The 57,671-nt window shown below is 58.4% G+C and carries 45 protein-coding genes (2 of these 45 only partly in view); 34 read left to right on the forward strand and 11 right to left on the reverse strand.

Annotation, left to right across the window (positions count from 1 at the left end; translation table 11 throughout):
* The 3 genes in view from polA to NQF86_RS01290 are tightly spaced (at most 31 nt apart) and all read left to right on the forward strand, a layout consistent with a single transcriptional unit that may run on beyond the window.
* Positions 1-2,261: the 3' portion of a DNA polymerase I gene (gene polA / locus NQF86_RS01280; protein ID WP_266115813.1), read on the forward strand. Its footprint begins 520 nt before the window's first position; the window shows 2,261 of its 2,781 coding nt (coding positions 521-2,781); its start codon lies off the left edge, out of view; the stop codon is at positions 2,259-2,261.
* A 31-nt stretch (positions 2,262-2,292) separates the two neighbouring features.
* Positions 2,293-2,955, forward strand: a complete 663-nt coding sequence (locus tag NQF86_RS01285) for an SCO family protein (protein WP_266115814.1) — start codon at positions 2,293-2,295, stop codon at positions 2,953-2,955.
* Positions 2,956-2,967: 12 nt separating this feature from the next.
* Positions 2,968-3,645, forward strand: coding sequence for an HAD family hydrolase (locus NQF86_RS01290; RefSeq protein WP_266115815.1), 678 nt, complete (start codon positions 2,968-2,970; stop codon positions 3,643-3,645).
* 89 nt (positions 3,646-3,734) lie between these two features.
* Here the strand turns inward: NQF86_RS01290 and purD are convergent, their stop codons facing one another.
* Positions 3,735-4,973 carry a phosphoribosylamine--glycine ligase gene (purD, locus tag NQF86_RS01295; RefSeq protein ID WP_266115816.1) on the reverse strand — a complete coding sequence of 413 codons (1,239 nt, stop codon included), beginning with the start codon at positions 4,971-4,973 and terminating at the stop codon, positions 3,735-3,737.
* A gap of 74 nt (positions 4,974-5,047) precedes the next feature.
* On the opposite strand from purD, the gene xseA reads away from it, so the two are divergent.
* Together xseA and NQF86_RS01305 are read left to right on the forward strand one after the other, a co-directional pair.
* Positions 5,048-6,628, forward strand: a complete 1,581-nt coding sequence (gene xseA, locus NQF86_RS01300; RefSeq protein WP_266115817.1) for an exodeoxyribonuclease VII large subunit — start codon at positions 5,048-5,050, stop codon at positions 6,626-6,628.
* A 56-nt stretch (positions 6,629-6,684) separates the two neighbouring features.
* On the forward strand, positions 6,685-7,068 hold the full coding sequence (locus NQF86_RS01305) for a hypothetical protein (protein ID WP_266115818.1): 384 nt from the start codon (positions 6,685-6,687) through the stop codon (positions 7,066-7,068).
* Between the two features lie 84 nt (positions 7,069-7,152).
* On the opposite strand, the gene NQF86_RS01310 is transcribed toward NQF86_RS01305, so the two are convergent.
* Positions 7,153-10,002 (reverse strand): Rne/Rng family ribonuclease, encoded by a 2,850-nt coding sequence (locus NQF86_RS01310; RefSeq protein ID WP_266115819.1) that lies wholly within the window; start codon positions 10,000-10,002, stop codon positions 7,153-7,155.
* A gap of 603 nt (positions 10,003-10,605) precedes the next feature.
* Here NQF86_RS01310 and NQF86_RS01315 point away from each other — a divergent pair.
* The 8 genes from NQF86_RS01315 (at position 10,606) to NQF86_RS01350 (ending at position 20,295) form a co-directional block, all read left to right on the forward strand.
* On the forward strand, positions 10,606-11,517 hold the full coding sequence (locus tag NQF86_RS01315; protein WP_266116421.1) for an N-acetylmuramoyl-L-alanine amidase family protein: 912 nt from the start codon (positions 10,606-10,608) through the stop codon (positions 11,515-11,517).
* 192 nt (positions 11,518-11,709) lie between these two features.
* Positions 11,710-13,281 (forward strand): 2-isopropylmalate synthase, encoded by a 1,572-nt coding sequence (locus NQF86_RS01320; RefSeq protein WP_266115820.1) that lies wholly within the window; start codon positions 11,710-11,712, stop codon positions 13,279-13,281.
* A gap of 250 nt (positions 13,282-13,531) precedes the next feature.
* A complete protein-coding gene (locus tag NQF86_RS01325; RefSeq protein WP_266115821.1) occupies positions 13,532-14,578 on the forward strand; it encodes a rod shape-determining protein in 1,047 nt (348 codons plus the stop codon).
* Between the two features lie 72 nt (positions 14,579-14,650).
* A complete protein-coding gene (gene mreC / locus NQF86_RS01330; protein WP_266115822.1) occupies positions 14,651-15,583 on the forward strand; it encodes a rod shape-determining protein MreC in 933 nt (310 codons plus the stop codon).
* Positions 15,584-15,809: 226 nt separating this feature from the next.
* Positions 15,810-16,376: a hypothetical protein gene (locus NQF86_RS01335; RefSeq protein WP_266115823.1), complete on the forward strand. Its 567-nt coding sequence runs from the start codon at positions 15,810-15,812 to the stop codon at positions 16,374-16,376.
* Between the two features lie 63 nt (positions 16,377-16,439).
* Positions 16,440-18,374: a penicillin-binding protein 2 gene (mrdA, locus tag NQF86_RS01340; protein ID WP_407652832.1), complete on the forward strand. Its 1,935-nt coding sequence runs from the start codon at positions 16,440-16,442 to the stop codon at positions 18,372-18,374.
* A gap of 15 nt (positions 18,375-18,389) precedes the next feature.
* A complete protein-coding gene (gene rodA / locus NQF86_RS01345) occupies positions 18,390-19,544 on the forward strand; it encodes a rod shape-determining protein RodA (RefSeq protein ID WP_266115824.1) in 1,155 nt (384 codons plus the stop codon).
* Positions 19,545-19,638: 94 nt separating this feature from the next.
* The gene (locus tag NQF86_RS01350; protein WP_266115825.1) at positions 19,639-20,295 is read left to right on the forward strand and encodes a LysE family translocator; all 657 of its coding nucleotides are present in this window, start codon (positions 19,639-19,641) and stop codon (positions 20,293-20,295) included.
* Positions 20,296-20,360: 65 nt separating this feature from the next.
* On the opposite strand, the gene glyS is transcribed toward NQF86_RS01350, so the two are convergent.
* Together glyS and NQF86_RS01360 are read right to left on the reverse strand one after the other, a co-directional pair.
* A complete protein-coding gene (gene glyS, locus NQF86_RS01355) occupies positions 20,361-22,466 on the reverse strand; it encodes a glycine--tRNA ligase subunit beta (RefSeq protein ID WP_266115826.1) in 2,106 nt (701 codons plus the stop codon).
* Complete coding sequence (locus tag NQF86_RS01360; protein WP_266115827.1) at positions 22,459-23,355, reverse strand: glycine--tRNA ligase subunit alpha; 897 nt, start codon at positions 23,353-23,355, stop codon at positions 22,459-22,461. Before NQF86_RS01360 ends, glyS begins: the two co-directional genes overlap by 8 nt.
* A gap of 262 nt (positions 23,356-23,617) precedes the next feature.
* Between NQF86_RS01360 and NQF86_RS01365 the strand changes: the two genes are divergently transcribed.
* From NQF86_RS01365 to aspS, 4 genes are all read left to right on the forward strand, one after another.
* Positions 23,618-24,418 carry a DUF2076 domain-containing protein gene (locus tag NQF86_RS01365; protein WP_266115828.1) on the forward strand — a complete coding sequence of 267 codons (801 nt, stop codon included), beginning with the start codon at positions 23,618-23,620 and terminating at the stop codon, positions 24,416-24,418.
* Positions 24,419-24,420: 2 nt separating this feature from the next.
* Positions 24,421-26,070 carry an FAD-dependent oxidoreductase gene (locus NQF86_RS01370; RefSeq protein ID WP_266115829.1) on the forward strand — a complete coding sequence of 550 codons (1,650 nt, stop codon included), beginning with the start codon at positions 24,421-24,423 and terminating at the stop codon, positions 26,068-26,070.
* Positions 26,071-26,441: 371 nt separating this feature from the next.
* Positions 26,442-27,221 carry a GNAT family N-acetyltransferase gene (locus NQF86_RS01375; protein ID WP_266115830.1) on the forward strand — a complete coding sequence of 260 codons (780 nt, stop codon included), beginning with the start codon at positions 26,442-26,444 and terminating at the stop codon, positions 27,219-27,221.
* 119 nt (positions 27,222-27,340) lie between these two features.
* Complete coding sequence (gene aspS / locus NQF86_RS01380) at positions 27,341-29,161, forward strand: aspartate--tRNA ligase (protein ID WP_266115831.1); 1,821 nt, start codon at positions 27,341-27,343, stop codon at positions 29,159-29,161.
* A 70-nt stretch (positions 29,162-29,231) separates the two neighbouring features.
* Here the strand turns inward: aspS and NQF86_RS01385 are convergent, their stop codons facing one another.
* Complete coding sequence (locus tag NQF86_RS01385) at positions 29,232-31,451, reverse strand: TonB-dependent receptor (protein WP_266115832.1); 2,220 nt, start codon at positions 31,449-31,451, stop codon at positions 29,232-29,234.
* 129 nt (positions 31,452-31,580) lie between these two features.
* Here NQF86_RS01385 and NQF86_RS01390 point away from each other — a divergent pair, with 129 nt between their 5' ends.
* Positions 31,581-32,405 carry a nucleotidyltransferase domain-containing protein gene (locus NQF86_RS01390; protein WP_266115833.1) on the forward strand — a complete coding sequence of 275 codons (825 nt, stop codon included), beginning with the start codon at positions 31,581-31,583 and terminating at the stop codon, positions 32,403-32,405.
* Here NQF86_RS01390 and xth read toward each other — a convergent pair.
* Together xth and erpA are read right to left on the reverse strand one after the other, a co-directional pair.
* Positions 32,392-33,162: an exodeoxyribonuclease III gene (xth, locus tag NQF86_RS01395; protein ID WP_266116423.1), complete on the reverse strand. Its 771-nt coding sequence runs from the start codon at positions 33,160-33,162 to the stop codon at positions 32,392-32,394. The two genes, NQF86_RS01390 and xth, sit on opposite strands and share 14 nt — an antisense overlap.
* 31 nt (positions 33,163-33,193) lie before the next feature.
* Complete coding sequence (gene erpA / locus NQF86_RS01400) at positions 33,194-33,529, reverse strand: iron-sulfur cluster insertion protein ErpA (RefSeq protein ID WP_266115834.1); 336 nt, start codon at positions 33,527-33,529, stop codon at positions 33,194-33,196.
* A 149-nt stretch (positions 33,530-33,678) separates the two neighbouring features.
* Between erpA and NQF86_RS01405 the strand changes: the two genes are divergently transcribed.
* The 9 genes from NQF86_RS01405 (at position 33,679) to NQF86_RS01445 (ending at position 43,690) form a co-directional block, all read left to right on the forward strand.
* A complete protein-coding gene (locus NQF86_RS01405; RefSeq protein WP_266116424.1) occupies positions 33,679-34,854 on the forward strand; it encodes a deoxyguanosinetriphosphate triphosphohydrolase in 1,176 nt (391 codons plus the stop codon).
* A gap of 156 nt (positions 34,855-35,010) precedes the next feature.
* Entirely contained in the window at positions 35,011-36,822 is a 1,812-nt protein-coding gene (argS, locus tag NQF86_RS01410) for an arginine--tRNA ligase (protein ID WP_407652833.1), read from the forward strand.
* Between the two features lie 3 nt (positions 36,823-36,825).
* The gene (locus tag NQF86_RS01415; RefSeq protein WP_266115835.1) at positions 36,826-38,097 is read left to right on the forward strand and encodes an SPOR domain-containing protein; all 1,272 of its coding nucleotides are present in this window, start codon (positions 36,826-36,828) and stop codon (positions 38,095-38,097) included.
* A gap of 19 nt (positions 38,098-38,116) precedes the next feature.
* Positions 38,117-38,878, forward strand: a complete 762-nt coding sequence (locus NQF86_RS01420) for a segregation and condensation protein A (protein WP_266115836.1) — start codon at positions 38,117-38,119, stop codon at positions 38,876-38,878.
* Positions 38,871-39,503 carry an SMC-Scp complex subunit ScpB gene (scpB, locus tag NQF86_RS01425; protein ID WP_266115837.1) on the forward strand — a complete coding sequence of 211 codons (633 nt, stop codon included), beginning with the start codon at positions 38,871-38,873 and terminating at the stop codon, positions 39,501-39,503. The genes NQF86_RS01420 and scpB overlap by 8 nt, the downstream gene beginning before the upstream one ends.
* A gap of 16 nt (positions 39,504-39,519) precedes the next feature.
* On the forward strand, positions 39,520-40,128 hold the full coding sequence (gene tatB / locus NQF86_RS01430) for a Sec-independent protein translocase protein TatB (RefSeq protein WP_266115838.1): 609 nt from the start codon (positions 39,520-39,522) through the stop codon (positions 40,126-40,128).
* Positions 40,129-40,258: 130 nt separating this feature from the next.
* The gene (gene tatC / locus NQF86_RS01435) at positions 40,259-41,041 is read left to right on the forward strand and encodes a twin-arginine translocase subunit TatC (RefSeq protein WP_266116426.1); all 783 of its coding nucleotides are present in this window, start codon (positions 40,259-40,261) and stop codon (positions 41,039-41,041) included.
* 78 nt (positions 41,042-41,119) lie between these two features.
* The gene (gene serS / locus NQF86_RS01440; protein ID WP_266115839.1) at positions 41,120-42,388 is read left to right on the forward strand and encodes a serine--tRNA ligase; all 1,269 of its coding nucleotides are present in this window, start codon (positions 41,120-41,122) and stop codon (positions 42,386-42,388) included.
* A 195-nt stretch (positions 42,389-42,583) separates the two neighbouring features.
* Positions 42,584-43,690, forward strand: a complete 1,107-nt coding sequence (locus NQF86_RS01445) for a hypothetical protein (RefSeq protein ID WP_266115840.1) — start codon at positions 42,584-42,586, stop codon at positions 43,688-43,690.
* A 70-nt stretch (positions 43,691-43,760) separates the two neighbouring features.
* Here the strand turns inward: NQF86_RS01445 and NQF86_RS01450 are convergent, their stop codons facing one another.
* Positions 43,761-46,250, reverse strand: coding sequence for a helicase-related protein (locus NQF86_RS01450; RefSeq protein WP_266115841.1), 2,490 nt, complete (start codon positions 46,248-46,250; stop codon positions 43,761-43,763).
* Positions 46,251-46,435: 185 nt separating this feature from the next.
* Between NQF86_RS01450 and NQF86_RS01455 the strand changes: the two genes are divergently transcribed.
* The 3 genes from NQF86_RS01455 to NQF86_RS01465 all read left to right on the forward strand — a co-directional run bounded on the left by NQF86_RS01455 (position 46,436) and on the right by NQF86_RS01465 (position 51,032).
* Positions 46,436-47,329 carry a ferredoxin--NADP reductase gene (locus NQF86_RS01455; RefSeq protein WP_043560751.1) on the forward strand — a complete coding sequence of 298 codons (894 nt, stop codon included), beginning with the start codon at positions 46,436-46,438 and terminating at the stop codon, positions 47,327-47,329.
* Between the two features lie 188 nt (positions 47,330-47,517).
* The gene (gene gorA / locus NQF86_RS01460; RefSeq protein ID WP_266115842.1) at positions 47,518-48,909 is read left to right on the forward strand and encodes a glutathione-disulfide reductase; all 1,392 of its coding nucleotides are present in this window, start codon (positions 47,518-47,520) and stop codon (positions 48,907-48,909) included.
* Between the two features lie 26 nt (positions 48,910-48,935).
* Positions 48,936-51,032 (forward strand): FUSC family protein, encoded by a 2,097-nt coding sequence (locus NQF86_RS01465; protein ID WP_266115843.1) that lies wholly within the window; start codon positions 48,936-48,938, stop codon positions 51,030-51,032.
* A gap of 86 nt (positions 51,033-51,118) precedes the next feature.
* Here NQF86_RS01465 and NQF86_RS01470 read toward each other — a convergent pair whose 3' ends face one another.
* Positions 51,119-51,571: a hypothetical protein gene (locus NQF86_RS01470; RefSeq protein WP_266115844.1), complete on the reverse strand. Its 453-nt coding sequence runs from the start codon at positions 51,569-51,571 to the stop codon at positions 51,119-51,121.
* A gap of 283 nt (positions 51,572-51,854) precedes the next feature.
* Between NQF86_RS01470 and NQF86_RS01475 the strand changes: the two genes are divergently transcribed.
* The 4 genes from NQF86_RS01475 (at position 51,855) to gltX (ending at position 56,379) form a co-directional block, all read left to right on the forward strand.
* A complete protein-coding gene (locus NQF86_RS01475) occupies positions 51,855-53,231 on the forward strand; it encodes a class II 3-deoxy-7-phosphoheptulonate synthase (RefSeq protein WP_266115845.1) in 1,377 nt (458 codons plus the stop codon).
* A gap of 35 nt (positions 53,232-53,266) precedes the next feature.
* Positions 53,267-54,445, forward strand: coding sequence for a beta/alpha barrel domain-containing protein (locus NQF86_RS01480; protein WP_407652834.1), 1,179 nt, complete (start codon positions 53,267-53,269; stop codon positions 54,443-54,445).
* A gap of 83 nt (positions 54,446-54,528) precedes the next feature.
* Complete coding sequence (locus tag NQF86_RS01485; protein WP_407652860.1) at positions 54,529-55,002, forward strand: hypothetical protein; 474 nt, start codon at positions 54,529-54,531, stop codon at positions 55,000-55,002.
* 39 nt (positions 55,003-55,041) lie between these two features.
* Entirely contained in the window at positions 55,042-56,379 is a 1,338-nt protein-coding gene (gene gltX / locus NQF86_RS01490; RefSeq protein WP_266115846.1) for a glutamate--tRNA ligase, read from the forward strand.
* Positions 56,380-56,433: 54 nt separating this feature from the next.
* Here the strand turns inward: gltX and NQF86_RS01495 are convergent, their stop codons facing one another.
* Positions 56,434-57,417 (reverse strand): ion channel, encoded by a 984-nt coding sequence (locus NQF86_RS01495; RefSeq protein ID WP_266115847.1) that lies wholly within the window; start codon positions 57,415-57,417, stop codon positions 56,434-56,436.
* 72 nt (positions 57,418-57,489) lie between these two features.
* Positions 57,490-57,671 carry the end of an RNA methyltransferase gene (locus NQF86_RS01500; protein ID WP_266116429.1) on the reverse strand. It continues 604 nt past the right edge of the window, so the window shows 182 of its 786 coding nt (coding positions 605-786); its start codon lies off the right edge, out of view; its stop codon occupies positions 57,490-57,492.

Here is a 57,671-nt window from a genome sequence, read left to right on the forward strand (position 1 = left end):
AAGTGGTGGACGTACAGGCCCTTATGGGGGATTCCACCGATAACGTGCCGGGTGTGCCGGGCATTGGCCCCAAGGGTGCGGCCCAGCTCATTAATGAATATGGGTCTCTGGAGGCCGTTCTGGCGGCAGCCCCCAGCATGAAGCCTTCCAAGCGGCGTCAGAACCTGATCGACCATGCCGAGGGTGCCCGTATTTCCCGCCAGCTGGTGCTTCTGGCGGATGATGTGGCCGTACCAACCCCTGTTGATGAACTCCGCCCTCGTGAGCCGGATGCGGAGACGCTGCGGAGTTGGCTGGAGAGCATGGGTTTCTCGTCCATCCTTCAGCGCATGGGTTTCGGGGGCAAGGCCCGTCATCCGGCGCAGCGCAAGCCTGCTTCCAGTCCGGCTTCTGCTGCGGCGGAAGGGCAGGAGATGGGAGACATTCCCCGTAGTGACGCTTCCTTCGGTCCCTATGAGACCGTCACGGACAAGGAAACGCTGGCGCAGTGGATTGAAGCCGCCCGTGCTGCTGGACGTGTTGCCGTGGATACGGAAACAACCGGCCTGAATGCCCGCACGGTGGAGATTGTCGGTCTGTCTCTGGCCGTTGCGCCGGGTAAGGCCTGTTATGTGCCGTTCCGCCACGAAGGCACGCTGGAAGCCCCCGTGGGTGAACAGCTGGACGTGAAGGACACGCTGGAACAACTTGCCTCGCTGATGGCCGATGATGCGGTTCTGAAGATTTTCCAGAATGCGAAATATGATCTCACCATTCTGCGGAAGGCCGGTCTGGACGTTATTGCGCCGCTGGATGATACAATGCTGCTCTCTTATGCCCAGTCTGCCGGGGCACATGGGCAGGGCATGGATGAGCTGTCACGTCTGCATCTGGGCCATACGCCCATTCCCTATGATGACGTGACAGGCAAGGGGCGTCATCGCATCCTGTTCACACAAGTGCCGCTGGATAAAGCAACGGCTTATGCAGCAGAAGATGCTGATGTGACGTTGCGTCTCTGGGAGGTGCTGCGTGCCACTCTGCCCCGTCAGAAGGCCACGGCCCTGTATGAGGAGATGGAGCGTCCGCTCATCACCGTTCTGGAACAGATGGAGGAGGCGGGCATTCGTGTGGATGCTGATGAACTGCGCCGTCTCTCGGAAGATTTCGCCACCCGCATGGCAGAGATGGAGCAGGGGATTTACGACCGGGCCGGGCGGTCTTTCAATATCGGGTCGCCCAAGCAGTTGGGAGAAATCCTGTTCGATGAGATGGGCCTTCCCGGTGGCAAGCGCACCAAAACGGGTGCATGGGGCACGGACTCCCGTGTTCTGGAAGAACTGGCCGAGCAGGGCCATGAGCTTCCCACGGAAATCCTGAACTGGCGGCGTCTGGCCAAGCTGAAATCCACCTATGCGGATGCGCTGCTCAAGCTGATGGACCCGAAAACCCAGCGTGTGCACACGACCTTCCAGATGACGACCACGACCACAGGGCGTCTTTCTTCCAACGAGCCGAACCTTCAGAATATCCCCATCCGCACGGAGGAAGGGGCACGTATCCGTCAGGCTTTTGTAGCGGCACCGGGACACAAGTTGCTCTCTGCCGACTATAGTCAGATTGAGCTGCGCCTTCTGGCCCATGTGGCACAGATTGAGCCTCTGCTGGATGCGTTCCGTCAGGGGCAGGACATTCACGCTCGCACGGCATCCGAGGTCTTCAATATTCCTCTGGAACAGATGGACCCGCTGACGAGACGGCGGGCAAAGGCCATCAATTTCGGGATCATCTACGGCATTTCGGCCTTTGGGCTGGCCCGGCAGCTTCAGGTGCCGCAGGGTGAGGCTAAGCGGTACATTGATGCCTATTTTGAGCGTTATCCCGGTATCCGGGACTACATGGAGAAGATGAAGGAAGAAGCCCGGGCAAAAGGCTATGTGCTGACCCCCTTCGGGCGCCGCTGCTATGTGCCGGGGATTACGGCCAAACAGGCCGCACAGCGCTCCTATGCGGAGCGTCAGGCCATCAATGCGCCTCTACAGGGTGGGGCAGCGGACATTATCAAGAAGGCGATGGTTCGTCTCTCGGAACGTCTGGTTGAGGCGGGGCTGAAGGCTCGCATGCTGCTTCAGGTGCATGATGAGTTGCTCTTTGAAGTTCCTGATGCTGAAGCAGAGCAGACGGCAGCCCTTGTGAAAGAGGTCATGGAATCCGTAGCACAACTGGATGTTGCTCTGTCCGTGGAAACGGGGCTTGGCCAGAATTGGGCAGAGGCACATTGATGCTGCTGGAAAGAATGAGGGAGAGACAGGCATGACCCTTCAGCATGATGAGGAAAAGACCGGGCTGGACCCTAAAAAGAAGGTTCGCCGTGCGTGGTTGATGGTGCTGGGCCTGTTTCTGTTGGCGGTGCTGCTGGGCTATGGGGGATATTGGCTGTCTACCGGCACGGATGAAGGCGCACGGGTTCACACGCAGGGCAATGCGGTAGGGGGCTCTTTCCGTGTCTTTTCCCTCGGTGGTGGCATGGTGACAGAAGGCGACTTTCAGGGTTCATGGACAGTCGTCTGGTTCGTGGACCCACGCTGCCCGCCTGAGCGCTGCCAACCGCCGCTCAGGGCGCTGGATCAGACCCTCGTGACGATGAAGCAGAAGGGACGGAAGGCTCTGCCGCTGGTTGTCTCGCTGGACGCCAAGGCTGAGGATCCCGATACGCTGAAAGATTATGTGATGGGCGTGGCCCCACATATTTTCCCCGTCTTTGCGACCCCGAACATGACACAGGCCATGACACGGCTTTTCCATGCGCCATATGAGCTGGAAGCAGGCCAGACATATTATCGGCCTGCGCCTTCATTTATCGTGATGACACCAGCAGGCCATTATGCTGGAACACTTCCCATCACGGATGATGCCACCGCCCTGACGGCCGGGCTGGAGCAGCTTATGGCCACACCAGACCAGAATAGAGACTGATAAGGACCCTTCATGAGACGCTATCCCATTCTGCTGCTGGATTATGATGGAACTCTGGCCGAGACCCGTCCGGCCATTCTGAGGAGCTTACAGGAGGCTTTTGAGGATATTGGGCACACGCCGCCATCACGTGCCTATCTACAGGAGCGTCTGGGCAAGGGGGATGCCTTGCAGGGCTTCTATCAGAGCATTATGGAAGAAGGTGCTTCCGTGGAGGAGGCGCAGCGCTATGTAGCGGCCTATCGCAGCCGTTACACGCAGGCTGATGAGGAAGAAACCTATCTCTATGACGGTGCTCATGAGGTTCTGCATATTTTGCAGGAGAGGGGCTATCGGCTGGTTGCTTTGAGCAACAAGCATGGCCCGACACTGCGGCACAGCCTTGCCCGTTTCCATCTGGAACCGTTTTTTGAGGCCGTTCTGGGTGCGGAGGATGATCTGCCACGCAAGCCTCAGCAGGAAGTCTTTACGCAGCGCGTTCAGCGTCTGTTTCCGGGCACATCAGCCCATGATTTCCTCATGATTGGTGATACGACAGCAGATATTAATTTTGCTCAGGCGCTTGGTATGGATGTGTGCTGGGCCAGCTATGGCCATGGTGTTGCAGAAGTCTGCAAGGCGCTGAAACCGACATATCATTTTGAAAGCCTGTGGGAACTGCCTAACCTTCTAGTGAAGACGGAAAGCTAAACCATCCGGGTAAATGGATAGCGTAACCATGGCAAAAGGCCCTGCCCATAAAGATGAGCAGGGCCTTTTTCATGTGGAGTGTATCTGTCTTACAGCCCGATGTCGCTGCGGAGCATCTTGTCATCCCACTGGATGGTCGCTGCAGCCTCATAGGCACGGGAGCGTGCCTTGGCCGCCGTGGGGCCAGTGGCGCAAATGGTCAGGACACGCCCGCCATTGGCCAGCAGCTTATCGCCGTCCTGCTTCGTTCCTGCATGGAAGACGGACACGCCAGGAAGCTGCTCTGTCCGGTCCAGCCCGGAAATGACACCGCCTTTGACCGGCGCATCCGGGTAGCCTTTGGCGGCGAGTACCAGAGAAATGGAGGGCTTGTCTGAGAAGCGGATGGCGTCTTCAGACAGTGTGCCTTCCGCCAAAGCCTTGAGAGCCGGGAGAAGGTCGCTTTCCAGACGGATGAGCAGGGCCTGCGCTTCCGGGTCACCGAAACGCACATTGTACTCGATGAGCTTCGGCCCTTCTTCTGTCAGCATCAGGCCAGCGAAGATCACGCCACGGAACGGCGTGCCACGGCGGACCATTTCTGCCAGCATCGGGCGGACAGTCAGGTCCAGTGCGGCTTCCTGAGCAGCCCGGTCAAAATCCGGTGGTGGGCAGATGGCCCCCATGCCGCCCGTGTTTGGCCCGGTATCGCCATCGCCGACCCGCTTATGGTCTCTGGCGGCACCAATCAGGCTGGCCTTGTCATCCGCACAGAAGGCAAAGAGGGAAACTTCCCGCCCTACGAGACATTCTTCAATCACGAGTGGCAGGCCAAGGCGGTCAATGGCCTCCAGCGCTTCATCCACGCTCTGGGCCACGACCACGCCTTTACCGGCAGCCAGACCATCCGCCTTGATGACGATGGGGGCCCCCTGTTCACGCACGTAAGCCTTGGCGGCTTCTTTTGTGCTGTTAGTATCGAAACGCTGCCAGTGGGCTGTAGGGATGCCAGCGGCATCGGCGACTTCCTTGGTGAAGGCCTTGCTGCCTTCCAGCGCAGCGGCAGCCTTGGAAGGACCAGCGCAGGCAATGCCGGCCTGCTGGCAGGCATCAGTCAGCCCTGCCACGAGGGAGACTTCCGGCCCCGGAACAACGAGGTCGATCTTTTCTTTTTTCGCAAACTCCACAAGGCCGGCAATGTCGTCAGCGGCGATTGAGACGCAGCGGGCACAGTCTGCCATGCCGGGATTGCCGGGAGCGGCAAAGAGAGTGTCCAGCAGAGGGGACCGGGCAATGGCTGTAGCAAGGGCATGTTCCCGCCCGCCTGAACCTACCAGAAGTACGCGCATCCTGTTTCCTTTTATGATCATGTGATGCAGATAGCCGCTTTCACGTTATCCTTCATTTAGCATAGAATAGCTTCATGATGGAACGAGAGAGCCTTCTTTCTCCCGCCGGGGCGCAGAGCGGTCCGGGGCCGGGGAGCAGCAATATTCCGGAATATTCCGTAGGAGCCATTTCCTCGGCCATTAAACGTGTGCTGGAAGGGACGTTCGGGCGAGTGCGCATCCGTGGTGAGATCACGGAAATGAAGCGTTATGCGTCCGGCCATATTTATCTATCCCTCAAGGATGAAGGCGGGAAGATAGCTGGTGTGATCTGGCGGGGGAGTGTTTCCCGGCTGGGCATGGTGCCGGAGAATGGCACGGAGGTCATCGCTACTGGGAAGATTTCGTCTTATGGCGAGCGCTCCAATTATCAGCTCATTATCGACAGTATGGAGTTTGCAGGGGAGGGTGCCCTGCTGGCCCGTATTGAGGCCCTGCGTGTCCGCCTGCGGGATGAAGGGCTGTTCAATCAGGATCGTAAAAAGCCTATTCCATTCCTGCCCCGTTGTGTGGGCGTGGTGACGTCCCGATCCGGGGCGGTGCTGCATGATATCTGCACGACCATTTCCCGCCGCTTTCCACGGGATGTCCTGCTTTGGCCTGTTGCTGTGCAGGGTGAAGGCGCTGCCCGTCAGATTGTCCATGCTGTGCAGGCCATGGGTAATCTTCCCGTTCCGCCGGATGTGTTAATCGTGGCCCGTGGTGGTGGCTCTTTGGAGGACCTCATGGCCTTCAATGATGAAGCCGTGGTGCGGGCCGTGGCGGCCTGCCCTTTGCCGGTGATTTCTGCCGTGGGGCATGAGACGGATACGACCCTTGTGGATTATGCCGCAGACCGTCGGGCTCCCACGCCGACAGCGGCGGCGGAAATGGCCGTTCCGTTACGTTCCGAATTGCTGGCAGACCTTGCACATCGTACGGCCCGTCTTTCCAGCGGGCTGGCGGGCATCTTGCAGCGTCAGGGGCTGAGGCTTCAGGCGGTTGCGGCTCGGATGCCGGACCTGCCGGGGCTGCTGGATACGGCCCGGATGCGGCTTGATGATCGGGCTCAGAGGCTGGAACTGGCCTTGCCGGGCTTTGTGATGCGGGCTCGTGCTCGTCTGGGGCAGACCGTCTATCATCTGCCAGCGGTGGAAACCGTATTGGGGCAGAGGCGTAGCCTTGTGGACACACAGGCAGGGCGGTTGCAATCCGGGTGGGAGCGGTATCTGAATGGTTGTCAGATGCGCCTGTTGCGGTCCCCATTACGGATGGAGGCTGTTCAGTCCCGGCTGGAACTCCAGCGGGCGAAGCTGGAGGGCGTGGCGCGTCATTTGGAGGCTGTATCTCCTCGTGCCATTCTGGAACGTGGCTATGTTCTGGTGCAGGATGACGCTGGGCGTGCGGTTACGTCTTCTGGGGCTCTGCCAGAGAGAAGTCGGGTGAGGCTTTCCTTTGCGGATGGCGTTAGACAGGCCCAGCTGGACCCAGAGGAAGGTGGACCAGAGGGCGCGCCATCATCTGCTGGTGAGGTGCCCAAGAAAGGGCTTAAACGGCGGGCAAAAGACAGGCCCGTGCCCGATAGGGCGGCCTGTCTTTCGGAGAAGCACGTCCCACAGGGTGAGCTTGGGCTGTAAGAACAAGTATGGTTCTATGGGCTGTAATTGAGACAGAAGGGTGATGGAGGAGGGATATGGTGCGGAGCATCATGAAATACCGTGGGACATGGGGATATAGCCTGATGCTTGTGATGGGCGGTGTGCTGGCAGGGTGTGCCAGTCAGCCGACACAGCAGCAGGTGGAGGCAGCGCAGCATCCGGCGATTCAGAGCTTCGCAGGAGCTCCTTCGGGCGGAGGGAGTGACACATCATCCTCTCAGCAGAAAAAGACCAATCTTCCTTCTGCACCGTTGAATACGCCGCTTTGTGGTTCGGCACTGCATGAGCAGGCGAATACGGGTGCCGCCTTATATGGGCGCAGTCTGGCCACGGGGAACAGTTGTACCCGTAATGCCTGTTTCCAGCCACTCACAGGCACATTCATTGCACAGGATGGTAACAATAGCGTCTGCCGCTGATGGAACCGCAGAGACCATGAAAAAGGGCGACCAGATAATCTGGCCGCCCTTTTTTCATGTCCAGCTTTATGGAGAGGTGGAAGCTTAACGCTTCCACCACCCGGCACGGCGCTTTTTGGGTTTAGCCTCATCAATATTGATGGGCTGAGGTGCCGTTACATTCTCAGCAGGTGCAGTGTCCTCCACTTTGCTGGGAGTGGGGGCCGCTTCCTCGGCTGTATCCGCTTTCTTGCGCCGTGCAGGACGCCGTCTGCGGGCCGGTTTTTCTTCAGCCGGAGCTTCCTCCTGTACAGTGACGGGTGCCGCTTCCGATACAGGAGCGTCTTCCGTCACGGCTGGGGCCGCTTCAGCGGCCTCAGGGGCGCTGTTGCGAGCGGGATGCCGGCGAGGAGGCCGGGCACGGCGTGTCGGACGGCGGGAGGCTTCTTCATCTCCTTCAGCAGACGGGTCTGCCGGGCGGGATGAGATTTTGACAACTTTATTTTCGTCATCTTCCTCCGGGTTCTGATCCACTACGATCCGGCTGCGTGTTGCCGGACGGCGGCGGGGCCGTGTGCGGCGGGCGGGTTTTTCTTCCCCGTTTTCCGCAACATCCTCTGTCTCAGCCCTTCTGGCGGGACGCCGGTGACGCTCAGCCGGGGCATCCTCTGCCGGGGTGGTGTCTTCGGCATGGCTGGAACGGGAGGCAGTCTGCTGGCGAGCTTCTTGCTGTTCCATGATGTCGAAGATGTCCACGCCAGCCCCTTGGAAAGGATTGGCCGGTGTCGGTCCCTGATAGGTGGAGAGTTCCTGCACAGGAACCTGTTCCTCCTGCCTACGGGCCGGGCGGCGGCGAGTCGGACGCTCATGACGGCGGCTGGACGGACCTTCATCATCCTGCCGTGTCGTGGCAGCCGGGCGGGCAGACTGCGAGGCAGAGGCAACACGCCGTGTTCTGGTGCGGCGGCGGCCCGGCATCAGAGCTTGATCCTCATCTGTCTGCGGTGCTGCTTCATCAGTGGTGGCGGTGACGGCCGTTGCATCCTGTTCGACTGTATCGCCCTGCTTTGCATTAGTTTCAGGACTGTCCTGCTCGGCACGGCGGCGACCACCACGGCGGCGGCGGCGGCGGCGTGAGCCACCTTCGTCATCATTTTCCGGCTCTACCCGGGTCTCCTCAGTGTCTGTGCGGGTGATGGCCTCCTGTGTGACGGCAGGGGCAGGGCTTTCCGTGATGTCGATCGTGCGGACCGTGCTGACGGGGTTGTCCTCACGGGCCGGTTTCTGACGTGGGGCAAGCCGTTCGATCCGCAGCTCACCTTCTGGCAGGCTGTCGTCATTTTCGAAACGGATGGTCATGTCATGCTGCTGCTCCAGCCGGCTGATGGCTGCCCGTTTGCTGTTGAGCATGTACAGCACGATGCTGGGGCTGACATGCACGACAATATCGGAGGCACGGCGGCGGCTGGCTTCGTCTTCCACGCTGCGGAGAACCTGAAGGGCCATGCTTTCCACGCCACGGATGAAGCCTGTTCCCTGACAGTGCGGGCAGGGGCTGAGCATGCTCTCGGCAATGGAGGGGCGCAGGCGCTGGCGGGACATTTCCAGCAGGCCGAAATGGGAGATGCGGCCAAGCTGGATGCGGGCACGGTCCACACGGAGCGCATCTTTGAGGCGCTTTTCCACCTGACTGTTATGGCGGCGGCTTTCCATGTCGATGAAGTCGATCACGATCAGCCCGGCAAGGTCACGCAGGCGCAGCTGACGGGCAACTTCTTCGGCAGCCTCAAGGTTGGTGCGGAGAGCCGTTTCCTCAATGTTACGCTGCGAGGTGGATTTGCCGGAGTTGACGTCAATAGCGACCAGAGCTTCCGTCTGGTTGATGACGATATACCCGCCGGATTCCAGCCGCACGGTTGGGGAGAACATGGCCTCCAGATGGCTTTCCACATGATAGTGGGAAAAGAGGTTCTGCCCCCGGTTCTGCCATAGGCGGATACGGTTGGTGTTATGCGGCATCAGAAGACGGGTGAATTCCCGTGTGTTCTTCCATGCTTCTTCACCATCGACCAGCACTGTCTCAATGTCACGGGTAAAGAGGTCACGGATGGCCCGCTTGATGAGGCTGGCTTCTTCGTAGATCAATGCCGGGGCGATGGAGGACAGCGCATGCGTGCGAATATTGTCCCAGAGCGTGAGGAGGTAGTCGCAGTCCCGGGTGATTTCCGCTTCCGGGCGGCTGGCACCGGCGGTGCGGATAATCATGGCCATCGTCCGGGGCAGGTCCAGCTTGCTGACGATGTCGCGCAGGCGGCGGCGGTCTGTCTCGGAGGTGATCTTGCGGGAGACACCACCGCCACGCAGGGCGTTGGGCATCAGCACGCCATAGCGGCCAGCAAGGGAGAGATAGGTTGTCAGGGCAGCGCCCTTATTGCCACGTTCTTCCTTGACGACCTGAACGAGGATTACCTGACGGCGGCGGATGACTTCCTGAATGCGGTAATTGCGGAGGAAGCGTGCCATGCGGCGGCTGGCGCTCTGTTCATCCCCTGTATCATGTTCGCCACTGACGATTTCCGGGCTGGGTTCGTCAGTATCGGGGGCTTCGTCCCCTTCGGCGTCTTCTTCTTCTGTTTCGCTGTCTCGGCTATTTTGCTCGGCAGCATATTCTTCTTCCTGCAGGGCGAGAAGCTTCTCACGGTCTGCAACAGGAATCTGGAAATAATCGGGATGAATCTCGCTGAAGGCCAGGAAGCCATGGCGGTTCCCGCCGTAATCCACGAAAGCAGCCTGAAGGCTGGGCTCTACACGGATGACTTTTGCAAGGTAAATATTGCCTTTGAGCTGACGGCGCGCTGATGTTTCAACATCATAATCTTCAATGCGCTTGCCGTTCATGACCACAACACGGGTTTCTTCTGCGTGTGTGGCGTCTATGAGCATCTGCTTTGTCATGAAGGACTGGACTCCGTGGCGCGCGGGTCATGGCCCTGCCTGCGCCGATTGTCTTGGTCAACAGAGGGCGAGCGGTCTGGTCTCTTGCGGGCGGATCCTCTTAACGGGTCGCCGGGTTGGGTAACACAGAACAGCATTGCGCCTCTGGTAAACACGCTGATGGCAGGTCCTGCCATCGGGGATGATTGCAGCCTGCCTTGAGGGACGAGCACGTCATCCGGGGCTGGCTGCCTGTGGGTTCTGATGCAGCCCCCCTGCCAGGGTGTGAGCACACCGGGCACATCGTCCCGGGCTATCTGCACCAAACGGCGCGGAGAAGTACTGCATGCGCTGGCCCTGCCGGATGCTGTTTTCCCGGCCGTTTCGAGGGGCGGGGATACATGCAGGCTATGGGCTTATGCGAGGCCAGAATGGCCCAAATCAGGCGCCATGGCAAGTAGGGAGTTTTGGGAGGGCAGAGAGGGCAGAATAAAGCCATTTTTTCCTGTTTTATCAGGGGGCTGGCCGGAGAAAATGGCCTGTCCGTTTCCATCATATTAAGGAGCGTTGGATGATGGTGGGGCAGGCCGGGCATGGCCGACCTGGAAAATCATGCTATCCATGATGGTCAAGCGCAGCGGACGTGAAAGAGAGGAGCCGAAAGGAAGCATGGCCATGGTGAAGCTGACACGCCGCTTTCTGTTGGGAGGAGCTGCCAGCGGGCTTCTGCTGCCTGTTGTGGGGGCTGATGGTGCCGTGCGGCATGAGGCTGCTCATGCCGCGTCCCCGCATCATGTAAGGAGGGCGGTACGGGCTCCGGCTGTCATTCGTCATGCGCCGCCACCTAAACCTGTCATCATGCTGGACCCCGGCCATGGGGGAAAAGATCCCGGTGCCATTGGTGTGTCTGGTACTTATGAGAAACATATCGCCGTGGCGGCTGCGACCGAGCTGCACGATTTGCTCATGGCTTCAGGTAAGTATGATGTGGTGCTGAGCCGCACGGATGACCGTTTCATTCCGTTGGCTGGACGTGTGGAGCTGGCCCATAAACACAGGGCAGACCTGTTTATCTCCATGCATGCTGATGCACTACATCAGGCCGATGTTCGTGGGGCGAGTGTCTATACGTTATCTGGCAATGCTTCTGATAAACAGACAGCCATGCTGGCGGAAACGGAGAATAGTGCGGATCGCTTTGCCGGACCAGAGCTGGAAGGCATACCGCCCGATGTGGGGGAAATCCTGAATAGTCTGGTGCATGAGGAAACACGGCGGGGGTCAGCCCATATGGCGGCTAATGTGATCCGCTCTTTTCAGAACCGCATCCAGCTTCTGCGGCACCCGTCCCGTCATGCGGCGTTTAAGGTTCTGAAATCGGGAGATATTCCTTCTATTCTGGTGGAGATGGGCTTCATGTCCAATCATCTGGATGAACAGGCCCTTCGGCGTGCAGCCCATAGAACGCAGATCACGCAGGCCATGAAACAGGCCATAGATGGCTACTTTCAGCGGCAGAGACGGGGAATGCTGTAACGACAGGTGTTTTTTGCTTGCGTTCGATCGGGGGGACCGTTACCCTGCACGCCGTAATGACATTTTTTCATGCCCTCCTTCTACGACTTATGAACCCCTGAACGCCATACTGGCGAGCAGGTGCTTTGCTGCGTTCAGGGGTTTTATCCTCCTTTCCCGTGTTTTTCGTAGAAGTTAGAGTAGAGCGTTATCATGTCTTTTCAGCATCCGTCCTTTGGTCATATTGCCGATAATCGCATCATCATTTTTGATACGACCCTGCGGGATGGTGAGCAGTCCCCCGGCTTCTCCATGAATCTGGGTGAGAAGCTGCGTATGGCTCATGCGCTGGCGGCTCTGGGCGTTGACGTCATCGAGGCAGGGTTCCCGGCTGCCTCGGAAGGTGACTTTGAGAGTGTGAAGCAGATTGCCGATCAGGTGGATGGTCCTGTCATCTGCGGTCTGGCTCGTAGCGCTGCAAAGGACATCGAGGCCGCCGGTAAGGCCATCAAGGGCGCACGGCGTGGGCGTATCCATAACTTTATCTCAACATCTCCGCTGCATATGAAATACAAGCTGCGGATGGAGCCGGAGAAGGTGCTGGAGCTGATCGCTTTCGGCAACAAGGAGTCCCGCCGTTATACGGATGACGTGGAATGGTCTGCTGAAGATGGTTCCCGCACGGAACCTGACTTCCTGTGCCGGTGTGTGGAAACGGCCATTGCCAATGGGGCAACGACCATCAACATTCCTGATACGGTCGGTTTTGCGACACCGGATGAGATGGAGCGCATCTTCACAATGCTGAGGGAGCGGGTGCCGGGAGCAGATCAGGTCATTTTCTCTACCCATAATCATAATGATCTGGGGCTGGCTGTTGGTAATACGCTGGCGGCTGTCGAAGGTGGTGCCCGTCAGATCGAATGCACGATCAACGGTATTGGTGAGCGTGCCGGTAATGCAGCGTTGGAAGAAGTGGTGATGGCTCTGCGGACCCGTCATGACCGCTACGGCATGGAGACGGGAATCGAAACACCCCGTTTGCTGGGCATGTCCCGCCTGCTGGCTACGATCACGGGCTTTGATGTCCAGCCAAACAAGGCTATCGTGGGGCGGAATGCCTTTGCGCATGAGAGTGGTATCCATCAGGATGGCATTCTGAAACATGCTGGCACCTATGAGATCATGACACCGGAAAGTGTGGGCTGGACGAGCACATCGCTGGTATTGGGCAAGCATTCCGGTCGTGCGGCCTTCCGCGACAAGCTGAAGGCTCTAGGGTATGATGATCTGACAGAAGAAACGATCAATGCGGCCTTCCAGCGCTTCAAAGCGCTGGCAGATCATAAGAAGATCGTTTTTGACGATGACGTGCGGGCTCTAGTTGATGATGAAAGCCGTGACCATGAGCGTGTTCGCCTGACCTCTCTGGAGCTGAAGGGCGGTACGAAACATGCCGCTCATGTCGAGCTGGATATTGAGGTGGATGGAGAGGCCCGTCACGTATCAGCCACAGGTAACGGGCCAGTGGATGCCGCCTTCCGGGCTATTGGGGAAGCTTTCCCGCATGAGGCCACGCTGGCGCTGTTCTCTGTTGCCAACGTGACAGAAGGAACAGATGCACAGGCCCGCACAACGGTGCGTTTGCAGGAAGGGGGCCGTCTGGTTGACGGGCAGGGCAGTGATGCCGATACGGTCGTGTCTGCCGCACGGGCCTATATCCATGCGCTGAACAAGTTGTTGGTCAAACGTCTGCGTGGCGAGCCTGAAGAACTGTCTGCCTGAGGATAACGATGAAGGCCGGGGTTGATATGCCGTGTATTAAGCCCCGGTTTCACGCTAATGCAGCGTGCTGTTCAGGACATTACAATCCGTTAATTGAGGCTTGGTTTTCTGCGAGAAATATCACTTTATACGGGAATATGGCCTTGCTGAACTGCCATGGAGCTTTATAATTTGGCACGAATGCTGTGGATGGTGTTCTGATTATTTCCATTGCCCCGTGAGCGCGGGGATATCCGGCCAGGAGTTTTGAATGTTCTCTCGTCTGTTGGGGCTCATTTCCGCTGATATGGCGATCGATCTTGGCACTGCTAACACCCTTGTTTATGTCAAAGGGCGTGGTGTGGTGCTGAGTGAGCCTTCCGTCGTCGCTGTAACAGAGGTGCGCGGGCGCAGACAGGTTCTGGCAGTCGGGAATGAGGCCAAGCTGATGGTTGGCCGTACACCGGGGAATATTCAGGCCATCCGCCCGCTCCGTGACGGTGTTATTGCCGATTTCGAGAGTGCGGAGGAGATGATCAAGCATTTCATCCGCAAGGTGCATAACCGCCGCTCCTTTTTCAGCTCCCAGATCGTTATCTGCGTGCCGTCCGGTTCCACGGCTGTGGAACGGCGTGCCATTCAGGAAAGTGCGGAAAGTGCCGGTGCCCGCAAGGTCTATCTGATTGAGGAGCCCATGGCAGCCGCCATCGGTGCCGGTCTTGCCGTGACGGAACCTTCCGGCAGCATGATCGTGGATATTGGTGGTGGCACGACTGAGGTTGCTGTGATCTCACTGGGCGGCATCGTCTATGCCCGTTCCGTCCGTGTGGGTGGTGACCAGATGGATGAGGCCATCATGGCCTATATTCGCCGCAACTATAATCTCATGATTGGTGAGAGCTCCGCCGAGCGGATCAAGATTGACCTTGGCGCAGCCTCTTTCGATCCGAACGTCCAGACGGAAGAACGGACCATGCCGCTCAAGGGGCGTGATCTGCTCAATGGTGTGCCCCGTGAAATCACTGTCAGCGAGGCACAGATTGCCGAGGCCCTTCAGGAGCCGGTTGGTCATATCATTGATGCCGTGGCGACTGTTCTGGAGCATACGCCGCCTGAACTGGCTGCCGACATCGTGGAAAAGGGCATTGTCCTTTCCGGTGGTGGTGCTCTGCTCCGCCGTCTGGATGATGTGCTGCGCTATGCAACGGGCCTGCCGGTTTTCGTGGCTGAAAATGCGCTGTCCTGCGTGGCTGTGGGCACGGGGCGTACGCTGGAGCAGATGCAGCAGCTCCGTAGCGTGCTGAGCAGCATGTACTGATCCTTTTCTGTCGGAAGGGCTCCAGCGTTCTTTTGACGTCAGAGGAGCCGAGGGAAAAGGAGTGGCCATTTCATGATCTCCATCCATACACGTCAGCTTTTGTCCGGGCTGGTTCTGCCGGTTATGGTCTTTCTGGCTGTGGGGGTCATGCTTGCCGGGCAGATATGGTCGGGTAAAGCCATACAGCTGCGTATGGCAGCGGCGAGGGAAGTCGGGTCTGTCTATCAGGCGCTGCTGTTCCCGCAGAAACAGTTTCAGAAATGGCAGTTGACATTGCAGGGGGTCGGGGACCTTCTGGCTGCCAATGCGCGCCTGCGTAAAGAGAATGGCCAGCTTGCCTACTGGTATGGCGAGGCGCAGACGCTCCGTCAGGAAAATGCCCGTCTGAAGGCCGTCCTGCATTGGGGGGCTGAGGACAGTCGGGATTATGTCAGTGGTTGGGTTGTCCGGGATGAAAGTGGCCCCTATCTGAGGGCTGTCCTTCTGGATGTTGGCGATCATCAGGTGCAGCAGGGTAGTCTCGCTGTGGATGCTGTCGGGCTTGTCGGGCGTGTCAGCGAGGTCGGTCCGCATGTCGTGCGGGTGCTGCTCATTGAGGATGCTGCCAGCCGTATTCCTGTCACGCTACAGAATAGTGGTGGGGATGCGATGATGATCGGTGACAATACGCCTTATCCCCGCCTCATGTATTACAGTCAGAGTCGTCTGCCTGAAGAAGGCGAACATATCGTCACACGGGGGCAGACGGGCCTTACGGGCGGGGTGTCGGTCGGGCATGTGCATTATCTCGCACCGGGGCAGCCTGTTGTTGTGCCCGATGCGGCTCTGGAACGTCTGGAACTCGTGCGGATTTTTGATGGTGCCTTCATGCTGGAAGCGCCACCGAGTGCGGGCCGTGTGCGTGAAAAACCGCCTTTGCTGCCAGACCATCATGATGGCGAAGCGCCTTCAAACTGGCAGAATCTACGGCGCTTTTTGCCATTTTCATCCTTGAGAAATGGCTGACAGAGTACTTCTGTCACAAATTAACCATATTATCGCCATCTGATTAAACGACCTGTTGCCATTAATGGCCTATAGGAATGTTGGTTTCCTCACGGACCGGGCCGGAAAGGGGCAGAAATTGTCCCCAAGGCACGGTCTGTTCCGTAAGGGGTTTGCTTTCTGGGGGAAAGGACATTATCCCCGGGGAAGACAAGCGGGGCGGTAAAAACAGCAACGGGTGCAGGGCATGGCATTACGGTTGGAACAGGGGCGGCTGGACCATGAAGCACTGGAAGGTGTGCGTCAGCGTAAGCTGATGGTCCGGGTGCGGCGTAAGCTGTCACCCTGTGTCGTTATGGTGTTTCTGGCCTTTGTTCTGTCAGCGCCTTTTGGTATTCTGGGTCAGACGGAACTTCAGACAGCCCTGACACTGGGTACGGTCTGGTTCTGGGCCCTGTATCGTCCTGCCTTCATGCCGCTGCTGGGTCTGTTCTGTAGTGGTCTGGTGATCGAGCTTTTCAGCGCTAATCCGCCCGGTGTCCTTCTGTTCTGGATGCTGGTGGCTTATGGGGTGGCGCATGGCTGCCGGGTCGGGCTGTCCCGCCGTGGTTTTCTTCTGTCATGGACACTGTACGGGCTGATCGTTCTGGGGGAGGCGCTGACGGACTGGGTCCTCATGGTGATCCGGGTTCGGGGGGCTCTTTCGGTCTATCCCATCGTGTTTCAGGAAGCGCTGGCCGTTGGGAGCTATCCCTTCCTTCATGTTCTTTACCTATGGGGGCTCTCCGTTATGGAAAAACATGACAGACTGTAATAGACTGCGCTCAAGAAGCCTTGAGATTTCTTTTTTAATCCTTCTTTAAGTGTATATTGAACAATGTTCTTCCGGCGTGATGAAACTCGTCCGCCATTTCGGAAACGGAGTGGTCCAGCAGCCGACCTGCCCTTCTCAGAGGAACAGGCCGTTGGCGGGGGTATGTTCACACGCCGTGCCCTGCTTCTTCTGGCCGCTCAGGCAGGCGTTATGGGGACGCTGGCACACCATCTTTATGAGATGCAGGTTGTTCATGGCGATGAGCTGAAAGAACAGGCCCGCCGCAACCGGACAAGCCGCCGTCAGATCGCCCCAGCCCGTGGGGAGATTTACGATCGCTGTGGTGTGCTTCTGGCTGGTAACAGGCCGAACTGGCGTGCGCTTGTCATGGCGGAGGAAACGACCGACCTTCAGGCTGTCGTGGATCGTTTCGCTACAATCGTGCCTCTGGATGACCGTGACCGGGCCCGGATTGAGCGGGACCGCAAACATATTCGCCGTTATGTGCCGCTCACCCTCAAAGAGTTTCTGACATGGGATGACGTGGCCCGTCTGGGGCTGAATGCGCCGACTCTTCCCGGTGTCCTGATTGATGTGGGTACGACCCGTGAATATCCTTTCAAGGAACTTCTGGCTCATATCATCGGCTATGTAGCACCGCCGAATGAGACGGACGTGCAGCGTGATGGCATCATGGCACTGCCGGGCATGAAGGTGGGCCGGGCCGGACTGGAGCAGACGCAGGAAGTTCACCTGCGTGGCATGCCCGGGACGGTGGAAATGGAAGTTAACGCCTATGGTCGGGTCATGGGCGAGCTGGAACGTGTGGAAGGCCAGCCGGGCGCTCGCCTTGAGCTGACACTCGATACTGCCTTGCAGAGCCGCATAAGGGAGCGCATTGGCGACCGTGTAGCCAGTGCCGTGGTGATGGATTGTCGGAATGGCGAGGTGATGGGGCTGGTCAGCACGCCTTCCTTCGATCCGACACTCTTTGATGGTGGAATCAGTCGTACTCAGTGGAATGCTCTGATTACGGATCAGGGCACGCCTCTGGTGGATAAGGCTGTCTCAGGTCTCTACCCGCCGGGATCGACCTTCAAGCCTGCCGTGGCACTTGCGGCGCTGAAGTCACATGCCATCACGGCGTCCGAGCGTTTTTCATGTCCGGGCTATTACGACATGGGGGGCGTGCGCTTCCATTGCTGGAGCCGTTATGGGCATGGGGCCATCAACCTGCATCAGGCCCTGAAATATTCGTGTGACGTCTATTTCTATCAGGTGGCCCGCCGCTGTGGCATGGAGGCCATTCACGAGGCCGCTGCCACGCTGGGGCTGGATGGCTCCCTGCCGATAGAGCTGCCGCATATGCGGGCAGGGTCCGTTCCCACGCCGGAAATGCGGCGGAAACATGGGCATCACTGGAATGGTGGTGACACGGTTAATGCCGGGATCGGGCAGGGGCTGGTGCAGACGACCCCTCTGGCTTTGGCGACCTATGCGTCTCGTTTGGCAACAGGGCGGCTTGTGCAGCCGCATCTTTTGCGGTCGGTGAGTAATCAGCCTGTCGCACAGGGGTTTGAGCCTCTGCCTTTTGCCAATGAGTTTCTGGCAGCCGCACGAAGCGGCATGTTTGCTGTGGTGAATGAACCGCAGGGGACAGCGCCCGCCGCACGTCTGAATCTGCCTGGCGTGCAGATGGCCGGGAAGACCGGGTCGGCACAGGTGCGGAATGTACCGAGGGCTTTGCGTGAGAGCGGACATTTCAACTCCATGAATCTGCCGTGGCAGTATCGGCCTCATGCGCTGTTCATCTGCTTTGCGCCCTATGACAATCCCCGCTATGCGGTATCTGTTGTGGTGGAACACGGCAATGCTGGTGCCACGGAGGCCGCTCCGCTGGCGGCGCAGATCATGACGGACACGCTCGTCAGAGACCCGGCAAGTCGTACGTCACTTTCCAGAGGTGTGGTCGCACGGGCTGACGGGCTGGATGAGTAAAAAGAAGGGGGTGCCATGTCGCTGAAGGACTTTACTGTCCCCCGCACGGCCCGCCGTCTGCTGCGGGCAGAACCAAACCTGCGTATGTTCTCCCGGCTCTGGCAGATCAACTGGTTCTTCGTGCTGCTCATCTGCTGTCTGGCGGGGGTGGGGTATGTTGCCCTTTATTCTGCCGGTGGTGGGCGGGCGGAGGCTTTTGCCCAGCCCCAGCTTATCCGCTTCTGTTTCGGGCTGCTCATGATGCTGGGTGTGGCTCTGGCCAGCCCACGGGTCCTGCGGATGCTCTCCGTGCCCATTTACGGGCTGTCCATCCTGCTTCTGGCTCTGGTGTTGAAGATGGGGCATGTGGGCAAGGGGGCAGAACGCTGGATTAATCTGGGGGGCTTTCAGTTCCAGCCTTCTGAGTTCTCCAAGATTGCACTGGTTCTTATGCTCTCGACATGGTTTTACCGTATCGGGCGGGACCGTATGGGTAATCCGTTACGGCTCATCATTCCCGCCCTTCTGACGCTGCTGCCGGTCGTGCTGGTGCTGAAAGAGCCCAATCTGGGGACGGCAACTATTGTAGGGGTGATCGGGGCCTCGCTGTTCTTTGCTGCTGGAATGCGTTGGTGGCAGATCATTCTATTGGTTTCTCCACTGCCGTTTCTGGGGCCATTTATTTACAATCATCTTCATGATTATCAGAAGGCCCGGATTGATACCTTCCTGCATCCCGAACATGACCCGTTAGGGGCGGGGTACAATATCCTTCAGTCCCGCATTGCTCTGGGGGCCGGGGGGCGTTGGGGGCAGGGCTATCTGCATGGCACGCAGGGTCAGCTGAGCTTCCTGCCTGAGAAGCAGACAGACTTCATCTTTACCATGATTGGGGAAGAATGGGGGTATGTGGGCGGTGTCGCCGTGATCGGGCTTCTGTTCCTCATCATGCTGAGCAGTATGTTGATCGCCTTGCGCTGTCGTAACCGTTTCGGGCGGTTGGTCGGGCTGGGCATTGCCATGGATTTCTTCCTCTATTGCGTGGTGAATCTTTCCATGGTCATGGGGGTCATTCCCGTTGGGGGTGTGCCGCTGCCGCTGATTTCCTACGGGGGGTCAGCCATGCTGACCATGATGTTCGGTTTCGGGCTGCTGCTGTCGAGCTGGGTGCATCGGGATGACCCGGATTGACCGCTATTGGCACTGATGGGGCGTAAGCCTATCTAGGGAGGGATCAGGTACGGTCTTTCCCGTGGCCTGTTTCTCTGTCAGGTAGCTGTTTCTTATGCATCAGTGGTTTCTTCCTCTGCTGGCCTTCACGACCGCAGCGGCGATCTTCACCGTCACGCCGGGGTTGGACTCCGTCATGGTTCTGCGGACGGCGGCGTCCGATGGGCGGCGGGCCGGTATTGGGGCGATTTTTGGCATTGCCGTAGGGCTGAGTGTCTGGGGGCTTGCCGCCGCTTTCGGGCTGACGGCCCTTCTGGCTGCTTCATCCACGGCGTTTCTGGTCGTGAAATGTGTTGGGGCTGTATATCTGGTCTGGATGGGCGCAAGCCAGCTCTTGCGGCCCCGTATGGCCCTGACGACCGAAGCCGGGCCGGAACAGGCCAGACTGGTGGATCATCGCAATGCGTTCTGGCCGGGTTTCCGCCGAGGTCTGCTGACGGACCTGCTCAACCCCAAGGCGGGTATTTTTGTCATCACCTTCTTTCCGCAGTTCATTCCGCCTGAGACCAATGTGGTGACGTTTACGCTGGTGCAGGTGGTCATTCAGGTGCTGTTGACCTTCATATGGTTGGGGCTGCTGGTGGCGCTGACGGTACCGCTGGCGCAGTTCTTCAACCGGCCCGTGGTGGTGCGCCGTCTGGACCGGCTGACCGGGCTGGTATTCATTGCTTTCGGGGCCAAGATATTCCTGACGGATAATCCGTCTCACTGAAGAAAAAAGGCCGACAGGATAATGCCCTGTCGGCCTTTTTCATGTTCTGGCAATGAGGCCAGTAATCAGCCTTCGATGCGGCCGAAATCAGCAATCAGCTGACCATTCCGGCTGAAGGCTGAAAGCAGACGCAGGCGGTTGAGACGCTGGCCTGCATCATCAGCATTAACCGTCACAGCCTCGAAGAAGCGGTCCATGATGGGGCGCAGGGCCGCAAGATGCTGCATGGCACTGGTGAAGTCATCCTCTGCCAGACTGGCCGTGATTTTCGGCCCGGCATCATTCAGGGCAGCGTCAAGCTTACGTTCTTCATCCTGCGCATAAAGGGCAGCGTCCGGTGCCTGATGATGAGGCCCGTCCTTCTTTTCCTCAATGCGGAGGATGTTGGTGGCACGGCGATAGGCTGCCAGAAGGTTCCGGCCATCCTCCGTGCCCATCATGTCAGACAGGGCTTCCACACGGCTGAGCAGGCGGACGAGGTCGCCATCCAGATGGTCGGTGAACAGGCTTCTGTCTTCCTGCACCTGTGTGACGGCCAGTGTGGCATCCAGCACGTCATGACGGCGGCCTTCATTGCGGAGCTGAACCCGGAGCCGGTCGGTGAAGAAGGCTTCCAGCTCATCAAGGGCAGAGTCCTTGCCTTCCTTGTCCGCATAGGCTTCCGCTGCTCTGGAGAGCAGGCTGCCGAGGTCGATGCGCAGGCCGTTATCCCGAATGGTGCGGATGACGCCAAGAGCGGCACGGCGCAGACCGTACGGGTCGCCGGAGCCGCTGGGTGTTTCGCCAATGGTAAAGAACCCGGCCAGCATATCCAGCCGGTCAGCCAGAGCCACGGCAACGGAGACGGGCGCACTTGCCGTGCCATCCTGCAACCCACGGGGCATATAATGTTCGGCTACGGCCTGAGCGACCTCTGGGGCCTCACCGTCATGAGCGGCATAATAACCGCCCATCACGCCCTGAAGCTCGGGGAACTCACCCACCATGCCGGTCGTCAGGTCGGCCTTGGCGAGCAGACCTGCCCGTTCGGCGTGTTTCACCTGTGCGTCATCCAGCCCCATGGCCTTGGCGATGATGCCTGCCAGAGTGCTGATGCGCTGTGTCCGTTCTTCCTGCGTGCCCAGCTTGGCATGGAAGGTCACGAGCTTCAGGGCTTCAACACGGTCGGCCAGTTTCGTCTTGCGGTCGAGGTCCCAGAAATGGCGGGCATCAGCGAAGCGGGCTCGCAGAACCCGTTCATTTCCGGCAATGCAGAGCGTGCCACCATCACTGAAAGTCTGGTTGGCCACGAAGGCGAAATAAGGGGCCGCTCTGCCGTCCTGCGTGCGCAGGGCGAAGTACCGCTGATTGACCCGCATGGAGACCTGCATGACTTCCGGCGGAAGGTCCATGAAGGCATCATCAATACGGCCCAGCAGGGGGACGGGATATTCCACCAGCCCGCTGACTTCCTGAACCAGCCCTTCATCCTCAACCAGCGTCAGGCCCTTGTCCTTGGCCAGCTTGCGGACGCCCTCACGGATGAGGTCAGCCCGTTTTGTCTCGTTGATGACAACATGGCGGGCTTCCAGCTCTTTCAGCCACTGCTCGGTACTGGTGACGGTGAAGGTACCGGGGGAAAGGATACGGTGGCCTTCGCTCACATTACCGCTTTTCAGTCCGTGGGCATCGTCATCCTGACGGGCCAGAGAGAAGGGAACAGTCTGTCCATCCAGCAGGCAGGCAATGTGATGGAGCGGGCGCACCCATGTGAACAGGGAGCCGTTACCCCAGCGCATCGCCTTGGGCCATGGGAATTTCCAGAGCAGGTCCGGCAGCTGCTCGGCAATCAGCTCGGCAGCCTTGACCGGCGGCAGGGTGCGGTTGAGCATCCAGAAGCCGTTTTCTTTCGTCAGCTCGTCAGGGCTGACGCCATGCTTGCGGGAGAACCCGGCCAGAGCCTTTTCAGGAGCGTTCTCCCGTGGGCCACGCTCGGAAATGGTGCGGGTCGGGATGCTCTCATCCACCTCAAGGCTGGCGGCGATGTGACGGGCACCGTAGAAGCTGCGGATGTTGCGGGGGTTCAGGTCGGCGAGGGCCTGTTCCAGCAGGCGGGCGAGGTCCTCGGCAGCACGGGCCTGCATCCCGGAGGGGATTTCTTCGCAGAACAGGTCAAGAAGCAGTTCAGCCATGGGTGGTTTCCTCCTCATCGCCAGCAAGCCACGCTTCGCAGGCGGCCTTGGCCAGTGTACGCACACGCCCGATATAGGAGGCACGTTCTGAAACAGAAATGACGCCCCGTGCATCCAGCAGATTGAACAGATGAGAGGCCTTCAGGCACTGGTCATAGGCGGGCTGGGCCACACCGGCCTCAGAGAGGCGGATGGACTCGGCTTCAGCAGCCTTGAACTGGGCAAGCAGCATGTCCGTATCGGCCAGCTCGAAATTATGCCGTGAATAATCCCGTTCGGCCCGGAGGAACACATCCCCATAGGTCAGGCCCCGGCCATTGAAGTCGAGGTCATAGACATTCTCAACCCCCTGCACATACATGGCCAGACGCTCCAGCCCGTAGGTCAGCTCGGTGGAGGGGACAACGGTGGGAATACCGCCAACCTGCTGGAAGTAGGTGAACTGCGTGACTTCCATCCCGTCACACCAGACTTCCCAGCCGAGACCCCATGCGCCGATTGTGGGGTTCTCCCAGTCATCTTCCACAAAGCGGATATCATGCTTTTCAGGGTCAATCCCGATGGCCCGATAGCTTTCCAGCAGCAGCTCCTGACTCTCCTGCGGCGTGGGTTTGAGCAGTACCTGATACTGGTAATAATGCTGAAGGCGGTTCGGGTTTTCACCATAACGGCCATCAGACGGGCGGCGGCAGGGCTGCACATAGGCGGCAGCCCACGGCTTGCGCCCCAGTGCCCGCAGGGTCGTGTGAGGGGAAAGTGTGCCTGCACCAAGCTCGGTATCGTAAGGCTGAAGAATGGCGCAGCCCTTCTGTGACCAGAACTGATGAAGACGCAGGATCAGGTCCTGAAAGCAGGGGGGCCGGGATGTGGACAATTCACTAGGCTCCATTAACGTAAAGATGCCTCCACATTACAGGATGACAGGTCTGATCACCAGCTTGCAGAGGCATAGGGGGCTAAAGAAGTTGGCTTTTCTGGCCGATGATGTCTTAAAATGCTCTTTATGGGGGCTCTGTTCACGGTAAAGGGGCCTTGCGGGTGACGTGGAGCTGTATCATATCTTGGGGGATAAGGAGCAGTACGTCCCGTGATGCTTCCGGCTGGTGCCGGAGGGGGAGAGCTGCGCAGCAGTTGTGAAGGACAGCACGCCCATGAACTCGGAAGAACGTGATCTCATAAGCCGCTTTGTCGCCCGTGTTGGTGGGGGGATCGGGCTGCCGAATGGTCAGGGGCCATCATCCCTGCCGCCTATCGACCCGGAGGCAGACCGTTTCATTGCCGATAATTTCCAGCGTTTCCCGGAAGCCCGTTATCGCATCACGCAGCTGGCTGTCGTGCAGGAGGCCGCCCTGTCGCAGGCACAGGCCCGTATCCGGGACCTTGAGTTTCAGCTTCAGCAGGCCAGAGGGCAGCTTGCTCAGCTTCAGCAGCAGTCCGGTGGTCAGCAGAGTAGCGGGCAGTCTGGGGGCTTTTTCTCCGGGTTGTTTGGCCGGGGGCAGACAGCTTCTGCACCGCCGCCGCGTGGGGCATCCCTGCCGCCGGGCTGGGGACCGGCCTCTGGTGCGGCTGCGCCTGAAATGGGGCGGAGCTATGCCCCGCCGCCGGGTTATCAGCCGGGTATGTTTGCACGTTCTGGCTCCGGCTTTCTCGGGTCGGCACTGTCCACAGCGGCAGGTGTGGCCGGTGGTATGATGGCCGCTCATGCTCTGGAGGGGCTGTTCTCCGGGGAGCATGGCCATGCCGCAGGTATGGGAGATGCTGGAGCCGGTGATGGGTTCAGTGAGACGACCATCATCAATAATTACGGCGATAACAACTATTCAGACCCGTTTGCCGGGCCGGGGCAGGATGCCAGCGGTTTCTCTCCGCAGGATTTTGGCCCGCAGGAAGCGCCCGTGGATAATGGCGGCGATTTCGGCAGTGACGGTGCCGACCGGGACGACTTCTTCTGAGCGTGACAGAGACCAGAGAAGGGACAGGACACCGCACCATGGAACAAGCTCCACGGCCCGTTCTTGGGCCTGATGCCAGTGATGCTGATACGACTTTGCCGGATCAGACCCTGTATGATGTCGCCGCTGTGGAGGATATTAAGGAAGGTGAAGTCCTGTCCGTTATCCTTAAGGAGCAGTCCATTGCGCTGGTGAAGGTCGGTGACGAGGTGCGTGCTCTTGGCGGGCGCTGCCCGCATAAGGGAGCACCTCTGCGAGGGCGGCTGCACTGCCAGAGCAAGGTTCATGGGGATGTGCTTGTCTGCCCATGGCATAAGGCTGTGCTTGGCGTGGAAGATGGGCGTGTGAAAGAGCCTGTCGCCTTTTCGGGCCTGCCTGTTTATCCCGTCCGTCTGGTGGAGGGGCGTGTGCTCGTGGGGAGCAGCCCTGTAAGGCAGGCACCCGTTGAAAAACGGCAGGAAGATGAGTCTGTTCTTGTTCTCGGTGGTGGTGCGGCGGGAGCCAGCGCCATCTATACCTTGCGTGAAGAAGGGTTTGCGGGCCGCATCATCCTGATTGGTGATGAGGGAACCCCACCTTATGACCGCCCGGCCTTGAGCAAAGGTATTTTTCTGGGAGGACCGGACAAGGTACAGCCTGCATTGCTGCTGAATGAGGAGTTCTATGCTCATCATGAGGTCATTCGTGTGCAGGGTACTGTAGCGGCTCTGGATTGTGATGCCCGCCGTGTTCAGTTGGATGATGGGCGGGACTATCAGGCGGATCATGTGCTTGTTGCGACCGGGGGACGTCCAGCACGCCCTGAGCTGCCGGGGATTGATCTGGAGGGTGTCCTGACCCTTCATGATGTTCGTGATGCACGGAAGATTTCGGAGAGCATTACGGGGGATCAGGCCGTCATCCTGATTGGTGGCGGGCTGACGGCGCTGGAGCTTGCTTCTGCCCTGCGGCAGAAGGGGGCAGGTGTGACCATCATTGCTCCAGAACATCCCGTACCGATGGAAGCCCAATGGGGGCGGGAAGTCGGGCAGATTCTGCTGCGTCTGCACGCTGATAATGGTGTGGCCTTTGTCAGCGATACCGCCGTTGTGGGCATCTATGGTGCGAAGCATGTGGAAGGGGTAGAGCTTGAAGATGGCATGAAGCTACCCTGCACACATGTGCTTGTTGCTGTTGGTAACCGGCCCTGTCGTGACTTCCTGCCTATGCCGCTGGGTGGAGGCGAAGAAGGGGCCATGCCCGGCATTGTGGTGGATGAGGAGATGCGGATACAGCCCGGCATCTATGCCGCAGGGGATGTGGCGACCTTCCGCCGTGAGAGTGGCCTGTGCCGGATCGAACATTGGCGTCAGGCGCAGATAGAAGGGCGTGCCGCGGCACGCAGTATTCTCGGTCTGCCCCGTCAGCCCATGCCGGTACCTTGGTACTGGACACAGCAGTTTGGCAAGAAGATTGAATATATTGGCTGGGGCGAGCCGTTTGACAGTGTCCTTATAGAAGGAGACCTCGGCAGCTTTGACTTTATGGCGGCATACATGCAGGGCCAGAAAGTTGTGGCACTTGTTTCTGCTGGTCGGGCTTCTGCCATGGCACGGGCTGCTGTGGATTTTGAAGGGTTCGTGGCACGGGAAGTCAAAACAAGCATTGTATGATGCGGTGGGGGAGGGCTCGGACCAGAGTCCTCTCCTGACTTCTGGCGTTATCTTTTACTGATACTAGATTGCAATAAGTAATGTTATAACGTTCTTTAGTTATAAGTTTGATGGATGCAGAACACTAAAATTATTATTAATACCTGTCTGTCAGCTTAGATGGTAGAGGGAGTCATCCACTTTCCATTTGGCTGGCTTCCATGACTGATAATGTATTTTCTACTGATAATAGACCTATTTTTCATCAGGATTGGTGGCTTTCCACAGCAAGTCGTGAGACATTTTCTTCCATAGACATAGAGATGGGTGGAAAGATTGTATCTCGTTTCCCATTCGTACAGAAAAACGTACTAGGCTCCCCCATTATCAGGATGCCGAAATATACACGGACACTTGGCCCTTACCTGACATTACCGCCCTCCAAGACATTCCGGTATGAGCAGAATATCCGGCATGTTGTGGAAAGGACGGTCGCCAGCCTCCCTAAACATCACGGCGTACATTTCTTTTTGGACCCGGATAATGATTCAGCCTTCGCCTTCCGGCTGGCAGGGTACAGGGTTGTTCAGGATTTCACGTTCCGTATCCTGCCTGAAAAATCTCTGGAAACGGTTTGGCAGGATTGTGACCAGAAAACACGTAATCTGATACGGACAGCCGATAAAAAACTGTCTGTCCAGCAATCTGGCAGTGCCGAGGCCTTTATTGCTCTGGCTAAACGGGAACAACCGCACAGCCATCATGATTATCCACTACTGAAAGCCCTGTTTGACGAAGCCCATAAGCGGGATCAGGCTATCGCTTTATATGCATACGATCAGGATGATCTTGTTTCGGCAGCACTGCTGATCTGGGATGGTAGAACATTATATTATTGGCAGTCTGTCCGGTCCCGCCGTTCCAGAGTGCCGGGCATGAACATGCTGCTGATCTGGAAGGCCATTGAATATGCTAAGGAACGAAATCTGATTTTTGATTTTGATGGGTTTGGTTCTGTTCGTACGGCGAAAATGCTGGCCAGTTTTGGGCAAAAACCCGTTACACGATCAGAAATCCGCTTCGGTACGCCTGTTTACAAGATGAAGCGCTATGCCATTGATCTGCTCAAGCGTTACATCCTCAGAAAATACAAAGGCTATGACCTGTATTGAACCCCAGAGGAACGCTGAATAGGATTGGCTTTTCCCCCATGATTGCGGTAGGGAACAGCCTTAGAGACGGGCTGCGTTCAGAGCGTGGCCGCATAAAGACATTGACGAGGTTTGAATCCATGCACCAGTACCGTACCCATTTCTGTAACGCCTTGCGTGCTGATGATGCAGGTAAGACCGTGCGGTTGTCTGGCTGGATTCACAGCAAGCGGGATCATGGCGGGCTGCTGTTTATCGACCTGCGTGACAGCCATGGCGTGACACAGATCGTCATTCCGTCCGAAGGGGCTTTGCTGGAGAAGGCCGAGCGCCTGCGTGTGGAAAGCGTCATCACCGTGACGGGTGAGGTCGTGGTGCGTGAAGACGGCCAGCGTAACCCGTCCCTGCCGACTGGTGACGTGGAAGTGCGTGCCAGTGAGATTGATGTGCAGTCCCGTGCTGAAGTTCTGCCGTTTCAGGTGGCAGGGCAGGAGAACTATCCTGAAGATCTGCGCCTGAAATACCGTTATATCGATCTGCGCCGTGAAAAGATGCACCGCAACATCCTGCTCCGCAGTCAGGTCATTACCAGCCTGCGCCGCCGCATGGTCGAGCAGGGTTTCACGGAGTTCCAGACCCCCATTCTGACGGCATCTTCACCGGAAGGGGCACGGGACTTTCTCGTTCCGGCCCGTCTGCATCCGGGCAAGTTCTATGCCCTGCCGCAGGCTCCGCAGCAGTTCAAACAGCTGGCCATGGTGGCCGGGTTTGACCGTTATTTCCAGATTGCTCCCTGCTTCCGTGACGAGGCCTCCCGTGCGGATCGCAGCCCCGGCGAGTTCTATCAGCTCGACTTTGAAATGTCCTTTGCCACGCAGGAAGACATCTTTGCTGTGCTGGAGCCGGTGCTGGCTGGCGTCTTCAATGAATTCACGCCGGAAGGCTGGAAGATCACGGAAGGAGCCTTTCCCCGTATCGCCTATGCCGATGCCATGCGTGATTACGGGTCCGACAAGCCGGACCTGCGTAACCCGCTCATCATCAAGGATGTGACGGAACAGTTTGCTGATTCCGGCTTTGGTCTGTTCGCCCGTATTGCGGCCTCTGGTGGTCGGGTGCGTGCCATTCCGGCTCCGGGTGCTGGTAGCCGTCCCCGTGCGTTCTTCGACAAGCTCAACAACTGGGCACGGGATCAGGGTGCCGGTGGTCTTGGCTACATCATTTTTGATGAGGAAGGCGGCAAAGGGCCGATCGCCAAGAATCTGGAAGCCGACCGGGTCGAGAAGATCCGTGAAATCTGTGGCCTGAAGGCTGGGGATGCGGTCTTCTTTGCTGCTGGCAAGGGTGATGAGGTCGTCAAGTTCTCCGGCGTGGTGCGGACGAAGATTGCGACTGATCTGGAGCTGATCGAGCAGAATGCCTTCCGCTTCTGCTGGGTCGTGGATTTCCCGATGTATGAGCGCAACGAGGAAACGGGCGAGATCGATTTCTCTCACAACCCGTTCTCCATGCCGCAGGGCGGTCTGGAAGCCCTGAATACGCAGGACCCGCTGACCATCAAGGCCTATCAGTATGATATCGTCTGTAACGGTGTGGAACTGTCTTCTGGTGCCGTGCGTAACCATCTGCCGGATGTGATGCTGCGGGCCTTCGAGATTGCCGGTTATGGCCCGGATGTGGTGGAGGCCCGCTTTGGTGGGATGCTCAATGCGTTCCGCTATGGTGCCCCACCGCATGGTGGTGCTGCGCCGGGTGTGGACCGTATCGTCATGCTGCTGGCCGATGAGCCGAACATCCGTGAGGTCATTCTGTTCCCGCTGAACCAGAGCGGTGAGGACCTGATGATGGAAGCTCCGGCTCCGGTCGAGCCTGCCCGTCTGAAGGAACTGTCCCTCAAGCTGGACCTGCCCAAGCCGAAGCCTTCCGCTGGTGGTAGCAAGGCTCAGGAAAAGCAGGGCTGATTCTGACCTGATATGAAATGGAAAGGCCGGAGCGGCATGGTTCGCTCCGGCCTTTTTCATATCTGCTGCCTTACAGGGCTATGCCAACACTGACCCGGATGGTGCGCCCCTGTCCCCATGAGACACGGGTATTCGCTCCTGAACTGGAGATGAAATAGGCCTTGTTGGCGATATTGTCGGCATTGAGCTGCACGCTGGCCGTATGGCCATAAATTTGCCGGATCTTCCATGCGGCAAAGAGGTCCACTGTGGCATAGCCGGGTAGCCAGAAGCTGTTACGGGCATCACCGGGCCGCCGCCCGACATAGCGTGCTCCTGCACCAAAGCGCAGGCTGGAGCGATGCCATGGCAGATTAGTCTGATATGTCAGATACCCGCCGCCTGTATGACGGGCCACGTTGGTGAGCAGCTTCCCTTGTGTGGCGGGAATATCCTTCATGGTGCGGGCGTAGGTGTAGGCGTAATTGGTGATGATGTTCCAGTGGCGGGTGAGGCGGCCATTGATTTCCGCTTCCACACCTTTGGAACCGGCCAGACCGGAGAGACGCTGCCGCAGGGCTCCGGTCTCGGTCTGCCCGTCAGTCTGCTGGATGTTCTTTTTGTGAATATTGTACAGGGCGACATCTGCTGTCAGGAAGCCCTTCTGGTACCGGGCACCGACTTCAAACTGCCGTCCGCTTGTGGGCTTGTACCCGCTGGTGAGCACTGTACCGGGGGATATCTGGTTGGGGTTGTAGGACTGGGAATAATCCCAGAAGAACGAGACATGTTTGGCGGGCTGATAGACAACCCCGATGAAAGGGAGCGGCTTGGCATAGGAGGAATCCGTAGCTTTAACGAACGGTTCCCCACCGCCATAGGAATAATGGAACCACTGGTACCGCACACCCGGTGAAATGGTGATGCCATGGCCGATATGGATATTGTCCTTGAAATAGAAGGACGCACTATTGATGCGGGTATGATAGTAGCCGAGGCTTTTATCATCCACGCCCGACATGGGGAGCAGGCCATAAACGGGGTCTGAGGGGCGGAACCCGCCATAGGTGCTGCCCGTCAGGAAGCTTCCCTGCGTGATGCGCCGGTTCTCGTAATCGCCCCCTATGGCGATTTTGTGCGTCATGCCGAGCAGCCTGTGTTCAGAAATGACATCCAGCGCCACATAGCTGTTTGCACGGGTCGTGCCCGTATTGCTGCGGAAGCGGCGGCGAAGGATACCCGTGGTTGGGTTATAGTCCCGTGGGTCTGCCTGTCGGTCGTGATATCTGTCCGCATTCCAGCCGCTGGTGAGGCGTATGCGGTCATGCTGTGTCAGCCGGTATTCTGCGGCACCTGCCAGAAGATGGCGTGTACCGTAATCAGCCGTCCAGTGTTCATCCAGCCGGTCCCTGCGGCCACTGATCGGCTTGCCGTTATAGAAGAAGGCCCCACGGTCCAGCACGTTGTGATAGTCCTCCCACTGGTAGGAGAGGTCCAGCTTGAGGCGCTGATGTTCATAACGCAGGCTCGGGGCTACGATCTTGTCCTTGTTGGCTCCGAAATTGCGCCAGTAATTTTCATTCTTGAGGTTTCCAATCAGGCGGAAGGTCAGCTCCTTGTTGGTTGTGAGAGGGCCGCCCACATCCAGCGTTCCGGAACCTCCGCCCAGTGAAGCCCATGAGCTGTTGAAGGAAGCTGCCCAGTCCTTGCGGGGCTGCTTGGTGATGATGTTGATGACGCCACCCGGTTCCTGCATTCCGTAGAACAGCGAGGCAGGGCCTTTCAGCACTTCGACCCGTTCGGTCGTGGCTGTGGTGAAGTTACGGCCAATGGGCATACGCACGCCATCCCGCAGAATGGACCCGTCATCAGGCCCGCCGAAGCCCCGTTTCAGCAGGCTGTCCTGCGTCCCGCCAAAGCTGTTGCCGATCGTGATGCCGGGAACATATTTGGCGATGTCCTCCATGGTCTGAGGGTCCATGTCCTTGATCGTCTGATGGGTGACGACATTGGCCGTCTGTGTCTGCTGGAGGAAAGCAACGCCCGTCTTGTCCCCGATACTGCTTTCTTCAGCGCCATAGCTGACCCGGCCATTGCCATAGACATGGATCAGCTCCTGCTTTGGTTTGTGGGGTGAAGGCTGTTTTTTCTTTGTTCTCTTTGTGTGTTTTCTGGTGTGTTTCTGGTCGTCAGGAGCGGGTGATGAGATGGCTGCCGTGGAGGGTATCGGGTCCGTTTCGGCCCAGCCGGGTGTGGAGGCGCAGAGGGCAAGAGTGGAGCAGGTGAGCAGGGGGCGGAGGGTTGTACGCATGAAGCCTATTTCTTGAGAGTGATTCTTAAAATCAATTTTAACATTAAAATAAGTTTTAAAATCAAGCTGTTTTCTCCCCAGCCGATCTGGCGCAGTCTTGGGGAAGGATCAGCAGGGGGCCGTTAGCGGATGAGTTTTGATGAAATCATGCCGGATTATGTACCGGCCATTGCGCCAGAGGTGCGGGATGAAGTGATGGCCAGCCTGCGTCAGATTGAGCAGGATCATGACGTGGACATTCTGTTCGCTGTGGAGAGCGGAAGCCGTGCGTGGGGCTTTCCATCACCAGACAGCGATTATGATGTCCGCTTTGTCTATCGCCACCGTCTGGACTGGTATCTCTCCCTGAAACCCGGCCGGGATGTGATTGAACTGCCCATCTCCGATGATCTGGACGTGAATGGCTGGGATGTGCGCAAGGCCCTGAATCTGCTGACCAAACCAAACCCCACCTTTCTGGAATGGCTGGTCAGCCCGGTGCGTTACTTATGGCGGCCCGAAGCTGACGAATTGGCCGCTTTCGCCCGTCAGATTGAGGCCGGATTAAGCTGCCAGCAGCATTATCTGAATCTGGGGCGGAACAGTTGGAAACGGGCCGTGAATGACGATGGCAGTACTCGGTACAAACGGCTGTTCTATGCGCTGCGCCCTGCCATGGCCCTGCGCTGGATGCGCCTGCATGAAAATGGTCAGCCCCCCATGAATTTTCAGGTCCTCTGTCAGGGCTGCGACCTTTCGGCTTCCGTGCTGGAACCCATCCGGGAGCTTCTGCATCTGAAATCCAGAAGCCGGGAACAGCAGAGCGGTCCCGCCATTCCCGCCGTGAATGACCTCATTGAAGCCGAGTTCGCCCGTGCCGAGGCCACTACATTGCCGAAACCGGATACGGGCGTGCATGAGCAGGCTGAAGCCTTGTTTCGGCAGATGGTAAAACGCAGTCTTAGGAAAGAGTGACCACCACCGGCACATGGTCAGACGGCCTTTCCCGGCCCCGCTCATCCTTGTCGATGATGAAGCTAGTCAGCCGATCAGCGAGGCGGGGGGAGAGTAGGGCGTGGTCAATTCGCAGGCCGGAATTGCGCTGATAGGCTCCTGCCTGATAGTCCCAGAAGGTGTAATGCTGCCCCGTAGGGTGCAGGCAACGCAACGCATCCGTCAGGCCGGACCAGAGAAGGCGGCGGAAGCCTGCACGGCTTTCCGGGCGGAGCAGCGCATCATCGGGAGAAAGCGCCTTGGGGGCGTAATCCTCATCAGTCGGGCAGACATTATAGTCCCCGATGAAGGCAAAGGACCGTTCTTCTTTCTGCAAATTCAGGGAGCGCTGATGCAGGGCGTCAAAGAAGTTCAGCTTTTTGGCAAACCCCGCTTCACCACCTGAATTGCCATTTGGCAGGTAGAGATTGCCAATGGTGACGCCTTCAATTTCGGCCTCAATGTAACGGGCCTCATCACTCTCAAAACCGGGAAGGTGATTGGCCGTGACGGTCAGGGGCACACGGCTGATGAGCGCCACGCCGTTATAGGTTTTCTGCCCTGCCACGGCGACATGAAACCCGGCTTCCTCAAAAAGATTCGGGAACTTTTCCGTCTCACATTTGATCTCCTGAAGGCACAGCAGGGTGCAGTTCGGGTTACGGTCGAGCCAGTCCTTTACCAGATGAGCACGGGTGCGGATGGAGTTGATGTTCCAGCTGGCAAAGGTCAGGGACATGGGGTGCAGGGTCTCCGGAAGAAAGAAAAGATCAGGCAAGTGAAAAGCTGCTGCCACACCCGCAGGATGAGGCGGCATTGGGATTGTTGACGGTAAAATGCGCCCCCATCAGCTTATCGACAAAATCCAGTTCTGCCCCTTCCAGTAGGTCAAAGCTCACAGGGTCGATGAAGACACGGGCACCGTCTTTTTCTATCAGATGGTCATCATCCTGCTTTTCCCGCACCAGTTTGAACTGATACTGGAACCCATTGCACCCTCCAGCGAGGACGGAGACACGCAGGGCCATGTTGCCCGGCTCATCCTGCTGGCTGATGATCTCTGCAATGCGGGTTGCTGCTGCCGCTGAAATGTCGAAATCGGCCATGGAAAACTCTCTCCATAATCATCATGAATTCGCCCACCATTGCGGCCGAAATGGTGAGGATGCTGTTGACACTATAAAGCTGGCCGCCAAGAATCAAAACCCGAAAGGCTGTATGCTTCATGCGGCCCACATGGATATGGGGACGGACGATGGAAATGGCCAGATACGCAGTACAGCGTCAGAATGCCCGTGGGCGGCAGTTCGTTGAGGAGGAAAGTCAGACCCGCACGCCGTGGCAGCGGGACCGGGACCGTGTGCTGCATTCTTCCGGGTTCCGGCAGTTGCAGTACAAGACGCAGGTCTTCCTCAATCATGAGGGTGATTTCTTCCGTACGCGTCTGACCCATTCGCTGGAAGTTGCCCAGATTTCCCGCTCCATCGCCCGGACGCTGGGCGTCAATGAGGACCTGACGGAAGTCATCGCTCTGGCGCATGATCTCGGTCACACGCCTTTCGGCCATGCGGGCGAGGACGCCATGCAGGAGGCCATGAAGGACTGGGGCGGCTTCGACCACAATATCCAGTCCCTGCGGCAGGTGACGGAGATTGAGGCCCGCTATCACGGCTTCAACGGCCTCAACCTGACATGGGAGACGCTGGAAGGGCTGGCCAAGCATCACGGGCCTGTCCGGCGTCCTGCACCGTGGCTGGCCAGTTTTGACCAGCGCTACCCGATGGAGCTGGACTGTCATGCCTCCGTTGAGGCCCAGATTGCCGCCATCTGCGATGATGTCGCCTATCACGGGCATGATCTTGATGATGGCCTTCGTGCTGGTCTGCTGCATTTTGAGGATATCGAGGCTGTTCCCCTTCTGAAAGCCTGTCTGGATGAAGCTCGATCTCTGGACTGGTCCGGACATGGCGCCTTTGATCGTGACCAGCGCATCCGGCATGAAACGGTGCGGCGGGTCATTAATCGGCTGGTGAGTGACCTGATCGCTCAGAGCCGCCGTAATCTGGAAGCCTTGAATCCGCAGAGCGTTGATGATGTGCGCCATGCAGGCCGTGCCATGGTGGAGTTTTCCCCGGAAATGGCAGAGCGGAACAAGGAAATTCGCAAGTTTCTCCATGCACGGATGTACCGTCACTGGCGTGTCCGGCGGATGACCCGCAAGGCCCGTATCGCTCTGGCTGAAATATGCGTCATTCTGGGGGACGAGCCAGAATTGCTGCCGACCCCATGGCAGGAAATGGCACTGGAACGGCGGCGGGCAGGCAATGAGCAGGCAGCCCGCCGTGTCGTGGCGGATTACATTGCTGGCATGACGGACCGTTTCGCCATGGAGGAACATCGCCGCCTGATGGACCTGTCCGTTCTGGGGTAAGAGGGCAGGGAGTGCCTTCTGGACTGTTTCAAAAAGAAGCGGCGGCTTTTATAGTGGGGCGCAGCAGGAGTGACAGGCAGCATAATGTGCGCCTGTTCCGCAGTCGATTATAGCCTTACAGGGCTTCTGACAGGTTTGAGAAGAAAGTTACAGAATATGGCAGGCATTGCCCCGACAGCATCATCCCCGGATTGTCTTTTCACCATTATGCGGGAGAAGGTGGTGACAGCCCTCAAGGCTGTTCTGCCTGACCTGCCTGATGATGTTGCAGGCCGGGTGGAAGTCACGCCGCCCCGTGATGCTGCCCATGGGGACATGGCCACCAACGCCGCCCTTCTGGCTGCCAAGCCTGCAAAGCGCAAGCCGTTCGAGATTGCCAAGGAGCTGGTCGCTGAGCTCGCTACCCTGCCGGAAATTGTCCATGTGGAAATGGCTGGTCCGGGCTTTGTGAATATGACGCTGAAGCCAGCCCTGTTCCATGATATCGCCAAAGCTGTGCTGAAGCGTGGTGCTGCCTATGGGCGGTCTACCCTTGGGGCAGGGCGGCGTGCCAATGTGGAATATGTGTCTGCCAACCCGACAGGCCCGATGCATGTCGGCCATTGCCGTGGGGCCGTTGTGGGTGATGCGCTGGCAAACCTGCTGGATGCCGCTGGTTTCAAGGTCACACGGGAATATTACGTCAATGATGCCGGGGCGCAGGTCATTGCGCTGACATGGGCGGCATATTGGCGGTATCTTCAGGCCATCGGCACGGACATTCCGGCTGAGGAATTCGGGGAGCTGGCACCGAGTGGCCTGCAATATCAGGGTGAGTATCTCATCGCTGTCGGGCAGGCGCTGGAGAAGAAGCATGGCCGCTCCCTTGCTTCTGCTGAGGGTGGCGTGGCCCCGGAAAGCACATGGTTCGAGACCGTCCGTGCCGAAGCCCTTGAGCATATGATGGGCATGATCCGTGATGACCTCGCCGCACTGGGCATTCATCATGAGATTTTCAGCAGCGAAGCCGAGGTGCTGAAAAGCGGTGAGGTGGATGCCGCCATCGCCAGCCTTGAGAAGCGTGGCCTGCTTTATGAAGGCGTGCTGGAGCCGCCTAAAGGCAAGAAGCTGGAAGACTGGGAAGCCCGCCCGCAGACGCTGTTCCGTTCCACCGAGTTCGGGGACGATCAGGACCGTGCGCTGCGGAAGTCCGATGGCTCCAACACTTACTTCGCCAATGATGTTGGCTATCACGCCCGCAAAGCCTCCCGGTCTGACCTGCTGATTGACGTTCTGGGGGCTGATCATGGCGGGTATGTCTCCCGTATGCGTGCCGCCGTTGCTGCCCTGACGGAAGGGAAGACGGATTTTGAAGCCGTCATGTGCCAGATCGTCCGTGTGGTGAAGGATGGCGAGCCGGTACGCATGTCCAAGCGGGCCGGAACCTTCGTCACGCTGCGGGACCTGATTGATGAAGTAGGCCGGGATGCTGTGCGCTTCACCATGCTGACCCGCAAGGCCGATGCGCAGATGGAGTTCGACCTGAATGCTGTCGTGGCGCAGACCCGTGATAATCCGGTCTTCTACGTCAATTATGCTCACGCCCGCTGCCGCTCTGTTCTGCGGCTTGGGGAGGAAACCTATGGTGCCGCCGCCGTGACGGAAGAAGCCCTCGCCGGACAGGACCTGTCCATCCTGACAGCCGATGAGGAGCTGGCTGTTCTGCGCCGCATTGCCAATCTGCCACGGCAGATTGAAGCCGCCGCCCTTGCACGGGAGCCGCATCGTATTGCCACATACTGTATTGATCTGGCCTCCGACTTCCATGCCCTCTGGAACCGTGGGCGTGAGGAAACCAGCCTGCGCTTCATTCAGGATGATGCACCGGAAGCCAGCAAGGCACGGCTTGCCCTTGTGGCCGCCATTGCCTCAACATTGCGGATCGGCCTTGGTATCCTCGGTGTCGAGGCCGTAGAGGAGCTGCGCTAAGCCATGTCCATGCCGGACGATTACCATGACAGCAACCTGTCGCCACCTCATGCTGATGAGCGTCTGGGCGGGGAAGGCCGCAGGCCCCTCGGCCGGATGGCAGAGCGTGAGGGAGACCGATATGGGGGGAGGGCGCATTTCCTCTCCTCGTTCATGGGATCGCAGTCCGGCACACGAGGGCTGATGCTGCTAGGGGTGGCAGGGGCTGCCCTGCTGCTCGTGGTGGGCGGTGTATGGAGCTGGATGGTGACACATCATCCATCCGGTATTCCTGTCATCGGGCCACCACCTTACCCCGTGAAGGACCGCCCGGCTGATCCGGGTGGCATGATGGTCATGGGGGATGACACGACCAAGAGTGACGTGACAGGCCGTGGATCGGTGCATCTGGCACCGCCGCCAGAACAGCCGGATGTCAGCCTTCTGGCAGGTAGAATGAAGCACGAGCCTTCAGCTTCCAGTAGTGGAACGGCAGCCGCACCTGCTGCCTCTCCCGCACCTCAGGCTGTTTCTGCTGGGTCTGAAGCTGCAGGCGCAGGGGAGGGCACTGCTGGAGCCAAACCTGCCGAAAGCAAACCAGAGAATGCAGTGCCGGATGGAACCAGTTCTGTACCCGCTGGAAGTGGCGTTGTTCTGCCTGACCAGAAAGCGGATGATGTCACCGAGACAGAGCTGCCTGATGAGTCCGGCAAGCGGCGTGATGCGAAGAAAGTACCCCCAGCGGATGATGACACTGCCGATGATGTGGATGAAAAGCCTGCCGCAAAGGCAGAGCCTGCCCGGAAAAAGGTGCAGCCAGAGGATGTAGAGGAGCAGCCCGCTCCAGCACGCAAGAGTCAGGATGAAGGGGATGACGAGCCGGGGAAGGTGAAGAAGGAAAAGAAAAGCCGTACCCACACGCTTCCGCCGCCTGCGGACCCGCATCTCAGTCCGCTTCCGCCCCCGGCTCCTGCCGTGGAAAGTCGCCGTGCTGAAGCGCGTAAGGCCGTAACGCCACCAGAGGAGCCGCATAAAAAGGCCAGCGAGACCGGGCGCTACGAGGTGCAGCTTGCTGCCCTTGCGAATGAAGAACAGGCTCGTCAGGAATGGGGGCGTCTGCGCCGCAAGCTGCCTGATCTTTTGGGCGGTTACGAGCCTGTCTATCGGAAGGTGGAGCGGGATGGGAAGACTTTCATCCGGCTGCGTGTTGGTGGCTTTGCGGATAGAGCAGCGGCCCGTCAGCTTTGTGTTCAGCTTCATGCGCAGGCGCAGGCCTGTGCGGTGGCGGCAAACTGACAGCGGATGACAGCAGCCTGTGAGTAACGCATTGCATCTCGTGCTGGAGGGGTTTGAAGGCCCACTCGACCTTCTGTTGGACCTTGCCCGGTCCCAGAAGGTGGACCTCCAGCAGATATCTATCCTTCAGCTGAGCGAGCAGTATTTGGAGGTCGTGGAGCGTGCCCGGCAGGGGGCGGAGGCTCTGCGGCTGGAGATTGCAGCGGACTGGCTGGTCATGGCAGCATGGTTGGCATGGCTGAAGTCTCGTCTTCTTCTCCCATCTGTTGATCAGGATGATGAAGCAGAAGATGCCGCAGGGCAGCTGCATGAACGGCTGATTGATCTGGAGCAGATGCATCGTGCCGCAGCATGGCTGGAGGAACAGCCACGGCTGGGCCGGGATGTGTTTGCCCGCCCTGAACCTGAAAATCATACACGCATTGAGATGGCCCCGTTGAAGGGTGATGTGCCTGCTCTGGTTCTGGCCTATTTGGCAGCAAGACGCCGGGAAGGGCGTAAACGAACTTATTCGCCCCGTGTCACACGCTATTGGAGTGCTCAGCAGGCCCGTTCGGCTCTGGCCCGTCTCTTGGGGCGCAGGCGTGTGGCAGGCTGGCAGTCCCTGAAAGACGTTCTGCCGGAGCTGACTGAAAGCAGCGTGATCGAGAGACGTGCGGCTTTGGCTGGCGCCTTGATGGCCGGACTGGAAATGGCTCGTGGTGGGCAGTTGGAACTGCGGCAGGAAAGTGCCTTCGGGGACATTGAGTGGCGGGAAAGGGAGGAAACCGGACATGAGTGAGACAGGGCCAACCTTGCAGGAAATCCCGCCTGATATGGTCGGAGAAGATGCGTTTGCCCGTGCTGTCAGCCTTGTGGAAGCCCTTCTTTTCGCCAGTGCCGGGCCTGTGACAGCCAGCAGCATCGTGGGGCTTCTGCGGGAGCAGGGGCTGGAGGCTCAGGCTGATGACCCGGGTGCGGTGCTGGATGGCGTGGCCGAGCGTTACAGAGGCCATGCGGTGGAGCTTCAGGCCATTTCCGGCGGCTGGCAGTTGCGGACGAGGGCCATGTTCGGTCCTGCACTGGCACGGGTGATCGAACGGCCCCGGCGTCTGAGCCAGGGCACGCTGGAGGCACTGGCTATTGTGGCCTATCATCAGCCCTGTACTCGTGTGGAGATTGAGACGATCCGTGGCGTCCGGCTGGGGCAGAGCATTCTTGATACATTGCTGGAAGAAGGGCTGATTACCCCCAAGGGGCGTAAGGAAGTTCCGGGCCGCCCTGTGCTTTGGGGGACGACATCGCAGTTTCTGCGTTTGTTTGGCCTTGCAAGCCTTGCGGACCTGCCCCGCAGAGAGGAATTGCTCTTTGAGTCTTCTTCCGATGATGAGGCAACTGGGCTAGAAGACACCATACAGCCTGCATGATGGGAGATGGCCGCCAATGTTCGACCTAAGCTGGACAGAAATTGCCCTTCTGGTGGTCGTTGCTCTTGTCTGCATCGGCCCCAAGGACCTGCCCGTGGCAATGCGGACGCTCTCCAAGGCTATAAAGGCCATTCGCCGGATGGGGGCAGAGTTTCAGCATCATCTTGATGAGATGGTCAAAGAGGCGGATCTCAGCGAGGCAAGGGACCATCTGCGGGAGATCAGGCAATTCAGCCCACGGGAGCAGCTCCGTAAGGCTATTGACCCGGATCGGTCGATGGAGAAGCAGATGGAGTTCGGGCGGCAGGAGGGTATGCCCGTGGCACCGCCACCACCTCCGCCACCACCACCACCCGCACCGGGGAGTGAGGAGCTGAACCGCCCTCGCTCCTATGCTCAGCCTCATAATGCCCGGATGCAGGCCCAAGCCGAGGCGCTGGAGCGGGCACCGGCTTTGCTTCCGCCTACGACAGCCTTGCGGCTGATTGAGGAAGCCCGTTATTGGCACCGTCCGGCATTTCTTCCGCCGGAAATTGCCCTGCATAATGGCCGTCGTGCTGCCATTCTATCAGCGGCCCCGTCTTCTGAGAGCATGAAAGGAGAACCGCAGCATGGTTCAGCCTGAAACATCCGGCGAGACGGCACGGACAGGAGAGGCCCCTGTGGCACCGATATTGCCTGAGGTGCCTTCTCATCAGACGGTGGGGGCGGAAGCAGCCCGGACGCAGGGGCAGAATGTGGCGGGCGATACGCCCATGCCGCTGCTGGATCATCTGATCGAATTGCGGAAGCGGATCATCTGGTCATTGGCCACGTTCGTGGTGGCGTTTCTGCTCTGCTATCATTTTTCGGGCGAGATATATCGCTTTCTGGCGGCCCCGCTGGCGAGCATCATGCGGCAGAAGGGCGAGCAGCCCCATCTGATTTACACGGCTTTGTATGAAGCCTTCTTCACCTATGTGCGGGTGGCCGTGTTCGGGGCGTTCTTTCTGTCCTTCCCCATGATGGCCATTCAGGCATGGATATTCATTGCGCCGGGCCTGTATCGGAATGAGAAGAAAGCCTTTGCGCCGTTTCTCATTGCCACGCCGCTTCTGTTTCTGGCCGGGGCGGCACTGGCCTATTATCTGGTCTTTCCTTTTGCATGGAAGTTCTTCCTGTCCTTCCAGCAGATGGGCGGGGAAAACCAGATGGGCATCGAGCTTCAGGCCCGTGTTTCGGAATATCTGAATCTCGTCACCAAGATGATCATGGCGTTTGGCATCTGTTTCGAGCTGCCCGTGGTGCTGACCCTTCTGGTGCGGGCGGGGCTTGTGGGTACGGCCCTGCTGCGGCGCATCCGCCGGTATGCCTATGTTGGGGCCTTTGCTGTTGCGGCTGTCATTGCACCGCCAGATGCCATCACCATGCTGGGTCTGGCCATTCCGCTGGTCGGTCTGTACGAGATTTCCATTCTCGCCGCCCGTATGGTCGAGCCGAAACCCATCACGGCAGATGACGATGACGAGACCCTGCCCGACCACGGAGATGCAGCCTGAAGCGGCCATTTCCCGGCGGCTAAAACTGGTATAGACAGACCTCAATAATTTCTGAGACCAAGCGGAGTATTCTGACCCATGCATGACCTCAAAGCCCTACGTGCAGACCCTGCCGCTTTTGATGCCGCTCTGGCACGCCGTCATCTGCCTGCCGTGGCTGAATCCCTCGTGAAAGAGGATGAGCAGCGCCGTGCGGCTCTGGCTGAATTGCAGGAGGCACAGGGGCAGAGGAAAGGGCTGGCCAAGGAGATTGGTCAGGCCAAGCGCAAGGGTGAGGACACGACCGAGATTGAGGCCCGTGGTGCTGCCCTGCGTGACCAGATCGCCACTTTGGAAGCACGTGCCAATGAGATTCAGAAGCGCATTGATGATGTGCTTCAGCGCCTGCCGAACCAGCTTGATGCCAGCGTGCCAGATGGCAAGGATGAGAACGACAATGTGGTCGTGCATCAGCGTGGTGAGGTGCCGTCTTTCTCTTTTGAGGCGAAACAGCATTTCGAGCTTGGTGAAGCGCTGGGGCTGATGGATTTTGCGTCTGCGGGCAAGATCGCAGGCTCCCGCTTTGTGATGCTGCGGGGTGTTCTGGCCCGTCTGGAGCGGGCGCTGGGCCAGTTCATGCTGGACACTCATACGGGCGAGTTCGGCTATGAGGAAGTGACCGTCCCGCTGCTGGTTAATGATGCCGCCATGTATGGTACGGACAAGCTGCCGAAATTTGCGGAGGATTCTTTCCATACGGATGATGACCGCTGGCTCATTCCCACTGGTGAAGTGCCGCTGACGGCCTCCGTAATGGGTGATATCCTGTCCGCTGAAAGCCTGCCCCGCCGCATGACGACTCTTTCCACCTGCTTCCGGTCCGAGGCCGGGTCGGCTGGGCGGGATGTGCGGGGGATGCTCCGTCAGCATCAGTTTACCAAATGCGAGCTTGTGTCTGTCGTGGCCCCGGAGGAAAGCGAAGCCGAGCATGAGCGCATGACCCGTGCGGCAGAGACGGTGCTGGAGCGGCTGGGTCTGCCTTTTCGCCGGGTGCTGCTCTGCGCTGGTGATACGGGTTTCGGTGCTGCGAAGACGTACGATCTGGAAGCATGGCTGCCGGGGCAGCAGGCATGGCGTGAAGTGTCTTCCTGCTCCAATACAAAGGATTTTCAGGCCCGCCGCATGAATGCACGGATGCGTAAGGAGAAGACGACTGTCTTCGTCCATACGCTTAACGGGTCTGGTTTGGCTGTCGGGCGTGTCATGATTGCGCTGATGGAAGTTTATCAGCAGGAAGACGGCAGCATCATCGTGCCAGAGGCTCTGCGTCCTTACATGGGGGGGCTGGAGGTCATCCGCCCTGCATGATGGAGGCTGACGGTCTTTCCTGAAGGAGCCCTTCGGGGCTCCATAAGGCAATGAGGCCGTTAATACGGCAATAGCCGGATTTTCTTTTGTGTGCTGCTCTGGTCAGACCGAGATGCGGCATGGTATTTCGAAGAAGATAACGTATGCATGATGGGCTTCAGAGGCTCGGTCGTGTTTCAGTCTTCAGGATATATCATGACATTGTTACGCTCTCTGGGGTGTGTATTTGCCATCGGCACGTTGGCACTGACCTCCTGTTCGTCATCGGTGGGGCCGCATAATATGCGGCGTGACCGGCTTGATTATGAAAAAGAAATGAGCCGGCAGCAGAATCAGGAGATGCTCTTTAATATTGTGCAGCTCCGTTACTCTCTGTCACCAACATTGATCGAGACGACACAGATCATCTCTGCTTATACAGCAGAGACCAGTACCAGCGCCAATATCAGCGGTACGCCGTGGATTCACGGGGCAGGTGGTACGCTTGGTGGCTCGTTGGGTTATTCTTACAGCGACAGCCCGACCGTGACCTATCAGCCTGTCTCTGGTGTGCAGTTCTCGGTCAACATCCTGCGGCCCATTTCTCCGCAGACGCTCCTGCCTCTGATCTCCAGCGGTCTGCCGGTTGATACGCTGTTGCAGATGACGATGCAGTCTATCGGTCCGGCCAGCAACACGACCAGTACGATTGCCGGGACGGAAGGCAAGCAGGCTTCCATCCGCTTTACCTATCTGCTGCGGGCCTTGCGTAAGCTACAGGCAGGTAATGCGCTGAGCATTCGCAGTATTGCGCCGACTCCTGCCACAAAGACCGCTCCAGCCCAGCCGGAACGGACATTCATCCTTTTGCCGCATAGTAGCTCGTCCGAGATTAATGAGTTGCAGGATCAGGTACGTCAGGCCTTGCAGCTTCCGGCGGGGAGTGAGCAGGCTGAAGTCATTTATGGTCGTACGCCGGATCACCCCGGCCAGGTGGCGATGGTGACACGGTCCATGCTGTCGATCTGGGAAGATGTTGCCAGCACGATGGAAGTGCCCAAGAAGATGGTGGATAAGGGGGTGACAGCGCCTTCCGTAGTGCGTGGCCCGAATGAGCCTCAGCCTGCCATCATCATTCATTGCACGCCGGACAAGCCGAGCAATGAGCAGGCTTATACCGCCGTTGAATATGAAGGTTCATGGTACTGGATCGCCAAGGACGATCTGGCCAGTAAGCTGGCTTTCTCCATGCTTCAGTTCATCCATGCCATTGCAGAAACGGCAACGGCTAAGGGTGCTATGGTTACCATTCCCAGCCGCTAAGGCTGACGGGCTGATCTGAGACAGAAACGGGCGTGCCTTTTGCAGGGCACGCCCGTTTTTCTATGCCGGGTTAGTCTTTTTTGCGCTTGCCGTGTGGCTTCTTCTTCCCGAAGCCACCGGCTTTTTTACCATGTGGTGCTTTGTGGCGGCTATGGCTTTCCGGCGGTCTGGAAGGGCCACTCCGGCGGCCTTGATGGCGACGGGAGGATTCACGCATCCGGCTCTGTGTGCGGAGAACTTGCTCGATCCATTCATCCAGAATGGCAGCGTTCCGTTCGGCAACGATGAGTTCCGGGTAGTTCTCCGGGAAGCGCATGGCCAGCCACCGCCATGTGACGAGGCGGCGATGGCGTTTCTCAGCCCGTTCCAGCTCCTCACGTCCGGCGGTGGCAGCGGCGGGGAGGCGGCCCGTACCGGGTGGGAAGATGCGCTGCCCACGGGCATGGAGGGCGGCCCACTCTACAAGGCGGGGGATGCCGTTGTCCCGTGTGTTGATCGGGCACATGGCGTAGGTCCAGCGGGTGGAGAGGTCCAGCCCATCCACACCTTCCAGTGCTGCGGCAATTTCCAGCGCCTGCTCCATGTCGGCCAGACGGTAATTCGGGTCATCCGGGCGGAGGACGGCCCGCTTGATGCGGGTCAGCACACCGTACAGGCTGTCTGATTCCATTTCCTGCGCCACGGCCTGCACGATGTCGGCATCCGGCTGGACGAGCGGGCGGAGCTCCAGCGTGGGTTCCGGCGGGGCATCCAGCATGTGGCGGATGAAGCTGGGACGGCCTGCGCCTTCCAGCACACAGACCAGCCCTTCCTCATGCTTGCCGAAGCGGCCCGCACGGCCACCGATCTGTTTGACTTCCTGTGAGACAAGATTGCGTGTCTGCCGTCCGTCATATTTGCGGAGCGTGCTGAACACCACCCGGCGGATGGAGAGGTTGAGGCCCATGCCGATGGCATCGGTGGCGATGAGGATATCCGCATCACCCCTATTGAAGCGGGCGGCTTCGGCACGGCGCACTTCCGGGCTGAGGGCACCGTAAATGACGGCAACACGGCGGTTATGGGCCATCAGCTCGGCCCGGAGGTCCAGCACATCCCGCCGGGAAAAGGCGATGAGGGCATCACCGGCCCGCAGGTCTGTCAGGGCCAGTGTTCCAGCGGGGCGGAGGGGACTTTTACGTTCCAGATGGATCTCATCCACCGGGTCATTGCAGAGTTCGGCAATGCGCTTGACGAGCGGGATGCAGTCCGCTGCCCCGAGGATGAAGACATGCCGTGCCGGAACGCCCATGATGGCGGCTGTCCATGCTGCTCCCCGGTCCGGGTCGCTGAGCATCTGGGCTTCATCAATGATGGCCACGTCAACAGGGTTGTTGAAGGGGCACATCTCCACCGTGGCGGCAAGATGGCGGGCCGTGGGGTCGATGATGCGTTCTTCCCCGGTTGTCAGGGAGGCTGGAACGCCCCGGCTGAGCATGGCTTCCCGAAACTCATGGGCCAGCAGGCGCAGCGGGGCGAGGGCTAGCCCGCTTTCTGCCTGAGCGAGGGCTTCCAGTGCTGTGTGGGACTTGCCGGAATTGGTCGGGCCGGTCACGAGCGTGATGCGGCGCTTCAGCGCACGGGCGGTACGGAAATGGGCGGCGAAGCGGTCCAGTGCGGCTACACGGGCAATAGCGGCATTGCCCTTGCGGGCCTGCGGGCTGTCATCATAGCCATCATCGCTTTTCTGCCCCGAGCCACGCCGCCAGCTATTGAGCAGGGGGCGGCATTTTTTCAGTTCGGCGGGGTCGAAATAGAAAATTTCCAGCCCGTCCGGCTGCGTGTCCCTTTTGGCGATGGGAAGGCGGTTTTCAGCAATCCAGCGCAGGGCTTCCCGGCGGGAACAGTGCAGCAGGGCCGGGACTTTCTCGAAGCCGACAAGGGTGGCTTCCCAGTCCTTGATCTTCTGAAGTTCCCGTGCTCGGCGGGCCTCGGCCTTGGCCCGGATGTCTTCCTGCTCCCGTGCCCGGCGTTCTTCCTCAAGGATCATTTCATCCTCGAAGCCAAGGTCAACGCCGCCAAAGGCTCGGGCGATGCTGTGGGAGAGCCGTTCAATCTGCGTGCCGGAGAGGAAGGTACCGACATCGGCCAGATCGGCCCGCATGTCATCCAGAACACGCAGGGGGGTATCGGCCATCTCCCGCCAGCGTTCTTCCAGCACACTTTCCAGCACGGCAGTCTGACCGGCTTCATCAATCAGAGGGTCGTTGATGCGTTCGGCAGCCAGTAGAACATCTGCCTTGCGGACCCACACATCGCCATTGCGGTGGGCATGGTTCATCATGCCATTGGCCCAGCCACGGCGGCGGACCTGACAGAGTGCATGAAGCAGTTCTGTCTCGTTGATCTCCGTCTTGTCGGCTCCAAGGCGGCGGGCGACCTGTCGCAGCAGGGCGGCGCGCTCCCGTGGGGTGATGGCAAGGTGAGCTCCAAAGGCGGCTTCAGCCTGCTCAAGCGCACGCTCGGCAGGGGAGGACGGGGTGAGAGAAGAAGGGTCGTGAGGCTGGGAACGGTCTGTCATGCAGGTGTTTTCAGGAGCGTAGGGTGGGGAAGTCAAGAGAAAAGGGGTGAGGGCGTCCCGTTTCTGGTGACAATCAGGTAAAAGAAAGGCATGTTGTCGGACATGCTGGTCGGCGTCCCCGGTCTCCGGGTGGTGCCGTACCCTGTTGACTGAACAAATGTGTTTTCTGGAGATGAAGACGGATCATGAGCACGCCTTACCCCGCTGAATCCGCCCCCACACCCGTGATTGATGAGCCGCTGACCGGCCTTGTCCCGTTTGAAGGGCATGAGGGCCAGTACCGCCTTGCTGAGCCGACAAAGGAGTATGGCCATCTGTACCCGGCCAAGGTCCAGCAGGTCCATCATTGGACGAACCGCCTTTTCAGCTTCACTACGACTCGTGACCCCGGCCTGCGTTTTTCCAACGGCCAGTTTGCGATGATCGGGATTGAAGTCGAAGGTAAGCCGCTGCTGCGTGCCTACTCTCTGGCTTCCGCCAACTATGAAGATCAGATGGAGTTTCTGTCCATCGCCGTGGAGAATGGTCCGCTGACCTCCCGTCTGCGTCACGTCAAGGTTGGTGATACGGTGCTGATCGGCCGCAAGCCGGTGGGAACCCTGCTGCTGGATAATCTGAAGCCGGGTCGTAACCTGTATTTCCTCTCCACCGGGACAGGTCTTGCTCCGTTCCTGAGCCTCATAAAGGACCCGGATGCTTATGACCGTTATGAGAATGTGATTCTCACTCATACGGTGCGTGAGCGTGGTGAGCTGGCTTATCGTGATTACATCACGAATATCCTGCCGAAGCATGAGTTCCTTGGTGAGGATGTGGCCGCCAAGCTGAAATACTACCCGGCTGTCACCCGTGAAGACTTCCCCGTGCAGGAGCGCATCACGGCTCTCATCAATAACGGGCGTATCTTCCGTGACCTGAACATTGATGAGCTGGACCCCGAGCATGACCGTGTCATGATCTGCGGTTCTCCGGAGATGCTGGCTGATACCCAGAAGCTCCTTGAAGAACGTGGCTTTGAGGAAGGCAATATGAGCCGTCAGGGCTCTTATGTGGTCGAGAAGGCTTTTGCCGAGCGGTAAGTCCGGGTCTTAAAATCAGAGGACTCTGAGGCGGGCAGGTTCGGGAGGTATGGACGGATGATGTGAGGGGGATGCTCTCCCTCACGCATCGTTGAAGCCTTCTGAACCTGCCCGTTCTGCTATCAGATGGAATAAGGATCAGGCTCTGCTGCTTCTGGTGGATGAGGTGGCAGGCAGGAAGGGACGTTATGCAGGATTATGATCTCTTTGTGATTGGTGCGGGTTCAGGCGGGGTACGCTGTGCCCGTATCGCTGCCCAGAATGGTGCCCGTGTGGGTATTGCCGAGCGCAGGCACTGGGGTGGAACCTGTGTCAATCTTGGCTGTGTTCCTAAAAAGTTGATGGTCTATGCAGCCGAGACGGGCCGGATGATTGAGGATGCGCCAGCATTTGGCTGGGACGTGCAGCGCCCGTCTTCTTTCGACTGGTACGGCTTCCTTGCTGCGAAGGACCGGGAAATCGAGCGGCTGAACGGCATTTATGTTTCCATGCTGGAGAAGGCCGGTATTGATCTCTATACGGGCGATGCCAGACTGCTGGATGCCAACACGCTGGAGATTGGCCCGTCTGTTCTGGCACCGGAGGCGCCGGTGCAGCGTATTCGGGCGAAGAAGATTGTGCTGGCAACGGGGTCCACGCCGGTGCGACTGGATATCCCGGGGGCAGAGCTGGCCATCACCTCTGACGAGTTGTTCCACCTGCCGGAACGGCCCCAGAAGGTCGCCATCATTGGCAGTGGCTATATTGGGGTGGAGTTTGCCGGGATTCTGGCGGGCATGGGGTCGCAGGTGGACCTGTTCTATCGCCAGCCCCTGCCACTGCGTGGGTTTGATGAAGAAGTCCGTGCCCATCTCAAGGAACTGATCGACCTGCACGGCATTACCCAGCATCCGGGGACAACGCCGGTTCGTCTGGAAGATATTGGTGGTGGCAAGGCTGTCCGTCTGGTGATGGATGATGGAGAGTCTTACGAGGTTGATGCCGTCATTATGGCCACGGGCCGCCGTGCCGCTGTGGATTCGCTGGGGCTTGAAGCTGTGGGCGTGACCATGGAGAAAGGGCACGTTGTGGCCGGGATAGATGGCAAGACCAATATACCCTCCATCTATGCCATTGGGGATATTCGGGACCAGTATAATCTGACCCCTACAGCCATTGCCGAAGGCCACATGCTGGCCGAGCAGCTTTTCAACCCACAGGGACGTACATGGTCTTTTGAAACCCTGCCGAAGGCGGTCTTCTTCTCATCCCCGGTAGGTGTTGTGGGGCTGAGTGAGGAAGAAGCCGCCAAGGATCATGATCTCGTCATTTATACCTCCCAGTTCACTCCCATGCGTCAGACATTGCCCAAACGGGCAGGTAAGGTCCTGATGAAGCTGGTTGTGGACCGTCATAGCGATGTGGTGCTGGGGGCCCATATGGTTGGGCCGGATGCACCGGAGATCATCCAGATGCTGGCCATTGCCGTGACGGCAAAGCTGACCAAAAAGCAGCTGGACCAGACCGTGGCCCTGCATCCCAGCACGGCGGAGGAGTTTGTTACCATGCGCTCCCCCACCCGTATGGTGGACCGTCACTGACATGAGGGAGGGGAACAGGGCGGAGCATGAGCGGGCTTAAATTACAGCCGAACACTCTGAGCGCCGTCCTGTTCTCCCTACGGACGACCATCGCCTCGCTTGTGGCATTAGCCATTGCGTTCTGGATGGAAATGGGTTCGCCTCAATGGGCCGCCATGACAGTCTGGATTGTGGCGCAGAACTCCCGTGGAATGAGTCTTTCCAAAGGGCGCTGGCGCATCGCTGGAACGCTACTGGGAATGGTGGGTGGGGTGAGTCTGATAGCCGTGGCTCCCCAGTATCCATGGATATTTTTCGTTCTGTTGGCGGGCTGGGTCGGCTGGTGTACGGGCATGGCCTGCCTGCTGGAGAACTTCCGGGGCTACGCCATGGTGCTGGCAGGCTATACCGGGGCCATTATCGCCGTTGGGGCGGCTGAACAGCCCGATCAGGTTTTTTACATTGCCATGTCGCGTGGGTCTTACATCCTGCTGGGTGTTGTCTGCGAGATGGTGGCGGGCATGGTAGCCGTGCCGGGAGCGGACCGTGCTGCTCGTGCGGACCTGCAGAAGCGTATGGCCGCCTTGCTCAGCCAGACGGCATCGGCCCTTGCGCTTGTCCTCCGCCGGGATGAGCAGGGCGTGGCCGATATGACACGGATTCTTGGCTCTCTCCAAGGGTTCAACGATCAGCTTGAATTCGTCCGTATTGATTCCCGCCATGCTGGCGAGGATGCAGACCGGGCCTATGTGACGCTGGAGCGTGTGTCTTTTGTTCTGGCCCGTGGCGTGGGGGTGCGGTCCCGGCTGGCCTCTGCGCCTCACATCCCGGAACGGCTGGCCGTGGGGCTGGAGCGGGTGGCGGGGGAGCTGGATGATATTGCAGCTCTGCTCAGGCAGGATATGGCGCAGGTTGTGGCCGGGTTAGGACAGCTTGAGGCCATGCTCCAGAAAAATCATGACGAGCTGGAGCGCTGCCTGCCTCGGAATGATGATGACGCCCTTCAGCAGAGTATTGTTGGGGTAGGGGTGGAGATCATGCTCATTGATTTCCGCTCGGCAGTGGAATCTCATTATGCGGGCTTACGCAAGATTCCGGCCCCGGAACGTCATCGCATCAAGCGCAGGGCAGATGGGCGATTGGCGGCTATCAATGGCGTACGGGCAGCGGTGGCCATACTGATTGGGGCGTTTGTGTGGGAGGTGACGGCGTGGTCCTATGGTGGGGCTTATATGAGCCTGCTGAGTGTGGTTTGCGCCCGTTTTGCCATTATGAACAACATGATCCTCATCAGTAAGTATTTCTTCTATGGGGCTGTCTGTTCGGTGCTGGCGAGCATCATTCCGGTTTTTCTGGTCATGCCCATGAGCTCGGAATATGCGGTTTTTGCCCTGCCTTTTTCCGTGTTGATGTTTCTGGGCGGGCTGGCTTTGCGGATGCCCGCTCTTTCAGGAATTGCGGCGTCTTACGTTAATTTCTTTCCGTGGATATTGGGGCTGGATAATCAGGGACGTGTGGATGAAGTCACATGGTTCAACCAGTCTCTTGTGTTGCTGCTGGCCTTATGGAGCGGGATTCAGGTATTCCGCACGGTATTGCCGTTTTCGGTCACGCAGGCATGGGCGCAGCTGCGGCGCCAGCTGGTGAAGGAAATCCAGCGCCTGAAGGAACCTCTGAAAGGCCGTGCCCAGACCCAACGCCTCTGGACGAATGAGACAACCTTGCGGATGGAGCAGGTCATCCGTTTTGCGGGTCAGATTCCGCAGGCGGAAGTTGATAGTATGATTCGTGGCACGCTGTCTGTCATGACGGTCGGGCGCAATCTGCTAACCGTGAAGGACCTTGTCACGCTGAGGCGTCTGCCTGCCTGTGCGTTGGCAACAGCAGAGCATATGGTTCGGGATATTATTCATCTGACGGAGCAGGGGCGGGAAGATGACCCGCTGACGCATCAGCAGTTCATGCAGGAACAGTCCCGTCTGGAGGATGCCTTTCATGCCTGTCACAATCTGTCCCGCAGGCGTGATCTGGCTGCCGGGATAGGCTCACTCAGGATCATTCATTTTGAGTATCAGACCAGCCGGGACTTTTTCCTTCGGGAACACAGGGCTGCTTCCCTCATGCGGCAGCTTGCCGAAGGGTGATGGGCCTCTTGGCCAGAAGAAAGGCCCCATTCTTCATTGAAAAATGAGGCCTCTCGAAAACATGAACCGTTCTTTATCAGCTTGGCTCAGAAACCATTGCCACGGGGGGCAACCCAGCCATTGCCGGTTGCATCACCCAGCTGGCCACCCTGAATCGGGTTGGTATCCTGATAGGAGCTACCAAACTTGCCAAGATTGCTTCCGGTAACAGCATCACGGTTGGATTTGAGGTGAGCCTCATGGTCCGGGTCCGGGCCGTTTTCAAACTCGGTAGAAGGAACATCCTGATAGCCGGGCGGCGGCGGGCGGTGCCCGGTGGCATGAAAGTGCTCCCCGCCCTTGGTGGTTGTGCTTTTCTGAGCCTGTCCAGAGGAGTGTTTGGATGGCGTGTTGTTGGTGGGGCTGTCCTGATAGGGCGTGCTGAAGCGAACGGTCTGGGCCATGGCGTGAGGGGCGATGGCCGGAACGGAGGCCACAAGGCCCAGAGCTGCCGTAAGTGCTGTCAGACGCTTGAGAGACAAAGAAAAGCGCGAAGCCATGTGCGATATGTTCCTGCATAGATTAAGGGTGCTTCATTCCCTCCATATACTCTTTTACAGGGAGAGATGATCAAGCTTTTTCAGTAAGAAAGATGGTGGAGCCGGGGATGCAGCCCCGACATGGGGGCATGGCTGGAAAGGGGAGAGATTGAATAATTTGCGGCTCACCCTACCATTTAAGAAGCATTTCAGTCATAAAATTGGTTACTGATTTTACAGATGTAACCACCTTCGGAGGGCCCTGAGCGAGACAGGGCTACTCCGCCGCCGCAGGGAGAACAAGATGCAGCAGTCAGACGGGCATAATACGGCCTCATGGTCACCGGCTAGCTGGCGTACACGGCCAATTCGTCAGGCGCCGAGCTATGAGGACAGTGCCGCACTGGCCGCCGTGGAGGAGCGTCTGCATCGTTATCCGCCGCTCGTTTTCGGGGGCGAGGCACGCCGCCTGAAAGAACGGCTGGCGGCAGCCTCCCGGGGTGAGGCTTTTGTGCTTCAGGGTGGCCCCTGTGCCGAGAGTTTTGGCGAGTTCACCGGGGACATCATCCGGGATACATTCCGGGTGCTGTTGCAGATGGCTGCCGTACTGACCTTCTCCGCCAAGGTTCCAGTCGTGAAGATCGGACGTATGGCGGGGCAGTATGCCAAGCCTCGTTCTTCCGATGTCGAGAAGCGGGATGGGGTGGTGCTGCCCTGCTATCGTGGTGATAACGTCAACAGCCCTGAGTTCACGGCGGAGGCTCGTAAACCTGACCCGGCCCGTATGGAAATGGGCTATTTTCAGGCTGCTGGTGTGCTGAACCTGCTGCGGGCCTATTCACGGGGTGGCTTTGCCAATCTGCATGAGGTCCATCGCTGGAATCTGGATTATGTCCGCAATTCCCCGCAGGGCGAGCGTTATGAGCAGCTGGCCTCTCAGGTGGAGGAGACGCTGGCCTTCATGAAGGCCTGTGGTCTGGAAGATAACGCTCCGCAATATGACGAAGTGGAGTTCTATACCTCTCATGAGGCTCTGCTGCTGCCGTATGAGCAGGCTCTGACCCGTGTGGATGAGTCTACGAGCCAGCATTATGGGCTGTCCGCTCATTTCCTCTGGATTGGTGACCGTACCCGCCAGCCGGAAGGGGCGCATGTGGAGTTCCTGCGTGGGGTGGATAACCCGATCGGGATCAAGGTTGGCCCGACCACGACTATTGAAGATCTTCAGAAGCTGCTGGAAATCCTCAACCCGCATGATGAGGCAGGGCGTATTACCCTGATCTCCCGTATGGGTCACAGCAAGGTGCGTGATCTCCTGCCGCCGTTGCTGGATGCCGTACGCAAGACAGGCCGGACCGTGACATGGATCTGCGACCCCATGCATGGCAATACCACGACCTCCTCCAACAAATATAAGACCCGTGCTTTTGAGCATGTTCTGGATGAGATCATGGGCTTCCTTGACGTATTCGAGCAGGCTGGTGTGATACCGGGTGGTATTCATCTGGAAATGACCGGCAGTGACGTGACGGAATGCACAGGTGGCCCCCGCTGCCTGACAGATGCGGACCTGCCTACCCGTTACACGACCTTCTGCGATCCCCGCCTGAATGCCGAGCAGTCCCTTGAGATTGCCTTCCAGCTTTCCGACAGGCTGAAGCGCATTTTCGGGAACCGCTGAGAGCATCCCGTCCCGGTCCTGCTAGAGGAGACATTATGATGCGCTGGAAAGACGTCATCGAGCAGGCCCGCACGCCAAAGGAGGCTCTGGATACGGCCCAGATTGAAGGCCGTACGGATGCCTATTTCCTACGGATGCGGGATATCGTCAGCCAGTTCGGTGACTGTCAGGTGACCTATGCTGTGTTCGTGCGTCGCCCGGTTGTGGCGGCGTATGGGCTGGCCCTGCAATGGGTGCAGAATGTTGCCCGTCATCAGGGGTTCTCTGTTGAGATCACGGAAGTGCACCCTGAAGGCACATGGGTCGGGGCGGGTGATCCGCTTTTCTATCTGACGGGCTCGCTGGTCAGTCTGGCACCGCTGGAGACATTGCTGCTTCAGAAGACGGGTGCGGCCTGTGTGGCGGCACATAATGCCTATCAGATGGCTCTTGCCCTGCCGAAAGTGCCGTTTCTGGCAATGGATGCCCGCCATTGTGCAGGGGGCGAGATGCAGGAGCTGATGGCCTATGCTGCGGCCGTGGGGTCACGGGCGGCGCAGAAGGAGGGGGCTGTGGGGTTCATTGGCAATGCCAATCATGCCACGGCTCGTTTCTTCGGGCAGGATCACGGGCTGGGGACCATGCCTCATGCCTTCATCGGTTATGCAGGCTCTACCTTAAGGGCGGCAGAAATGTATGTGGAACGCTTCCCAGATGAGCCTCTGACCGTTCTGGTGGATTATTTCGGGCGAGAAGTGACGGACATGCTGGAAGTCTGCCGCCGTTTCCCCGAACGGGCGGCTGCGGGAGAGCTGAGCGTCCGGCTGGACACGCATGGCGGGCGCTTCCTTGAAGGGCTGGACCCGCAGCGTTCCTACGAGGTGCTGGAACGGAACACGCCGGGTACCATCCGCCGTTACAGGTCGGAGAAGGAACTGCGCTATCTGGTCGGGACGGGTGTTTCGGCAGCCGCCATCTGGCGGATGCGGGAAGCGCTGGATGAAGCAGGCTTCCCGAAGGTGAAGATTGTCGTGTCTTCCGGTTTTGGCATTTCCAAATGCACGGCTATGCATGATGCTTCCGCTCCGATCGACATTGTGGGAACAGGGTCGTTCCTGCCAGATCGCTGGTCAGAAACGTATGCCACGGCTGATATTGTGTCTTATGATGGTGCCCCACGGGTGAAGATCGGGCGTGAATTTCTTCTTCAGAAGCTTCAGGAAAGGACCGGATGATGAATGATGAGGATAAAGCGGCCAGACGGGCTTTCATCAATGGCCTCCGGGGTGAAGGAAATGACCAGACCATTGAAGAAGCCGTGAAGGCAGAGGCCGATGCTGCCGTGAAGCAGGATGATAGAGGCTGGATTGTCCGTATTCTCGACCAATCCGGGGCCAGTGAAGGCGATGATGATGTGGTTGAGGAGGTCAAGGGCTTTTTAGATCTCGCTCATGCCAATGCGTTTGCCCGTGCCTATGTGCGGGATAGTATTGAGCGGTGCCGTGTCCCCGGTGCGGCAGACCGGGATGTGCTGGAAAGCTGGTTTGCCTTTGGTGAAAATGCCGAGGTTGTGGATGCGGGAGAAGAAGGCTGGAAGTCCAGCACGGAGCTGGATGATTTCGTCTCCAGCCCTGCGACCCCCATGGAACGGGACTGGCGTGCTCTGGACCCCCGCCGTCTTGTCAGTGATGAGGAGCTGGCTGGCCCGCCTGATGAAGACAATCAGGATGACGATGAAGATGATGAGGCTTTCGTGACGGAGATCATCCGCCGCCGTCAGCAGAAGCAGTAAGGGGCCTGCCCCTGTGAAAGAATGAGAACAGAATACGGTATGAAAGTACGTTTTGCGCCTTCACCAACGGGGCAGCTCCATGTTGGTAATGCCCGTCTTGCCGTGGCGAATTGGCTGTTCGCCCGGAAGCAGGGTGGTCAGTTTCTGTTGCGGATGGATGATACGGATACGCAGCGTGGCAACAAGGCTTATGAAGAAGCCATCCGCCGGGACCTGACATGGCTGGGGCTGGACTGGGACGAATACGCCCGTCAGTCCGAGCGTCTGGCCCGTTATGAGGAGGTGATTGAGCATCTCAAGGCTACGGGGCGGCTCTATCCTTGCTTCGAGAGTGAGCTGGAGCTGAAATACAAGCGGGAGCAGCGCCTGCGTGCGGGCAAGCCGCCGCTTTATGACCGTGCCATGCTGAAAATGACGGATGAGCAGCGTGCCCGTGCCGAGGCGAATGGCAAGGTGCCGTATTGGCGTTTCAAGCTGAGTGGTGCCACACGCCGCTGGCAGGACATCGTGATGGGGGACTGTCATGTGAAGCTGACAGCCGTTTCCGATCCCGTTCTGGTCCGGGCGGATGGCAGTATCCTCTACACGCTGGCTTCTGTCATTGATGATCTGGATATGGGCATCACCCACATTCTGCGGGGTGAGGACCATGTGACCAATACGGGCGTGCAGCTCGATATTGCCGAGGCGTTGGGAGCAAAGGAGGGACGCTTCACCTTCGGGCATCTGCCGCTTCTTCTGGGGCAGGATGGCGGGAAGCTCTCCAAGCGTCTTGGTGGTCTGGCTCTTTCCACTTTACGGAATGATGGGATCGAACCCCGTGCCCTTGTGGCTTATCTGGCCCGTCTGGGCAGTTCGGATGACCCGCAGGCGGCCTCCAGCATGGATGAGATCGTGAAGGGCTATGAGATCAGCCATGTCTCCCGGTCAGCGGCCCGGTTTGATGTGCCTCAGCTTCTGGGGCTGAACCGTCGTGTCCTGCATGGCATGTCCTATGACGAGATCCGCCCGCATCTGCCTGAAGGGGCTGATGAAGCCTTCTGGCTGGCTATTCGAGGGAATATTGATCTGGCTGTTGAGATTGCTCATTGGTGGTCTGTTGTAAAAGGCGACATCGTGGTTTCAGCGCAGCCGGATGATACCGACTTCCTGCGTGAAGCGGCTCGTCTTCTACCAGAAGGGGCGTGGGATGATACGGTCTGGAAGCGCTGGATCGATGCGTTGAAAAGCGAAACGGATCGTAAAGGGAAGAAGCTGTTTCTGCCGCTTCGTCTGGCCCTGACAGGTGAGGATGCAGGTCCGGAGCTGGCTGCCCTCTTGCCGCTCATGGGGCGGGAGCGGGTTGCGCAGCGCCTGAAGGATGCGGTGCAGCATTAAGATGTCTTTGACGGAGTGGCTTTTTAGTGGCGACTCCGTCAGGAAAAGACGGGTTTATTGCTGCGCTTCAGTATCGTCTTTGACTTCAATCGGCTCCTCATCCTTGACGGGTAGAGGGTCGGTTGATGTGGTATGAAAGAGGCTGAAATCGACTTCCAGCGAACCCTGTGTTGAGGGTTTAAGCAGGCTGACGAACCGTGCCCCGAAAAGCAGGTCCTGTGCTTTGTAAGCGTGGTGAGCAAAAACATCCTGTGCAGAGACGGGATCGGTTGCTGTCAGGATCAGGAAGATGGTGGCCTGTTGTTCCTCAAGCGCAGCAGTATCAAGATTGTAAAGCGGGCTGGTCTCCATAATATGATGGGCAAAAGAGAGACTGACCGGGAAAATTGGCACATGGTTGAAGGTGAGCGGCAGGATATCCAGCTGGAGGGTGCTGTTGCCGTGCTCGTCCTTCTTTGTGCGGGCTAGAATGGCCTCAATGCTGGCATTCATCAGAGGCGTATTACGCAGGTTCCCCAAACGGAAATTGAGCCGCAGGTGGTTCCCTTCCTGAAAAATGGTGGCCACGTTGCTGAAAAGTACCTGCGCATGGGGGCGGGCAAACCGTGCGAATATGATCCCCGTAATGATGGCTGTGAAGATCACACTTGCCAGCATTTCCACGGAGGCTATGGCGTTGGAGAGATAACCCTGCGGATAGATATAGCCATACCCAACCGTGGAGAGTGTCTGTGCACTGAAGAAAAAATCACCCCAGAACTCGCCCGTTTTCACATTGCTGAGGCCATGCGGCACCAGACAATAAGCGATGCTGAACAGGATGTTCAGAAGCAGATAGAAGCCCGTCACCATTGTGAAGAAGGCCAGCCATCTCATGGTCAGGCAGGTATGGTACAGGTCCGCAAGGAGACGGACCTGTGCCTTCTTCCGTGTGATGATGTTCAGCGTGTTGTCCTGAGAGAGGACGCTGGTTTTCCGTGAGGCGCTCTGCTGCTGCCTTACACGGTTGATGAGGGAATCAGGAATTTTCAGGTGCATAAGGAACCAGCAGCGGAAGAAGGGTGGAAAGGCGGATGATTCCAGCGGGCTATGGCCGTTCTGGGGCAGCGATCATTCTTTTGTATGACGGATTTTCCGGGCACGGGAGAGTTCGCTGACAACACCATGCAGTGTCCGCAGTTCCTGCTCGGTTACTTCGCCACGGGCGAAAAGATGACGCAGGTTGCGGATCATGCCCGGGCGCTTCTGTTCATGATGAAGAAAACCACATTCATCAAGGTCCCGCAGCAGAT

Source organism: Bombella pluederhausensis, from assembly GCF_026385525.1.
Classification (GTDB): Bacteria; Pseudomonadota; Alphaproteobacteria; order Acetobacterales; family Acetobacteraceae; genus Bombella; species Bombella pluederhausensis.

What these genes read in the sequence shown, in the direction of transcription:
- NQF86_RS01285 (WP_266115814.1), top strand. Translation starts at nt 2,293, where the DNA reads ATGACCCTTCAGCATGATGAGGAAAAGACCGGGCTGGACCCTAAAAAG.
- NQF86_RS01290 (WP_266115815.1), top strand. Translation starts at nt 2,968, where the DNA reads ATGAGACGCTATCCCATTCTGCTGCTGGATTATGATGGAACTCTGGCC.
- purD (WP_266115816.1), bottom strand. Translation starts at nt 4,973, where the DNA reads ATGCGCGTACTTCTGGTAGGTTCAGGCGGGCGGGAACATGCCCTTGCT.
- xseA (WP_266115817.1), top strand. Translation starts at nt 5,048, where the DNA reads ATGATGGAACGAGAGAGCCTTCTTTCTCCCGCCGGGGCGCAGAGCGGT.
- NQF86_RS01305 (WP_266115818.1), top strand. Translation starts at nt 6,685, where the DNA reads ATGGTGCGGAGCATCATGAAATACCGTGGGACATGGGGATATAGCCTG.
- NQF86_RS01310 (WP_266115819.1), bottom strand. Translation starts at nt 10,002, where the DNA reads ATGACAAAGCAGATGCTCATAGACGCCACACACGCAGAAGAAACCCGT.
- NQF86_RS01315 (WP_266116421.1), top strand. Translation starts at nt 10,606, where the DNA reads ATGGTCAAGCGCAGCGGACGTGAAAGAGAGGAGCCGAAAGGAAGCATG.
- NQF86_RS01320 (WP_266115820.1), top strand. Translation starts at nt 11,710, where the DNA reads ATGTCTTTTCAGCATCCGTCCTTTGGTCATATTGCCGATAATCGCATC.
- NQF86_RS01325 (WP_266115821.1), top strand. Translation starts at nt 13,532, where the DNA reads ATGTTCTCTCGTCTGTTGGGGCTCATTTCCGCTGATATGGCGATCGAT.
- mreC (WP_266115822.1), top strand. Translation starts at nt 14,651, where the DNA reads ATGATCTCCATCCATACACGTCAGCTTTTGTCCGGGCTGGTTCTGCCG.
- NQF86_RS01335 (WP_266115823.1), top strand. Translation starts at nt 15,810, where the DNA reads ATGGCATTACGGTTGGAACAGGGGCGGCTGGACCATGAAGCACTGGAA.
- mrdA (WP_407652832.1), top strand. Translation starts at nt 16,440, where the DNA reads ATGTTCTTCCGGCGTGATGAAACTCGTCCGCCATTTCGGAAACGGAGT.
- rodA (WP_266115824.1), top strand. Translation starts at nt 18,390, where the DNA reads ATGTCGCTGAAGGACTTTACTGTCCCCCGCACGGCCCGCCGTCTGCTG.
- NQF86_RS01350 (WP_266115825.1), top strand. Translation starts at nt 19,639, where the DNA reads ATGCATCAGTGGTTTCTTCCTCTGCTGGCCTTCACGACCGCAGCGGCG.
- glyS (WP_266115826.1), bottom strand. Translation starts at nt 22,466, where the DNA reads ATGGCTGAACTGCTTCTTGACCTGTTCTGCGAAGAAATCCCCTCCGGG.
- NQF86_RS01360 (WP_266115827.1), bottom strand. Translation starts at nt 23,355, where the DNA reads ATGGAGCCTAGTGAATTGTCCACATCCCGGCCCCCCTGCTTTCAGGAC.
- NQF86_RS01365 (WP_266115828.1), top strand. Translation starts at nt 23,618, where the DNA reads ATGAACTCGGAAGAACGTGATCTCATAAGCCGCTTTGTCGCCCGTGTT.
- NQF86_RS01375 (WP_266115830.1), top strand. Translation starts at nt 26,442, where the DNA reads ATGCCGAAATATACACGGACACTTGGCCCTTACCTGACATTACCGCCC.
- aspS (WP_266115831.1), top strand. Translation starts at nt 27,341, where the DNA reads ATGCACCAGTACCGTACCCATTTCTGTAACGCCTTGCGTGCTGATGAT.
- NQF86_RS01385 (WP_266115832.1), bottom strand. Translation starts at nt 31,451, where the DNA reads ATGCGTACAACCCTCCGCCCCCTGCTCACCTGCTCCACTCTTGCCCTC.
- NQF86_RS01390 (WP_266115833.1), top strand. Translation starts at nt 31,581, where the DNA reads ATGAGTTTTGATGAAATCATGCCGGATTATGTACCGGCCATTGCGCCA.
- xth (WP_266116423.1), bottom strand. Translation starts at nt 33,162, where the DNA reads ATGTCCCTGACCTTTGCCAGCTGGAACATCAACTCCATCCGCACCCGT.
- erpA (WP_266115834.1), bottom strand. Translation starts at nt 33,529, where the DNA reads ATGGCCGATTTCGACATTTCAGCGGCAGCAGCAACCCGCATTGCAGAG.
- NQF86_RS01405 (WP_266116424.1), top strand. Translation starts at nt 33,679, where the DNA reads ATGGAAATGGCCAGATACGCAGTACAGCGTCAGAATGCCCGTGGGCGG.
- argS (WP_407652833.1), top strand. Translation starts at nt 35,011, where the DNA reads ATGGCAGGCATTGCCCCGACAGCATCATCCCCGGATTGTCTTTTCACC.
- NQF86_RS01415 (WP_266115835.1), top strand. Translation starts at nt 36,826, where the DNA reads ATGTCCATGCCGGACGATTACCATGACAGCAACCTGTCGCCACCTCAT.
- scpB (WP_266115837.1), top strand. Translation starts at nt 38,871, where the DNA reads ATGAGTGAGACAGGGCCAACCTTGCAGGAAATCCCGCCTGATATGGTC.
- tatB (WP_266115838.1), top strand. Translation starts at nt 39,520, where the DNA reads ATGTTCGACCTAAGCTGGACAGAAATTGCCCTTCTGGTGGTCGTTGCT.
- tatC (WP_266116426.1), top strand. Translation starts at nt 40,259, where the DNA reads ATGCCGCTGCTGGATCATCTGATCGAATTGCGGAAGCGGATCATCTGG.
- serS (WP_266115839.1), top strand. Translation starts at nt 41,120, where the DNA reads ATGCATGACCTCAAAGCCCTACGTGCAGACCCTGCCGCTTTTGATGCC.
- NQF86_RS01445 (WP_266115840.1), top strand. Translation starts at nt 42,584, where the DNA reads ATGACATTGTTACGCTCTCTGGGGTGTGTATTTGCCATCGGCACGTTG.
- NQF86_RS01450 (WP_266115841.1), bottom strand. Translation starts at nt 46,250, where the DNA reads ATGACAGACCGTTCCCAGCCTCACGACCCTTCTTCTCTCACCCCGTCC.
- NQF86_RS01455 (WP_043560751.1), top strand. Translation starts at nt 46,436, where the DNA reads ATGAGCACGCCTTACCCCGCTGAATCCGCCCCCACACCCGTGATTGAT.
- gorA (WP_266115842.1), top strand. Translation starts at nt 47,518, where the DNA reads ATGCAGGATTATGATCTCTTTGTGATTGGTGCGGGTTCAGGCGGGGTA.
- NQF86_RS01465 (WP_266115843.1), top strand. Translation starts at nt 48,936, where the DNA reads ATGAGCGGGCTTAAATTACAGCCGAACACTCTGAGCGCCGTCCTGTTC.
- NQF86_RS01470 (WP_266115844.1), bottom strand. Translation starts at nt 51,571, where the DNA reads ATGGCTTCGCGCTTTTCTTTGTCTCTCAAGCGTCTGACAGCACTTACG.
- NQF86_RS01475 (WP_266115845.1), top strand. Translation starts at nt 51,855, where the DNA reads ATGCAGCAGTCAGACGGGCATAATACGGCCTCATGGTCACCGGCTAGC.
- NQF86_RS01480 (WP_407652834.1), top strand. Translation starts at nt 53,267, where the DNA reads ATGATGCGCTGGAAAGACGTCATCGAGCAGGCCCGCACGCCAAAGGAG.
- gltX (WP_266115846.1), top strand. Translation starts at nt 55,042, where the DNA reads ATGAAAGTACGTTTTGCGCCTTCACCAACGGGGCAGCTCCATGTTGGT.
- NQF86_RS01495 (WP_266115847.1), bottom strand. Translation starts at nt 57,417, where the DNA reads ATGCACCTGAAAATTCCTGATTCCCTCATCAACCGTGTAAGGCAGCAG.